This window comes from Sinorhizobium mexicanum (assembly GCF_013488225.1).
Lineage (GTDB): Bacteria > Pseudomonadota > Alphaproteobacteria > Rhizobiales > Rhizobiaceae > Sinorhizobium > Sinorhizobium mexicanum.
Window position 1 is genome coordinate 342411 of sequence record NZ_CP041239.1, and the last position, 56522, is coordinate 398932.

51 protein-coding genes and 10 pseudogenes (2 of these 61 cut by a window edge) are annotated in these 56522 nt (G+C 60.0%); 40 read left to right on the forward strand and 21 right to left on the reverse strand.

Annotated elements, in window-relative coordinates:
* From FKV68_RS21715 to FKV68_RS21730, 4 genes are all read left to right on the forward strand, one after another.
* Window positions 1–55, forward strand: the final stretch of a protein-coding gene (locus FKV68_RS21715; protein ID WP_180941691.1) for a PAS domain-containing sensor histidine kinase. The gene continues 1847 nt to the left of window position 1, outside the view; 55 of the gene's 1902 nt are visible here — the last part of the coding sequence; its start codon lies beyond the left edge, outside the window; the stop codon is at window positions 53–55.
* Window positions 56–218: 163 nt separating this feature from the next.
* Window positions 219–851: a response regulator transcription factor gene (locus FKV68_RS21720; RefSeq protein ID WP_245182051.1), complete on the forward strand. Its 633-nt coding sequence runs from the start codon at window positions 219–221 to the stop codon at window positions 849–851.
* An 82-nt stretch (window positions 852–933) separates the two neighbouring features.
* Window positions 934–1326, forward strand: a complete 393-nt coding sequence (locus FKV68_RS21725) for a response regulator transcription factor (RefSeq protein ID WP_209647419.1) — start codon at window positions 934–936, stop codon at window positions 1324–1326.
* A gap of 821 nt (window positions 1327–2147) precedes the next feature.
* On the forward strand, window positions 2148–3479 hold the full coding sequence (locus tag FKV68_RS21730; RefSeq protein ID WP_245182050.1) for an MFS transporter: 1332 nt from the start codon (window positions 2148–2150) through the stop codon (window positions 3477–3479).
* 1032 nt (window positions 3480–4511) lie between these two features.
* On the opposite strand, the pseudogene mctP reads toward FKV68_RS21730, so the two are convergent.
* The 4 genes and pseudogenes from mctP to FKV68_RS21745 all read right to left on the reverse strand — a co-directional run.
* Window positions 4512–5939, reverse strand: a pseudogene (gene mctP, locus FKV68_RS21735) (monocarboxylate uptake permease MctP); the annotation flags it as partial.
* Window positions 5929–6126, reverse strand: coding sequence for a DUF3311 domain-containing protein (locus tag FKV68_RS21740; protein WP_180941694.1), 198 nt, complete (start codon window positions 6124–6126; stop codon window positions 5929–5931). The pseudogene mctP and the gene FKV68_RS21740, both read right to left, overlap by 11 nt.
* 43 nt (window positions 6127–6169) lie before the next feature.
* Window positions 6170–6280: pseudogene (locus tag FKV68_RS33270) on the reverse strand (DNA starvation/stationary phase protection protein); the annotation flags it as partial.
* The gene (locus FKV68_RS21745; RefSeq protein ID WP_180941695.1) at window positions 6241–6729 is read right to left on the reverse strand and encodes a hypothetical protein; all 489 of its coding nucleotides are present in this window, start codon (window positions 6727–6729) and stop codon (window positions 6241–6243) included. The gene FKV68_RS21745 and the pseudogene FKV68_RS33270, both read right to left, overlap by 40 nt.
* A 744-nt stretch (window positions 6730–7473) precedes the next feature.
* Between FKV68_RS21745 and FKV68_RS21750 the strand changes: the two genes are divergently transcribed.
* The 17 genes and pseudogenes from FKV68_RS21750 to FKV68_RS21835 all read left to right on the forward strand — a co-directional run bounded on the left by FKV68_RS21750 (window position 7474) and on the right by FKV68_RS21835 (window position 21696).
* On the forward strand, window positions 7474–8355 hold the full coding sequence (locus tag FKV68_RS21750) for a LysR family transcriptional regulator (protein WP_180941696.1): 882 nt from the start codon (window positions 7474–7476) through the stop codon (window positions 8353–8355).
* A gap of 284 nt (window positions 8356–8639) precedes the next feature.
* The gene (locus tag FKV68_RS21755) at window positions 8640–9149 is read left to right on the forward strand and encodes an OsmC family protein (RefSeq protein ID WP_180941697.1); all 510 of its coding nucleotides are present in this window, start codon (window positions 8640–8642) and stop codon (window positions 9147–9149) included.
* Between the two features lie 205 nt (window positions 9150–9354).
* Entirely contained in the window at window positions 9355–10275 is a 921-nt protein-coding gene (locus FKV68_RS21760) for a LysR family transcriptional regulator (RefSeq protein ID WP_180941698.1), read from the forward strand.
* Between the two features lie 146 nt (window positions 10276–10421).
* A complete protein-coding gene (locus tag FKV68_RS21765; protein ID WP_180941699.1) occupies window positions 10422–11084 on the forward strand; it encodes a peroxiredoxin-like family protein in 663 nt (220 codons plus the stop codon).
* 188 nt (window positions 11085–11272) lie between these two features.
* Window positions 11273–12211, forward strand: a complete 939-nt coding sequence (locus tag FKV68_RS21770; RefSeq protein ID WP_180941645.1) for a LysR family transcriptional regulator — start codon at window positions 11273–11275, stop codon at window positions 12209–12211.
* Window positions 12212–12268: 57 nt separating this feature from the next.
* Window positions 12269–12946 (forward strand): peroxiredoxin-like family protein, encoded by a 678-nt coding sequence (locus FKV68_RS21775; protein WP_246452648.1) that lies wholly within the window; start codon window positions 12269–12271, stop codon window positions 12944–12946.
* A 15-nt stretch (window positions 12947–12961) separates the two neighbouring features.
* Entirely contained in the window at window positions 12962–14239 is a 1278-nt protein-coding gene (locus FKV68_RS21780; protein WP_180941701.1) for a thiolase family protein, read from the forward strand.
* Between the two features lie 230 nt (window positions 14240–14469).
* Window positions 14470–14928 (forward strand): RidA family protein, encoded by a 459-nt coding sequence (locus FKV68_RS21785; protein WP_180941702.1) that lies wholly within the window; start codon window positions 14470–14472, stop codon window positions 14926–14928.
* A 620-nt stretch (window positions 14929–15548) separates the two neighbouring features.
* On the forward strand, window positions 15549–16184 hold the full coding sequence (locus FKV68_RS21790; protein WP_425347654.1) for a nitroreductase family protein: 636 nt from the start codon (window positions 15549–15551) through the stop codon (window positions 16182–16184).
* A gap of 33 nt (window positions 16185–16217) precedes the next feature.
* Window positions 16218–16764, forward strand: a pseudogene (locus FKV68_RS21795) (carboxymuconolactone decarboxylase family protein).
* 151 nt (window positions 16765–16915) lie between these two features.
* Window positions 16916–17609: pseudogene (locus FKV68_RS21800) on the forward strand (glutathione S-transferase N-terminal domain-containing protein).
* Between the two features lie 347 nt (window positions 17610–17956).
* Window positions 17957–18403: a peptide-methionine (R)-S-oxide reductase MsrB gene (gene msrB / locus FKV68_RS21805; RefSeq protein WP_180941704.1), complete on the forward strand. Its 447-nt coding sequence runs from the start codon at window positions 17957–17959 to the stop codon at window positions 18401–18403.
* Between the two features lie 2 nt (window positions 18404–18405).
* Window positions 18406–18918, forward strand: a complete 513-nt coding sequence (gene msrA, locus FKV68_RS21810; RefSeq protein ID WP_180941705.1) for a peptide-methionine (S)-S-oxide reductase MsrA — start codon at window positions 18406–18408, stop codon at window positions 18916–18918.
* A 30-nt stretch (window positions 18919–18948) separates the two neighbouring features.
* The gene (locus FKV68_RS21815) at window positions 18949–19428 is read left to right on the forward strand and encodes a peroxiredoxin family protein (protein ID WP_180941706.1); all 480 of its coding nucleotides are present in this window, start codon (window positions 18949–18951) and stop codon (window positions 19426–19428) included.
* Window positions 19429–19576: 148 nt separating this feature from the next.
* The gene (gene egtB, locus FKV68_RS21820) at window positions 19577–20854 is read left to right on the forward strand and encodes an ergothioneine biosynthesis protein EgtB (protein WP_180941958.1); all 1278 of its coding nucleotides are present in this window, start codon (window positions 19577–19579) and stop codon (window positions 20852–20854) included.
* 47 nt (window positions 20855–20901) lie between these two features.
* Window positions 20902–21126: a DUF2171 domain-containing protein gene (locus FKV68_RS21825; protein ID WP_180941707.1), complete on the forward strand. Its 225-nt coding sequence runs from the start codon at window positions 20902–20904 to the stop codon at window positions 21124–21126.
* Between the two features lie 288 nt (window positions 21127–21414).
* Window positions 21415–21696 carry a DUF427 domain-containing protein gene (locus tag FKV68_RS21835; RefSeq protein WP_180941709.1) on the forward strand — a complete coding sequence of 94 codons (282 nt, stop codon included), beginning with the start codon at window positions 21415–21417 and terminating at the stop codon, window positions 21694–21696.
* 17 nt (window positions 21697–21713) lie between these two features.
* Here FKV68_RS21835 and FKV68_RS21840 read toward each other — a convergent pair whose 3' ends face one another.
* Complete coding sequence (locus FKV68_RS21840; RefSeq protein WP_180941651.1) at window positions 21714–22688, reverse strand: helix-turn-helix transcriptional regulator; 975 nt, start codon at window positions 22686–22688, stop codon at window positions 21714–21716.
* Window positions 22689–23047: 359 nt separating this feature from the next.
* Window positions 23048–24001 carry an L-histidine N(alpha)-methyltransferase gene (egtD, locus tag FKV68_RS21845; RefSeq protein WP_180941711.1) on the reverse strand — a complete coding sequence of 318 codons (954 nt, stop codon included), beginning with the start codon at window positions 23999–24001 and terminating at the stop codon, window positions 23048–23050.
* A gap of 435 nt (window positions 24002–24436) precedes the next feature.
* On the opposite strand from egtD, the gene FKV68_RS21850 reads away from it, so the two are divergent.
* Complete coding sequence (locus tag FKV68_RS21850; protein WP_180941712.1) at window positions 24437–24970, forward strand: DUF1993 family protein; 534 nt, start codon at window positions 24437–24439, stop codon at window positions 24968–24970.
* Window positions 24971–25114: 144 nt separating this feature from the next.
* Here the strand turns inward: FKV68_RS21850 and FKV68_RS21855 are convergent, their stop codons facing one another.
* From FKV68_RS21855 to FKV68_RS21870, 4 genes are all read right to left on the reverse strand, one after another.
* Entirely contained in the window at window positions 25115–25570 is a 456-nt protein-coding gene (locus tag FKV68_RS21855) for a carboxymuconolactone decarboxylase family protein (RefSeq protein WP_180941713.1), read from the reverse strand.
* A gap of 98 nt (window positions 25571–25668) precedes the next feature.
* Window positions 25669–26412 (reverse strand): SDR family oxidoreductase, encoded by a 744-nt coding sequence (locus FKV68_RS21860; protein ID WP_180941714.1) that lies wholly within the window; start codon window positions 26410–26412, stop codon window positions 25669–25671.
* Window positions 26413–26658: 246 nt separating this feature from the next.
* Window positions 26659–27078: a cupin domain-containing protein gene (locus tag FKV68_RS21865; RefSeq protein WP_209647447.1), complete on the reverse strand. Its 420-nt coding sequence runs from the start codon at window positions 27076–27078 to the stop codon at window positions 26659–26661.
* 308 nt (window positions 27079–27386) lie between these two features.
* Window positions 27387–27983 (reverse strand): cytochrome P460 family protein, encoded by a 597-nt coding sequence (locus FKV68_RS21870; protein ID WP_180941663.1) that lies wholly within the window; start codon window positions 27981–27983, stop codon window positions 27387–27389.
* Window positions 27984–28430: 447 nt separating this feature from the next.
* Between FKV68_RS21870 and FKV68_RS21875 the strand changes: the two genes are divergently transcribed.
* The 3 genes and pseudogenes from FKV68_RS21875 to FKV68_RS21885 all read left to right on the forward strand — a co-directional run bounded on the left by FKV68_RS21875 (window position 28431) and on the right by FKV68_RS21885 (window position 30279).
* Window positions 28431–28952: a YybH family protein gene (locus FKV68_RS21875; protein ID WP_180941716.1), complete on the forward strand. Its 522-nt coding sequence runs from the start codon at window positions 28431–28433 to the stop codon at window positions 28950–28952.
* Between the two features lie 3 nt (window positions 28953–28955).
* Window positions 28956–29360: pseudogene (locus tag FKV68_RS21880) on the forward strand (Tn3 family transposase); the annotation flags it as partial.
* 112 nt (window positions 29361–29472) lie between these two features.
* Window positions 29473–30279, forward strand: a complete 807-nt coding sequence (locus FKV68_RS21885; RefSeq protein ID WP_180941717.1) for a CE1 family esterase — start codon at window positions 29473–29475, stop codon at window positions 30277–30279.
* Window positions 30280–30703: 424 nt separating this feature from the next.
* Here the strand turns inward: FKV68_RS21885 and FKV68_RS21890 are convergent, their stop codons facing one another.
* From FKV68_RS21890 to FKV68_RS21910, 5 genes are all read right to left on the reverse strand, one after another.
* The gene (locus FKV68_RS21890) at window positions 30704–31960 is read right to left on the reverse strand and encodes a CaiB/BaiF CoA transferase family protein (protein ID WP_180941718.1); all 1257 of its coding nucleotides are present in this window, start codon (window positions 31958–31960) and stop codon (window positions 30704–30706) included.
* 7 nt (window positions 31961–31967) lie between these two features.
* Window positions 31968–33062, reverse strand: a complete 1095-nt coding sequence (locus tag FKV68_RS21895) for an OpgC family protein (protein ID WP_246452650.1) — start codon at window positions 33060–33062, stop codon at window positions 31968–31970.
* Window positions 33063–33096: 34 nt separating this feature from the next.
* Window positions 33097–34725 (reverse strand): thiamine pyrophosphate-binding protein, encoded by a 1629-nt coding sequence (locus FKV68_RS21900; protein ID WP_180941720.1) that lies wholly within the window; start codon window positions 34723–34725, stop codon window positions 33097–33099.
* A gap of 84 nt (window positions 34726–34809) precedes the next feature.
* Complete coding sequence (locus tag FKV68_RS21905) at window positions 34810–35292, reverse strand: hypothetical protein (RefSeq protein WP_180941721.1); 483 nt, start codon at window positions 35290–35292, stop codon at window positions 34810–34812.
* A 28-nt stretch (window positions 35293–35320) separates the two neighbouring features.
* On the reverse strand, window positions 35321–36649 hold the full coding sequence (locus tag FKV68_RS21910; protein WP_180941722.1) for a tetratricopeptide repeat protein: 1329 nt from the start codon (window positions 36647–36649) through the stop codon (window positions 35321–35323).
* Window positions 36650–36876: 227 nt separating this feature from the next.
* On the opposite strand from FKV68_RS21910, the pseudogene FKV68_RS33275 reads away from it, so the two are divergent.
* Window positions 36877–37038, forward strand: a pseudogene (locus FKV68_RS33275) (protein-methionine-sulfoxide reductase heme-binding subunit MsrQ); the annotation flags it as partial.
* 193 nt (window positions 37039–37231) lie between these two features.
* Here the strand turns inward: FKV68_RS33275 and FKV68_RS21915 are convergent.
* The gene (locus tag FKV68_RS21915; RefSeq protein WP_245181777.1) at window positions 37232–37771 is read right to left on the reverse strand and encodes a cytochrome b; all 540 of its coding nucleotides are present in this window, start codon (window positions 37769–37771) and stop codon (window positions 37232–37234) included.
* Window positions 37772–38473: 702 nt separating this feature from the next.
* Between FKV68_RS21915 and FKV68_RS21920 the strand changes: the two genes are divergently transcribed.
* The 7 genes and pseudogenes from FKV68_RS21920 to FKV68_RS21945 all read left to right on the forward strand — a co-directional run bounded on the left by FKV68_RS21920 (window position 38474) and on the right by FKV68_RS21945 (window position 43737).
* Window positions 38474–39088 (forward strand): TetR/AcrR family transcriptional regulator, encoded by a 615-nt coding sequence (locus FKV68_RS21920; protein ID WP_180941960.1) that lies wholly within the window; start codon window positions 38474–38476, stop codon window positions 39086–39088.
* 112 nt (window positions 39089–39200) lie between these two features.
* Window positions 39201–39758, forward strand: coding sequence for a sigma-70 family RNA polymerase sigma factor (locus FKV68_RS21925; RefSeq protein WP_180941723.1), 558 nt, complete (start codon window positions 39201–39203; stop codon window positions 39756–39758).
* Between the two features lie 68 nt (window positions 39759–39826).
* Window positions 39827–40186: an NrsF family protein gene (locus FKV68_RS33280; protein WP_245181776.1), complete on the forward strand. Its 360-nt coding sequence runs from the start codon at window positions 39827–39829 to the stop codon at window positions 40184–40186.
* 370 nt (window positions 40187–40556) lie between these two features.
* Window positions 40557–41192 (forward strand): NrsF family protein, encoded by a 636-nt coding sequence (locus FKV68_RS21935; RefSeq protein ID WP_180941724.1) that lies wholly within the window; start codon window positions 40557–40559, stop codon window positions 41190–41192.
* Between the two features lie 135 nt (window positions 41193–41327).
* Window positions 41328–41411: pseudogene (locus FKV68_RS33810) on the forward strand (hypothetical protein); the annotation flags it as partial.
* A gap of 1814 nt (window positions 41412–43225) precedes the next feature.
* Entirely contained in the window at window positions 43226–43384 is a 159-nt protein-coding gene (locus tag FKV68_RS21940; protein ID WP_180941725.1) for a hypothetical protein, read from the forward strand.
* A gap of 80 nt (window positions 43385–43464) precedes the next feature.
* Window positions 43465–43737 (forward strand): DUF736 family protein, encoded by a 273-nt coding sequence (locus tag FKV68_RS21945; protein WP_180941726.1) that lies wholly within the window; start codon window positions 43465–43467, stop codon window positions 43735–43737.
* Between the two features lie 336 nt (window positions 43738–44073).
* Here FKV68_RS21945 and FKV68_RS21950 read toward each other — a convergent pair.
* From FKV68_RS21950 to FKV68_RS33815, 3 genes and pseudogenes are all read right to left on the reverse strand, one after another.
* Window positions 44074–44277 (reverse strand): annotated as a pseudogene (locus FKV68_RS21950) (ISNCY family transposase); the annotation flags it as partial.
* 95 nt (window positions 44278–44372) lie between these two features.
* Window positions 44373–44942 carry an acyloxyacyl hydrolase gene (locus FKV68_RS21955; RefSeq protein WP_180941727.1) on the reverse strand — a complete coding sequence of 190 codons (570 nt, stop codon included), beginning with the start codon at window positions 44940–44942 and terminating at the stop codon, window positions 44373–44375.
* Between the two features lie 67 nt (window positions 44943–45009).
* Window positions 45010–45256 (reverse strand): annotated as a pseudogene (locus tag FKV68_RS33815) (DUF433 domain-containing protein); the annotation flags it as partial.
* Window positions 45257–45486: 230 nt separating this feature from the next.
* Between FKV68_RS33815 and FKV68_RS21965 the strand changes: the two are divergent.
* The 6 genes and pseudogenes from FKV68_RS21965 (at window position 45487) to FKV68_RS21990 (ending at window position 55244) form a co-directional block, all read left to right on the forward strand.
* Complete coding sequence (locus FKV68_RS21965) at window positions 45487–46860, forward strand: ISNCY family transposase (protein WP_180941728.1); 1374 nt, start codon at window positions 45487–45489, stop codon at window positions 46858–46860.
* 682 nt (window positions 46861–47542) lie between these two features.
* Window positions 47543–47719 carry a hypothetical protein gene (locus FKV68_RS21970; protein WP_042119556.1) on the forward strand — a complete coding sequence of 59 codons (177 nt, stop codon included), beginning with the start codon at window positions 47543–47545 and terminating at the stop codon, window positions 47717–47719.
* Between the two features lie 197 nt (window positions 47720–47916).
* Window positions 47917–48888, forward strand: a complete 972-nt coding sequence (locus FKV68_RS21975; protein ID WP_180941729.1) for a DUF3991 and toprim domain-containing protein — start codon at window positions 47917–47919, stop codon at window positions 48886–48888.
* A 125-nt stretch (window positions 48889–49013) separates the two neighbouring features.
* Window positions 49014–49619: a DUF1419 domain-containing protein gene (locus FKV68_RS21980; RefSeq protein WP_180941730.1), complete on the forward strand. Its 606-nt coding sequence runs from the start codon at window positions 49014–49016 to the stop codon at window positions 49617–49619.
* Between the two features lie 11 nt (window positions 49620–49630).
* A pseudogene (locus FKV68_RS21985) lies at window positions 49631–50031 on the forward strand (DUF3085 domain-containing protein).
* 116 nt (window positions 50032–50147) lie between these two features.
* Window positions 50148–55244: a DEAD/DEAH box helicase family protein gene (locus tag FKV68_RS21990; RefSeq protein ID WP_180941731.1), complete on the forward strand. Its 5097-nt coding sequence runs from the start codon at window positions 50148–50150 to the stop codon at window positions 55242–55244.
* 45 nt (window positions 55245–55289) lie between these two features.
* Here the strand turns inward: FKV68_RS21990 and FKV68_RS21995 are convergent, their stop codons facing one another.
* Together FKV68_RS21995 and FKV68_RS22000 are read right to left on the reverse strand one after the other, a co-directional pair.
* The gene (locus tag FKV68_RS21995) at window positions 55290–55586 is read right to left on the reverse strand and encodes a type II toxin-antitoxin system RelE/ParE family toxin (RefSeq protein ID WP_180941732.1); all 297 of its coding nucleotides are present in this window, start codon (window positions 55584–55586) and stop codon (window positions 55290–55292) included.
* Window positions 55583–55849: a type II toxin-antitoxin system ParD family antitoxin gene (locus FKV68_RS22000; protein WP_180941733.1), complete on the reverse strand. Its 267-nt coding sequence runs from the start codon at window positions 55847–55849 to the stop codon at window positions 55583–55585. The genes FKV68_RS21995 and FKV68_RS22000 overlap by 4 nt, the downstream gene beginning before the upstream one ends.
* A gap of 365 nt (window positions 55850–56214) precedes the next feature.
* Here FKV68_RS22000 and FKV68_RS22005 point away from each other — a divergent pair, with 365 nt between their 5' ends.
* A protein-coding gene (locus FKV68_RS22005) for a ParB/RepB/Spo0J family partition protein (protein ID WP_180941734.1) crosses the window boundary here: on the forward strand, window positions 56215–56522 show its 5' portion. The gene runs 1450 nt beyond the window's last position; 308 of the gene's 1758 nt are visible here — the first part of the coding sequence; its start codon is at window positions 56215–56217; its stop codon lies beyond the right edge, outside the window.

The window sequence follows — 56522 nt, forward strand, 5'->3', positions numbered from 1 at the left end:
GATAGAAAGGTCGAAACGACCCGGGACCACTCCGAAAGGGATCGCCAAACCCTGATGCTTCGCGTCAGATGCCGCTATACGCTCGTATGATAGGATAGGTCGCTGCTTTAGATTAACCTCCAAGCAGCGTTGCTGGCGAGCCAGCGGGACACGGCCCCTGGAGATGGAGTTCGAAGCTGCAATTGATGTCTCATACGACCACACCGCCGCCAAGCGGCATGCCAGAGGCCATCGTCCTCATTGTTGACGACGAGGAACAAGTTCGCTCAGCGATCGGCGGTCTGGTTCGCTCCGCTGGCTATCGATCAGTACTATATGCCAGCGCGGTCGACCTTCTGGCCAAACCGATTCCGGAAGGCGTGCGCTGTCTGGTCGCGGACATCCGGCTCCCATTGGTCAGCGGCCTGGATCTTCAGAGCGAACTCGCCAAGAGGGGCGAGCGGATACCGATCCTGTTCATCACCGGCCACGGAGACATTCCGATGTCGGTTAGAGCGATCAAAGCGGGTGCCGTCGATTTTCTGCCGAAACCATTCCGCGACCAGGACATCCTGGACGCCATCGCCAAGGCATTGGCCGAAGACATGCGGCTGAAGGAGCTGGAAGAAGAGCTCATCTCGCTGCGCAGCCGCTTCGAATCACTCACGCCGCGCGAGCGTGAAGTCCTGCAACTCGCGTCGTTGGGCCTGCTGAACAAACAGATCGCAGCCGAGCTGGGCTTGAGTGAGATCACCGTTAAGGTCCATCGCGGTAGCGCAATGCGCAAGATGAACGCGCGGACGCTCGCCCACCTCGTTCGAATGATGGAAGCCCTCGAACGCGGCGCGCTGCAAGTGCAGACACCTGTATAGATCAAGCCGTCGTCGGCCCGGTCGCCATCTCCTCTAAGGTGCTTTGGCGGAGGATTTGTCATTGCCAACCGAGAGGATTTCATTGGACGAGAATACCGTTATCGCCATCGTAGAGGATGATGAACTCGTCCGCGCCTCGCTGGCGGGTCTCCTACGGTCCTTCGGCATCAGGGCAGAGGCATTCTCGTCCGCGGGCGATCTTCTCGCTACCGATCCCGATCGCTTCGATTGCGTCGTATCGGACCTTCAGATGCCCGGTATGACGGGGCTCGACCTCAGGCGAGTTCTGAGCAACCGCGACAAAGCCGTTCCCGTGATCATCGTCACCGCGTACCCAGAGCGCGTCTCTGACGTTTCCCGGTCCGACGACGGGTTGCACTTGCTCGAAAAGCCCGTGGACAGCGGGCAGTTGATCGCTTGCATCGAAACCGTCCTTGGGCGAGGGATCGAGCACCAGACGTCCGACGGCCGATAACATCAGAAGGTGGCATCCAGCGAGGACCGCCCGGAGACGGAGATTTGAAGAGGACGTGCTGTAAACCGGTATCAAGACTGGCTCTATATTTCACGATCTGTGAAGCCACCAATGCACATGGATTCAACTGGAGCATCTGCCGCAGTGGGCGTTCAACATTTCCGGCGTCGTTCTGAATATCGCTCATCATCACCGTAGGTCCGGCGCGATCAACTTGGCGCTTTCCCGCAATTTCACGAGAGCCTTGAAGCGCATTTTGTCCTTGGCGAAGACTTGGAAGATCCAGCCGTCATCGACGGTCATCCGGATGCTGCAGGCGTCGATTTCACTTCGTTGAACGCCCCCTTGCCGATGGAAGCGGTGACACAGCCTTAAGAAGGCAGAACGCCTCGGCCGCAGACATGGGGTTCCCGGCACGCCGGCCCGGCTGGTTGCCTGGGAACTCATATCGGGGATATTTCCATGTGCTGACTTCGAACGCCTTGGCGAACGAATCCTGCTTGCTGGCCTGCGGAGCCTCTTGCAATAGAAATGAATGCAACGTCCTCGCCATCGTCGCTGACGAAAACGAAGAAGGCACCCCATTCCGCTCACAGGAGCCCTGCGACACAGGCCCGGAATTACGCTGAAGCTCAATCCTGGCAACACCTGACCACTCGGAGCAAAGAGCGTGCTATACGGAGGATATAATGGCGCAACCGTTTGTAGAGCCTTGCAGTCGTGGCGTTATCGAAGCCGAGCCATGTCCACGGGAACTCGGGCGGGATATACCGCCTCGCCGCCGCGAGATAGTGCTTGCAGCATGCGTGTTGGCGTCCTCGATGGCGTTCATCGATGGGTCCGCGCTCTCGGTGGCACTTCCGAGCTTGCGCGCCGATTTGGGTGCCGATCTCGTCTCGGTGCAGTGGGTCCTCAATGGGTATGTTCTTGCACTCGCGTCTCTTACGTTGATCGGCGGCGCGCTCGCCGACGTCTACGGAAAGGCACGCATGCTGTCGGTCGGTTGCCTGGTGTTCGGCATGGCATCGGCAGCCTGCGCGTTGGCTCCGTCAGCAGCTTGGCTAATTGCCGCCCGGGTCGTGCAGGGAACTGCCGCCGCGCTTCTTACGCCGGCGAGCCTCGCCCTTATCGGCGCAACGTACCCGCGGGACGAACGAAACCGAGCGATTGGGGTATGGGCGGCAGCGTCGGCGCTGACCACCGCCGGGGGGCCGATATTAGGCGGATGGCTGACCGAGACCTTTGGCTGGCCGGCCGTGTTCTGGATAAACCCGCCTCTGGCATTCGTCGCGGTGGGACTGTTGTTGGTCTCCGCGCCCGAGGATCGGCGCGAACCGCGTCGGTTCGATGTAATCGGCGCGATCATCCTCGCGACGGCGCTAGGTTTGGTCGCTTATGCACTTAGTCAGATCGGTCCAAGCAAGTCGCAAGGCGCCACCGGCGATCCATCTCTGTCGACCCTGCCGATCGCAGCCGTAGCCGGCCTCGGCATCGTTGGGCTCGCCCTTTATGCGCGCTGGGAGTGCAGGAGTGAACATCCGATGACCCCGCCGCGTCTCGTGAAAAACCGCGCCTTCTTTGGCCTGAATGTCGCGACTCTTCTTATCTACGCCGGGCTCTCGATCATGTTCTTCCTGCTGCCCTTTGATCTCATAGACCGTCGCGGGCTGCCCTCGACCGAGGCCGGGCTTGCGTTCCTTCCCTTCACACTCGGCGTTGGTATTCTCTCCAGGGCGTTCGGCGGCTTGGCAGACAAGATTGGCGCCCGGTCTATGCTCATGGTGGGGTCGGCAGGTGCGGCTCTGGCCTATGTCTGGATGACGCTTGGCAAGGAGGCTTCGCTGGCCATCGGTATAGTCGGTCCGATGGCGCTCGTGGGCTTGTCCTTTGCCGTGCTTGTGGCGCCGCTCACCGCCTCCGTCATGTCGAGTGTTGAGGATGCCGACGAGGGGCTCGCTTCAGGAATCAACAATGCGGCGAGCCGGATTGCGCAACTCGCAGGTGTTGCGACCGCCGCAGGCATCGCTTCGTTTGCGTCCGGCTACGAAATCGGCCTTATGGCCGCAGCGGCTGTTTCGCTTGCCGGCACCGTCGCGGTCGCCACCATGGTACCGGAGACGGCAAAGGAAGCGAGCGATCTGCAAAAGACTTAGACTGGGAGATCCAGCATAATGTGTCCTATCAAGCTAAACGCCAAAAAGGTGTTAGGCACTACCCATGCCTTTGTTATCAGCGAGACGATAGCGTTCCTGACGCAGGCGGTGTCAGTAAAGGATGGCGCGATGCACGGGCGCCGTCTGAGACCTAAACAACGCGCGACGGATGATGGGATCAACCGGCGCGGAAAAGGCGAGAAAAAGGGCAAGGTGGGTGGCAGGGCGCTTATCAGGCTAAGCATCACCCCGGTTATATGCACTTATCCTTGGTCCACTGATCGCTTGACGTCATCAACCCTAAAGGATCGGCTATGCCCGGGGGACATCTCTATGCCAATGTCCGGCAGCTGCCGATCAGCACCCTCGCCATGCGCCCCAAGACGAGCCCGAATGACGAAAACCTCCTCAGCCGCGCTGACGGGGTTTTCGCGGCTCGAACCGTGTAGATACTCGGCGTTAGGCGTGTGCGTCGTTCTTTCGATCTGAACACCCACGGTATCGTCCTTGCCGCAGGTGGCGAGGTGGTGGCCCTGAATAGGACGAGGCGAAGATCATCAGGGCGGTCACAAGGCCAACCGGGACGCCCGCGAGAACCTTCTTCAGGCGGGGGGAGGACAAAGAACGCGTCGCGGGTATGGTTCGCCGCGATCGCCACGGCCATGATGAGCGCATGTCCGATCAGGTCGATGCCGTCCGAACGGATAGACCGCCGCGTTGAAGATCACGAACAGGGCGACGGCGGACAGGTGGCGTACGAGACGCGCCCAAAGGAGACAGAAACCCATCATGAACTCGGCAACACCCTCCATCGGTATGAACACGTCAAGCGGCATGCCAAAGGTCAGGAACGGCTTTGTCCTCCGCGAGAACACGAGCATGGCGATCAGGAGCTACCCCACGAAATCAGTTCCGACGGGTCTTGAGATCGAGGGCGAGGTTGACTCCTCCGACTGCGAAAATGGCGACAAAGAAAGCCGCCACTACGGCCCGGACGAAGTCATCAAGGCGAGACCAGAGTGGTCCGTGATCTGCCACGATGATGTTCGCAAGCAGCGCTAGCAGTCCGATATAGACCGTGAGGGGTTCGCCTCCGAGGCTGATCGCCTGGAGCGGCTTCAAGCCGTTGATCCAGACTAGGTAGGTCCCACCGAAGAAGCCGACGGCCCATCCGGCCAGTAGCGCCGGCGCCCTGAACCAGTTCGTGTAGAGGCCGAACACAAGAGCCGGGAGAGTCTGCAGGATCCAGATTCCGCCGAGAAGCTGCAGGTCGAGCGCGAACCGTGTCGGAAGGAACAGGATCACGAGAAGCGCGCCGACCTTCACGGCAAGCGAGGTCACCTTGGCAACCTTCGCCTCACCAGCATCGCTGACGTCCGGTTTGATATAGGCCTTCCAAAAATTGCGCGTGAACAGGTTTGCAGCGCCAATGCTCATCACTGCGGCCGGAACGAGCGCGCCGATCGCCACGGCGGCAAAGGCAAATCCGGCAAACCAGCTCGGGAAAAGCGTCTGAAACAGCGCTGGAACGACGTCGTTCGCGCTGGAGACCTGAAGATGCGCCGCATGTCCCATATAGCCAAGAAGCGCGAGAAGGCCGAGTAACAGCGTGTAGGCCGGGAGAAAGACCGCGTTTTTTTGGATCGTGTTCGCTCCGCTGGAGGCGAAGACCCCGGTCAGCGTGTGCGGGTACATGAAGGCCGCAAGCGCTGAGCCAAGTGCCAGCGTCGCATAGGCGACGTACTGGCTGCCGTCGAGCAACACACTCCCGGAGCCCTTGGCCCGGAAGGCCTCGTCCGCGGCGGCGAAAACCGCGGCGTAGCCGCCAAGCTTGGACGGGATCAGCGCGACGGCGGCAATGACCGCGATATAGATCATGATGTCCTTGACGAAGGCAATAAGCGCCGGCGCCCTCAGGCCGGAGGAATAGGTGTAGACAGCCAGAATCAGGAATGCGACGGCAAGCGGCACTTCCCCTTTTAGGCCAAGGGCCTTGAATACCGCCGTCATGCCAACGAGTTGGAGCGCGATGTAGGGCATCGTCGCGATGACGCCGGTAATGGCGACAGCCAGCTCGAGCGCGCGCGATCCATATTGTCCGTGCACGACGTCGCCAGCTGTCACATAGCCGTGGGCTTTGGCCCGCTTCCAAAGCGGCGGCATCACCATGAAGACGAATGGATAGACGATGATGGTATAGGGCAGAGCGAAGAAGCCGTAGGCACCGACGGCGTAGACCAGCGCAGGAACGGCGATCACCGTATAGGCGGTATAGAAATCACCGCCGACAAGAAACCAAGTGACCCAGGTCCCGAAGGTTCTCCCTCCCAGGCCCCATTCATCGATATGAGCAAGCGTCTTGGGCCTGCGCCAATAGGCAGCGACGAAACCCATCACCGTCACGAGTGCGAAGAAGAAACTAAAGACGGCAAGCGCCGTGCCATTGAACTCAGTCGTCATGGCGGACGCTCCGGTAAGCAATCGAAGTGAGGAGCGCAGTCACCGGAACCCAGGCGAACTGGTACCAGTAAAAGAAGGGAAAGCCGAGCAGGACCGGGTCGTGGAAATTGTAGAAAGGCACCCAGAGGAGCCCGATAAAGGGTGTGACGAGCAGCCAGAGCGCCGCTGTTGAGAATCTTTTGTCCATTGCCGATTTCCTTGGGATCCGACTGAAAAGTTAAGTGAAGATTTCAGCAAGCGCTCTGGGTCGCCTCGAACCGGAACCATGTGCGGCGTTCCGCCTCGTCGATCCAGTTTTCGATCAGGCTGGCCGCGGCGACATCGCCACGCTCGTTGCAGACTCTGCTCCATGCCGCATTCGGTCGACGATCAGTTGCCGTCCCTCGACCTCCGTCTGGTATTCCAAGAGCCGCAGCCCAGAATTGATCTCAGCAAGAAGGTTTGAGATGTCGTGCAGAGCCGCTTTCACGGCCTCGTCTATAATGACGGTGCCTTGATCTTGCGTCAGCGGAGTAGAGCGCGACGCGCTGGTCAGCGGTAAGTCGTGGCACAGCACGCCGGCAATTTCACCATCTCTGCCGATCACAGGGATCTCGAACCTCCTAACGACCAGGGCGGCGTCGCTCTCAAGCGGTGATAGATACCGTACGGCGGCGTGAAAAATCCGACCCGGCTCCACCAATACACCCGCAGTGTTCGCAAGAACTGCAGCCGCATCCGGGAACAAGTTAAATTCGTTTATCCCACCGCCGAGAGGCGTGGCGACTTCGATTACGTCGTTGCTTTGCATATCGACCTCCTGGTTTCCCAATCTGGCATCGTGGTCCGCGGGTCACTCGCGGCACCCAAAGTTTCGGTACGAGCATGCTTTGGAGAGTGGCCTTGCAACGGCAGAGAGGGAAATCACCTCTCGCCATAGTGTCGATAGACGATCGTTATCGCCGTTCGCCGCTTGGTCGCGATGCCGTAGCGAGGAAATGCCACGAGCCGCATCGCACCTCGAAACCGACGTTCTTATTCTGCGGAGAAGTCTAAGCCGCGTTCGAACGCTGTAACGGCAATCAATGCCGTCGCGGCCTGCGTGACTGGTGTCGCGAAGGTCGGGGCCGTGAGCCCCCTTGGTTGGTGTACGGGAACGACGAAAGGCACGCAGGCACTATGGTCACTCATGATTAACATGAATAACTCAAACGCATTTTCACGATCTAGCGCCTCTTCGACGAATTGGTCATTTTTTCGCGCCAACGCACTCGAAGGTCATTCAGGAGATGATCGGCCTCTGCGGAGTTTCGCTTGAAGCAACCGTTGCCCGTTGCTTTGACACCGATCGGAGCACTCACTGGCTCAACGACGACGGTGATCGCCAAGAAAGAGACAGCGGACGCGGCCAGCTCCGCGCCCGGAACGGCGGCCATTTTTTGACTCTCGAATAATGAGAGGCAAAGTCTCGAATCTCGCGTATTATCTTTGAAGGCGAGAGGTGGCATTTTGGCTCGGGAACCCCGGACAGGAAATAGGACGAAAACAGGAAGCGATGAACGACCGACTTACAGCGTTGAAACTGTTTGTCCGCGCAGGTCGCTTGGGCAGCTTTTCGAGCGCCGGGCGTGAACTCGGTCTCTCTCAACCCTCGGCCTCACGCCTTATTGCCGCATTGGAAGCCGACGTCGGCGCGACGCTCTTCAGCCGGACAACCCGCGCGGTCGCGCTGACGGAGGCTGGAGCAACCTATCTGACGCGGGTGGAGGCGATCTTGGCGGCGCTCGACGAGGCCGATCACGAGGCCCGCGGCACTGGAGAGCTGCGAGGGGTGCTTCGCGTCGGCACCTCGTCGTGCTTCGTACTCCGGGAGATCATTCCCAGGCTGCCGAAATTCTTGTCAGCGCACCCCGCGCTTCGGGTCGAATTGCTGTCGAACGACCGGTATCAGGATCTGGTAACCGAGAGCATCGACGTCGCTTTCCGGTTCGGAAGCCTGCCTGACTCAAGCGCCATCGCAAGGAAGGTGATCGACGGTCCGCGCATTCTTGCAGCCACCCCCTTCTACCTCGAAGAGCACGGCACGCCGATGATGCCGTCGGATCTTGCGCATCACGCCGTAATCGTCGGCCCTGCCCATCGCTCACCGACGCTCTCGTTCCGAAAGGACGGGCGTGTTGCGTCCGTCCGTGTGGAAAGTCAGTTGTCAGTGACAATCAATGAAGGCGCAATCGCCGGGGCGAAGGCCGGGCTGGGTATCGCCGCCTTGAGCCTGAATAGTGTGAGGGCTGAGTTGGAAAGCGGGGCCCTCGTTCGCATTCTGTCCGACTGGGACTTCGGCTCGATGGAAGTCAATGCCGTGTTCGTGAGCGGAAAGACGATCAAGCCCGCCGCGCGCGCGTTCACGGATTTCCTCGTCGGGGAGCTTCGGCGCTGACTTCACGGAAGCATTCCTGGCGGTTATGGATATGATAGCTTTACTCGAATGGTCGCCGGTTTATTTACTAAACGCACCGGCTGGGGCAGATGCGGCGCTAAGATCTCCCAATTGCCCGGCTCTCCCGCATGCCTGGGCATGTATTTGCCTGTGGATCAAACCCCTTCGTCAATATCGCGGCCTATGGCGCTACTGGCAGGGTCGGACGCCTCGGTGATCAAGACCGAACGGTATGGCGGCTAGCGACGCCGCAAGAAGCGCTGAATACAATCGGAGGAAGCCCTATGACACCACAGGACAAGGCACCCGCGCTCCGCGAAGTTGTCGTCGCAAGCGACCCCACCAATCATGGCGCGCTGGTGGGTTATGTCGGCGCATCTCAGTTTCTGATCGGCGGCCCAGATGGCGTCGGCCGCATATCTCCCGGTCCCAATCCTTACGACCTTCTCAGCGCATCTCTCGCTGCATGCACCGCTCTGACCGTTCGTTTTCAGGCCCGGCTCCGGAATTTTCCGCTTGAGCGGGTCGAAGTGGGCGTCAGCTTCCACCACGGCGCCCAAGGTGAAAGGGATTCGTTCGAGCGCGCTCTCGTGCTGGAGGGAGGACTCGACGTGCAACAGCGCGCATTCTTGCTGGAGGCCGCAAACCTTTGCCCCGTTGGCGAAATTCTAGGCATTAGTGCGGACATTCACACACGCCCGGGCGCTACTACCTCCGGCCACAACACAAGCACTCAGGCCAGCTACGCGGATGATCTGGCTGAACTCCAGATCCCGTATATCGATCCGGATTGAGCTCTCTCGTGCAGTCGATCACAGTACTTGTGGTACCACGCCCTATCATACCCGCGGGGTCTCAGGTTCCGGCTACGCGGCTTCCATATCGCCGTCCCGAGACCGGGATGGATACGCCAACCGCCATTTCAGGGGGACCCGCGCCCTACCGTTCGCGCCGATAACAGGCTAATCATGCGATAGGCCTCTCGGAAAGTGAGAGAAGATGGATCGTTTGGAAGCTATGGGATATTTCATCGCCGCGGTCGAAGCCGGGAGCTTTTCCGCGGCTGGGCGCCAGTTGAACGTTCCTCTTCCCACGGTCAGCCGCAAGGTTGCTGATCTCGAGGCTCATCTCAATACCCAGCTCCTGATTCGCTCGACCCGAAAGCTGGCGCTGACAGAGGCGGGGGTCTCGTATCTGGCCGCGTGCAAACGCATTCTCGATCAGGTTGACGAAGCCGAATCCCAAGTTGCTGGAGAGCATAGCGTTCCGCGCGGCGGTCTTACAATCACGGCGCCGATCGTCTTCGGTCGGCTTTATGTCGTCCCGGTTGTGACCGCGTTCTTGGCCGAATTTCCGCAGATAAATGTCTATTTGACGCTGTCAGATCATACGCTTGACCTCGTTGATGAGCACGTCGATCTCGCCGTTCGGATGGGGATGTTGTCTGATAGTACGCTCGTTGCGACCAAGGTCGGCGAAATTCGCCGCGTCGTGTGCGGGAGTCCCGCCTATTTCTCGGCGCATGGAACGCCAAAGACGTTGGACGGTTTGGCCAAGCATATGTGTGTCACCTATACCGCGCTCGCCTCAGGGATGACCTGGATTTTCAACCCCCGAGACGGCAAGCCGAGCCGAGCAGTCCGTCCTCTGTGCCGATTGAAGATCAATACCGCCGAAGCAGCGATAGACGCCGCCATTGCGGGCGTCGGCGTTACAAACGTCCTCTCATATCAAATCGTCAAGCCAGTCTCCGAGGGGAAACTGTCCGTCATCCTCCAGGATTTTGAGCCCGAACCGACGCCGGTCCATATTGTTCACGCCCGGCAGGCGCTGTTGCCATTGAAAATGCGCCTTTTCGTCGATTTCGCCGTCTCACGTCTGCGCAAGTCCCTGGACGACGACCTCGCAAAGCTGAGATAAGGTCGCAGAGGTGGCACGACACGCGCGAGGGAACCCCGCTCATGTCATGCGCGAATATGTCAAATTTGCATTTCAGTACTACCGGCACACTGCCGCCGATCCGATGTCGATAGGAAACCTGCCGAATACGGTGAGGATAAACCACAATGCGACTCCAGGATGAGCTCGATGCGGCTAGGGATAAGTGTTATGAAACCACCCCTCCGCATATTAGTCGCGTCCGCCAGGAAGCCATTGACGACCTGGTCTCCTCCGGGGTCGCCGAAAGAGCTATTCACGCCGGAGATCACGCCCCTGGATTCCGGCTGCGCGATCCCGATGGCAAAGTGATTTCGTCCTACGACCTTTTAAACAGGGGCCCAGTCCTCATCGTCTTCTACAGGGGCGGATGGTGCCCCTTTTGCAACCTCGATTTGCGTGCGATCGAGACCGTTGCGCGGGAGCTCCGATCAACGGGTGCGTCTATTGTCGCGGTTTCTCAGCAGTCTGCGCACGAGAGCCGCGCCACGGAGCGAATGAAGGGCCTATCGTTCCCAAGCCTGGTCGACCATGGCGGGAAGGTCGCTGGTGCGTTCGGCCTGCGTTGGAAGCTATCGCGAGAGTTGCGAGCCGCCGAACGGGAATGCGGTCTCGACCTTGCCGCCGTGAATGGCGAGTCGAGCTGGACACTGACGATGCCAGCTCGGTACGTCATAAGTTCGGAAGGGATCGTCGAGTATGCCGATATCAGCGCCGACTACACCCGACGCGGCGACCCCACAGATCTCTTTCCCGTCCTTAGGCATCTGCGTGCACGCCCGGCGTATTGATCCTCGACGGTGGCCGGCTCCGGGTTCCAGAAAACGTGTCCGCCCGTCCAGGGATGCTGGACGCGGGTTTCATCGCGCCGGCAGCGGTGGCAACGTAGCTTTCGGAGACAGCGCCTCCGCGCTCCGCGTGATGCTGCATTGCCAGCGCACGGGCTCAGCAGTGTCGGAAATAGTTAGCGGTGAACACAATGGAGCTCCACCAGGTTCGGTACTTTCTGGCTGTCGCAAGCACGCTGAACTTCACGCGTGCTGCGGAGATGTGCAACGTCACGCAACCGGCCCTGACCAAGGGCGTGCAAAAGCTGGAGCAGGAACTCGGGGGCGAGCTCATCTACCGGGAACGCCAACTCACCCACCTCACGGACCTGGGGAAAGCGGTGCTGCCGATGCTTGAGCGCGCACTCGCCTCGACAGAGGCTGTCCGACGCCGCGCGCGTCAGTTTCAGCAAAAGGAGGTGGCTCCATTAACCATCGGTCTCGCCCCATCCATTTCCGCCTCGCTCGTTCTTGAGCCTATCGCCGAAATTCGCAAATTCGTCCCTGGCCTCCATGTCGAACTTCGGGAAGAGCCGCCAAGCCGCCTTGTTGAGCTCCTGCTGGAGGGCGAAATAAACGTCGCCCTGGTTGGGGATCTCGACGATACACCAGAACGGATCGACGATTGGGCGCTGTTCGCAGAGCGCTATGTCGCCGTTCTCGCCCCGTCGCATGAACTTGCAGACCGTCCAGTGATCGCAATGGAGGCGCTTCGTGAAGCCACCATTCTGGATCGCTCCTACTGCGACGTGGCTCCGAAATTTCACCGTCTCTTCTTTCCCGACGCGCCGCCGCATCATAACCATCGCAGTTGCCGGGACTTGCACCTGCAGCATTTGGCAGCCGCGGGGTTCGGAATAGTCCTCGCTCCCGAGCATATGCCCCGGTTACCCTCCCTAAAGGCGCTTCCGATCGAGGGGGATCCGGTCTGGCGGGAGGTCCGGCTTCTTGCCGTGCAGGGCCGCCGCTACTCACCGGCGCTCGACGCCTTCGTAAAGGTGGCGCGGCTGCACGACTGGTCTCTTCACACGGGATCGCCGCTCCAAACCAAGCACCACAGCCACCTCGAAGCGACCGGTGTGTCCGCATGACCCCCCGCATGTCGCCCAGTTCTTGAGATGCCCGGTGTGCAGATGAGCGTCGAATTGATGTCCGACCATTTAACCAGGAGCCTCAATCAGGTGCGTAACGAGCTGCTGGCCGGGCTCAGTGACGCGGACCGGGAGTCCTACCTCTTTCTCGTCGATTGGCTCCGCAGGACGGATGTCGCGTCGCACGCATTGCAGGTCGGCGACACGGCGCCGGATTTTCTTCTGCCCGATGCGCATGGACGACTCCATTCGTCCGAACACCTTCGCGGTGAAGGGCCGCTTGTGGTCAGCTTCTACCGGGGTGGATGGTGCCCATTCTGCAACGCAGAGCTTCGCGCTCTTCAGGCGCTCAAGGCCGAATTTGATAGCCTGAAGGCGAATCTTGTCGTGCTGTCTCCCGAGACCCGTGATCTGCCGAGGCAGCTGCAACGGCAGTTGAACCTCGACCTGACGATGCTCGCGGACGTCGACCATGGCGTGGCAATATCCTACGGCGTCCTGTTTCGTGTCCCTGACGAAACCAAGGCGCACTACGCGGGGCAAGGTTACGACTTCGCGCACCGTCATGGCTCGACCGAGTGGATGCTGCCAATCCCGGCGACTTTCGTGATCGATCAGGACGGCGTCGTCAGAGGCGCCTTCGTCGAGCCCGATTTTACCATCCGCCAGGAGCCATCCGACATCCTCGCCGAACTTCGCCAGCTTCCTGCCAGGAGCTGCCAGGATCGAGATTAAACGTCCCACCCTAGAATGAGAGCTGCCGTGCACCGATTTCCACACGCTGTCTTCGTCGCCGCCGGGCTCCGTACACCATTCGGGCGCGGAGGAGGTGCACTCGCCAGCTATGATGCTATCAGCCTGTCGGTTCCTATCGTACAGGCCATGGCCGATCGCGCCGAACCCGACCTGGTCATCTGGGGAAGCGTGATCCCCAACCTCGGCTGGAGCAACATCGCGCGCGAAGTCTGGCTCGACGCGAAGCTCAATCCCAACGTTCCCGCGTTTTCGGTCGTGCTTGCTTGTTCGACCAGTATGACAGCAGCGCTTACCGCAGCCGGCATGCTTGGCGGCGGAGTCGACCTCTCCGTGGTCGGAGGCGCAGAAGTGATGAGCCGTCCGCCAATTGCGCTGACATCCGAGGCATCGAAACGGTTGACCGACCTGTTCGGGCGAGATCCCGCCGCCGCTTTGGCCGCGCTGCGGGCACTCGAACCGCAAGACTATGTGCTTCCTGTCAAGGGATGGGCCAACCGCATCACAGGCCGCACGATGGGCGATCATATGGAAGAGACCGCGAGGGAATGGCACATCAGCCGCGAGGCGCAGGACGCATGGGCGCTCAAAAGCCACCAGCGTGCCGTTGCAGGCTGGAACAGTGGCTTCTTCGACGATCTGGTGATCAAGCTGCCCGAACTCGAGCGTGATGCCAATCCGCGCGACGATACGTCGGCCGAGAAGCTCGCCGCACTTAAGCCTGCGTTCGACAAGACGAGCGGACGGGGAACGCTGACGGCCGGGAATTCGTCACCAATAACCGATGGAGCCGCCGGCTGCTGGATCGCCAACGAGGCCGGTATCGCCCGACTGCCAGCGAATACGCCTTATCTGCGCTTGGTCGATTACGAGATAGCAGCGGTCGACCACCATACCGAAGGGCTGCTGATGGCTCCATCCTATGCGATTCCTCGCCTGCTCGCCCGCCACGGTCTGCGGTTTGACGACATAGACCTCTGGGAGATCCACGAAGCCTTCGCCGCCCAGGTGCTGGCGAACGTCGCTGCCATCGAGCGTGATGATTGGATCCTGTCCAAGACTGGCGTCGACGCGGATTTCGGCACCTTTACGTGGGATCGCGTCAACCCCAATGGCGGCTCGATTGCGATCGGCCACCCGTTCGGCGCCACAGGCGCGCGGGACTTGAGTCAGACGGTAAAGGAGCTCTGGTCACGACCCGTGGGATCACGCGCGATCGTCAGCGTCTGCGCCGATGGCGGCCAAGGGACCGTGGCCCTGCTTGAGCGGGTTTGACAACGCTGGATCCGCGACCGGCGACGGGTCCGTTTCCTCGGCGTCCTTCGAACGGGATGTCGAAATATTAGTGGCCGCCGCGATGCGGGCATGTCGCCGCAAAGCGAGCAACGACTGCCGTCCGATAACTGCATGAAACATGCCGTCCCGGACCTATCGGTTCCGCAGAACCCCGTGATCGCCAGATGGTTCGGATATTCGGGCCAGCCTATGCAATGGAGAGTAAGAATATGACAAACACGGCTGCAATGCATGGCAAGGAGGCCGCATATCACGGTGTGCCGGCTGAAGACGACTACGGCTACGCACAGGCGATCAAGATCGGAAACACGATCCATGTGTCCGGCCAGCTCAGCCACGACGACAAGGGGACCATGATCGCGCCCGCGGCGCTCGATGAATCCGGCAGGCCGGCGGACTTCTCGATGATGGCAGAGCAGATGCGGGTGACCTATGCCAACGCCGCAAAGATCCTGGCACAGTTCGGTGCCACCCTCGACCACGTGGTGGAAGAGACGCTCTATGTCCTCGATGTCGATGAGGCGTTTGCGGTCGCGGGCAAGGTGCGCAAAGAAGCCTACGCCAAGGCGCGGCCTCAGTGCGCCAGCAATCTGATCGGCGTATCGAGGCTGGCCTTTCCTGACCAGCTCATCGAAATCGTCTTCAAGGCAGTGCTTCCTCCAGATTAGACTGGCGGCAGCACGCTCGGGCCTATCCTGACCTATGCCTATCTGCGAGATCAACCTCGGCCAGTCCGGTCGCTCCCCGGCGCGAGACGTCTTGCCGGCGCTGGATCACCTGCGCGGCCTGTGCGCCGTTTAAACCGCGAACAACGAGCGGCCGAGGGACCGTGGCCCTACTTGAGCGGGCTTGACCGACCCCGCTCCAAGGAGCGGCGCGCGCCGCTCCTCTCGGCGTTCTTCGAACGGGACATCGATATTGTCGCCGCGTTTGATTTTTGAGCGCCGCGTCGATGGCATCGATTCAATAACCAAAGGTCATTGGCCCATCGAGTTTCGCCGCAATATTTTCGCTCGTGTCCAAAGGAATTCGAAAGATGACGACCTACCGCACACAGGCAGGGGGACGATGAAGTCAACCGTCGTGACGGACCAGGCGGCGGGAACGGCCGGCCGGCGCTGTCCAGATCGGTCGGCTGCGTCCAATCGGGCCCGCCGGGTGTAACCTGGGAAACTACCCAAGGCCCCTGGCATGAGATGTCGAGCGGGCTCCAGCCCCGCAGCATTTCCGGCAAAGAGCCCGAAAATACTTTTTACCTCAACCTATCCCTTCACGCATAGGAACCAACATGACCAACGGAGTTACCATGACGAACGCCGTCATCGAAACTATCCTGAGCCGCAGCGCCGCCAAGTACTACGACCCTACCGCCACCTTGAGCGATGACCAAATCCGCGAGCTGGTGCGTATCGGCACCAGCGCGCCCACATCCTTTCACTTGCAAAACTGGCGCTTCATCGCCGTACGCACGCCTGAAGCCAAAGCCCGGTTACTGCCGATCGCCTGGAACCAGCCAGCGATCAGCGATGCGGCCGTTACTTTCATCATCGTCGGCCAGCTGGCCGATGCCAGCACTATACCACAGCGCCTGGCGCCGGTCGTGGAAGCGGGCATCATGCCGGCGGCGATGGTGCCGGAGTGGGAAAACCCCGCACGCGGTCTGTATTTCGAGCAGCCGCAGCGCCAGCGCGACGAGGCGGTACGCTCGGCCACCTTCGGCGCGGCGGCGATGATCTATGTGGCTCGCTCATGGGGCTTGGGTTCGACGCCGATGATCGGTTTTGACGCAGAGGCCGTGCACAGCGAGTTCGGCCTGGCCGAGGACGAAGTGCCGGTCATGCTGTTGTCCATAGGGGCGGAGCGCGCCGGGAACTGGCCGCAGAAGCCGCGCCTGCCGGTGGCCGATGTGCTTGAACTCGTATAACAGTCAGTAAAACCAGCAGCTTACGGAGAATAAATGGCAAGAGCTGTAGCCTTGACGCCGGAACAGGTGCCGGCTGAATCGAAACCGACCCTCGATGCGTTCACCAGGAACATCGGGTTCACCCCAAATATGATGGCGACCTTCGCGCAGAGCCCGATCGCGTTCAACGCATGGGCCACCCTGCTCGGCTCCTTGAGCAAGGCGCTCGACGTGAAGACGCGTGACAGCATCGGCCTCGCCGTCTCTGAAGTGAATGGCTGCGACTACTGCCTGACGGTTCACAGCTTTACGGCCGAGCATATGGCCAAGCTGCCGGCCGATGAAATCATTCTCGCTCGGAAGGGCCATGCCAGCGACCCGAAGCGGGACGCCGCCGTCCAGTTCGCGCGCAAGGTCATCGAGACCCGAGGGCAGGGTCGGTGACGCCGATGTGAAAGCGGTCCGCGATGCCGGCTACACCGACGCGAACGTGATGGAAATCGTCGCGCTGGTGGCCATGTACTCCCTGACGAACTTTTTCAACAACGTGTTCGATCCCGAGAAGGACTTTCCGGCCGTGACCCCTGCCGGCTCGATCTGAACTCTATCCGCTGGCATCGATCATCTCCGAGAGTCCTAGGAGGTGTCATCTGATGCAGGCGTAACGCCAAAGCCCGGATGCACGCCCAGGAAAAGAGTCTTGGAAATGCGTCTGGGCTTTCGCATGAGCCGACAAGTCCAGGAGGACGAAAGTGACAGTCAATCCGATTTTTACCCGCTGGCCGGCGCAGTACCCCGATCGGCTGCAACTTTTTTCCGCCCCGACGCCCAACGGGGTGAAGGTCGGCATCATGCTCGAGGAAACCGGCCTCGCCTATGAGCCGCACCGGATCGACATCATGGCGAACGAAAGCCACGACCCGGCCTTTCTCGCCCTCAACCCCAACGGCAGGATTCCCGCAATCTACGACCCCGACGGGCCGAGCGGCACGCCACTCGCGCTATTCGAATCGGGCGCTATCCTCCTCTATCTCGCCGACAAGACGGGACAATTCATCTCGGCCGATCCGAACACCCCGCTACGAGACGATCCAGTGGGTGATGTGGCAGATGGGCGGAGTCGGGCCGATGTTCGGCCAGGTCGGCTTCTTCAAACAAATTCGCCGGCAAGGCCTATAAGGACAAGCGCCCGCGCGACCGCTACGCAACCGAATCAGCACGGCTGCTCGGTGTCCTCGACGAACGGCTGACAGGCCGCGATTGGGTGATGGGTGCTGACTACAGCATCGCCGATATTTCGCTGCTCGGCTGGGTGCGCAACCTGATCGGCTTTTACGAAGCCCGCGAGCTCGTCGGCTTTGACCGCTTTCTTCGCGTGCAGGCGTGGCTCGACCGTGGCCTCGCGCGTCCGGCGTGCAGCGCGGCCTGGAAGTGACGGCGGCCTAGAAGAAGCCCGGAAAGGGTAGGGAGGGGCAAGCGCCGCAAGGGCAGGGAAGACCCTAGGCCGCCCCGGAGCCGCGTAGCGGTTGGGCCTACTGACCGCAATTGTCCTGACACAAGGCGCATGGCCTCGTGTCTTCTTCATAACATGCTCATCAGCCGCGTTACAGCTTTGGCGTTGCCACCGTTTGAACAAGCACGTCGAGGACGAAATCACTCTGATCGAGGGCCGCAAAAACCAGTGCTTCCTGCCGTGCGCGCGGCGTCGACGGCATCGATTCCATAGCCACAGGTCATTGGACCATGGAATTTCGCGGTCCTATTTATGGCTTGCCTGCAAAGGAGTGCGGAAGATGAACACGTACAACAACGATCCCGAGGCAGTGTCGCTGCCGACGCCAGAACAGTACCGGGTCACCCAGCAAGACGGCACGGAGCGACCGTTTCAGAACGAATACTGGGACGACAAAGAACCGGGGCTCTATGTCGATGTGGTGTCGGGCGGGCCGCGATTCACGTCCGTCGATAAATTCGACCGCCTGGGTTGGTCGAGCTTCACAAGGCCCCTGGAACCGACGAACGTGGTCGAGAACGTCGACCGGTCCCACGGAATGACCCACACAGAGGTCCGCTCCAAGCACGGCGACAGTCATCTGGGGTATCTGTTTCCCGACCGGCCTCGGGACAAGGGAGGTCTGCGTTACTGCATGAACTCGGCGTCCCTCCGCTTCATTCATCGTGATCAGCTTGAGATCGAGGGTCATCGCGAATACCTCAAACTTTTCGCTCAGGGAGCTTAGCGATGGCTATAAAAACCGAACGCGCAATTCTTGCCGGGGGTTGCTTCTGGGGAATGCAGCAACTTATAAGGCGCCGTCCAGGCGTCATTTCGACCAGAGTCGGCTATTCCGGTGGCGACGTGCCGAATGCGACCTACCGAAGTCATGGCACCCACGCTGAGGCGATCGAGATCATCTTCTACCCGGAAGAGACAACCTATCGGGACCTGCTCGAGTTCTTCTTCCAGATCCACGATCCGACGACGCTCAACCGTCAGGGAAACGACCTTGGCACGAGCTACCGTTCCGCGATCTTTTACACGAGTGACGAGCAACGTCGCACGGCCGAAGAGACAATAGCCGACGTCAACGCGTCCGGCTTGTGGCCGGGGCGCGTCGTCACAGAAGTCGCGCCGGCCGGCGATTTCTGGGAAGCGGAGCCGGAGCATCAGGATTATCTTGAGCGCATCCCGAATGGCTACACCTGCCACTTCGCTCGACCGGACTGGAAACTGCCGCGGCGAAACGCGGCGTGATGTTTAACGCAGAGACTTGGCGGGCTCGACATGACTCATGGCATTCTGGGTAGCGTTGCACCAAAGCTCCTCGTTCCGCATTGGATCGATGAAGCCGGGCAGCCGCGATCTCCCTTAACACTCACAGAACTAGGTCCACGGCATCGCGTTTTGTTCTTTTATCAGCATTGGTGCCCTGGTTGCCATTCGCACGGATTCCCGACGCTGCTTGCGCTGATTGAGCGATCGACGCCTGATGATGTTGGATTCGCCGTCGTTCAGACGGTCTTCGAAGGGGTCGAGGTGAACACGCCTGAGCAGTTGATTCACGATCAGAAGAGATACGGTCTACGCATACCGTTCGGCCACGACACGGTCTCGCAAGACGGACTCTATCCGACAACGATGGTGAATTACCGCACAGGCGGTACCCCTTGGTTTGTCATCATCGACCCTGCTGGAACAGTAATCGAGAATGGCTTCTCGATCGACGCTAACAAACTCCCGACGGTTTTCGGAAAGCAGACGTAACTACGTCCAGCCGTACGTGTTGCCGACGGCTTTTGGACGGTTGGACACGGCTTTGGGATCTCCCTGACACGAGCTTGTATGAGCTACGTGTTCGACTTGGGCTTTCGGTCCTCGATAGCCAATGGAAAAACTCTTGCAAGGTCTTGCAATGAAACCTTCACAGCTCTTCCAAACGGCGCTCACGCCAGATGACCTCCACACCTTCTTTCACGAAGTGCGTCAGACCAGCGAAAGACTGGGTGAACCACTTTCCGATGCCGATGCGACAGTACAGTCCATGCCCGACGCGAGTCCGGCAAAATGGCATCTCGCACATACGACCTGGTTCTTCGAGGCAATGGTACTCAAGCCATATGTCCCGTCATACGAACCCTTTGATGAGGATTTCAACTTTCTCTTCAACTCCTATTACGAAACGCTCGGGGCGCGACAGCCACGGCCCCGACGCGGGATGATCACACGACCCGCGTTGAGTCAGATCCTGGATTATCGCAAGCATGTCGATGACGCGCTCGACTCGTTGTTGCGCACGGGCTCAGACCGCCGCATAGCAGAGCTGGTGGAGCTTGGCTGTCACCATGAGCAGCAACATCAGGAGCTCTTGCTCACCGATCTCTTGCATCTGTTCGCTCAGAACCCGCTTCATCCAGCTTATCGTGATCCTGGGCCCGTCGACGTGGAGACTGCTGATCTTCCCCCGCTCTCCTTCACCGAGTTCGACGGGGCGATCGTTGAGGTTGGGCATGGATCCGTTGGATTCGCGTATGATAGCGAAGGTCCGCGACATCGCGCCCTGGTCGAACCTTTCCGGCTCGCCAATCGACTTGTCACGAATGCCGAGTGGGCGGACTTCATCGATGACGGTGGCTATAAGAAATCGCTCCTATGGCTATCAGAGGGTTGGGCAAAAGTGCAGGCCGAAGGATGGTCCGAACCTCTCTATTGGGAGGAGCGCTTCGGACAAAACTGGACGACGACACTGAGAGGTTTCCAACCCCTCGATCCCGCCGCACCGGTCACTCACATAAGCTACTTTGAGGCAGACGCATTCGCGACATGGTCCGGAAAGCGCCTTCCAACAGAGATTGAGTGGGAAACCGCGGCTCAGGGGATCGCGATCCAGGGCAATTTCCTCGACACGCATCGTCTTCGTCCCAAGCCGGCATCACCCCACCTTGGCGGTCTTCAGCAGATGTTCGGGGATGTCTGGGAGTGGACCCGCAGCGCCTTCTCCCCATATCCGCGGTTTCGCGCGGTTGAGGGTGCCGTTGGCGAGTACAACGGCAAATTCATGTCAGGTCAATTCGTGCTGCGCGGGGGCTCCTGCGTCACCCCGCCAGGCCATATCCGCGCGAGCTATCGAAACTTCTTCCCCGGACATGCTCGATGGCAGTTTTCGGGCCTGAGGCTCGCTGAGGATGCGTGAAGGCCTGCGAACCAAGATACGTTGATCCCAATCTGAAGGGGACACCTATGAGAAAGCAACAGATCGTTCCCGACATGGAGGTGATCGGCGCCGACGGCGTACATGTAGGCAAGGTCGACGCCATTGTCGATAGCCGCATCATACCAACGACGCGAGTGGTGGGGGCAGTCAAGGGACACAATCACTTTATCGACCTCGGCCTGGTCGCTATCCGCCTTTCAGCGAACGCGCCCGTAGCCGTCGAGGAAGAGAAATCACGTAAGCCGGTTTGACCGCGCATTCACGGACCATCTGTCTGGGGCCGACCGAGGGGCTGGTACGATGGGTGAGTTCGATCCAGTGGCAATCGGGCCGCGCAACGCCGACAACGCCGAAAGGAAATGACTGTGACGTCAATCGAACAGGTGCGCACGACGTCGACAATCTTTGCCGACATCGGTGATCTGGCTGCAGTAGAACGACTGAAACCAGTGGACAGCACTACAAACCCGACGATCGTCCTCAAGGCCATAGAAAGCGAGACTTTCGGCTTGAACTCATAGCAAAAAAAGGAACGAGAAATGGCAGTCGCGACATGGAACGGGACAGTGATAGCGGAATCGGAGAATACCGTTGTCGTTGAAGGCAACCACTACGTCCCGCCGGAGTCCGTTGATAGGCGGTATCTTAGGCAGAGCCCGACGACCAGCCGATGTCCGTGGAAGGGCCTTGCGAATTACTGTTCGCTTGTCGTCGATGGCAAAGTGAATGAGGACGCAGCATGGTATTACGCCGAGCCCTCCGATGCGGCCGCGGCCATCAAAGGCTACATCGCATTCTGGAAAGGTGTGGATGTAAGGTAATGGACGGACTGCCGTCGTCACCCCACCTTAAGGGCCGCGGGCGGCTCATCACTCGGGGCGCCGTCCGCTTCGATGTCGCAGGCGACCAGGACGCGTTTCGCTTCCGACCGATAGTCTGAAGGGTCGGTCCCGTAATGCTTGCGGAAGGTTCGCGTGAAGCTGCTGCGGCTCTGATATCCGGCGTGAAGTGCAACTTGGTCGATGGACGCTGCATTGGCAGCCAGCAGACCTGCCGCATGCCGCATGCGAAGACGTCGCAGGACGGACATCGGAGATTCACCAAACGCGGCCGTGAACCTCGCCATGAACGCCGAGCGGCTCAACCCTACCGATCTGCATAGGGTTTGAACGCTGAACTCCGCCGCCGGACAGGATGCCATTTCGGCAAACGCGCGCGCTATCGGCGGGTCATTCAGAAGAGAAAGGTGCTCCACCCAAGTGTTTGCCGACGTCAGGCTGCGACGAAGCAGGGTCAGCAGCACGAGCTTGAATAGCGCCGACGCCATCGGTCCGCCACCGATCTCGCGCGCGGCAAGTTCAACCATCGCATAGCTCATGACCTGGTCGAGCTGATCATACGCATCAAAGGTTTCGACTACCGGCGAAGCGAGCGAAGCAAAGAGATCCAGTCCCGGACCGTAAACCGCATGGAAGCAACCGCAGACGAGCGACAATGCCGCTTCGCCTTCGCCGATCGCGCAGCGGTGCACCGAGCCAGGAGCAAAGGTGCTTTTCTTGATGCTGCCGGCGCCAGAACGGGAGCACCCGAACGATGAACCGGCCGCGACGATGTCGATCGACTTATTCGCCGGCGCCACGACGAGCATGTGCGGGACGAGCTCGATCGCTGCTTCGCCTTCGATGATGATCATGCCGGAACCAGTGAGACCATAAATTATGGTCGGCAGATCGCCTCTCTCGATGTGGAGGCAGGCCCGAGCGGCGACCAGGCACTCGGACAACCGGGCCGAGGCCACGTCCATTGTCCCCATCAGTTTGTCGAGATCAGCTCGCGATATTCGCCAAAGCGGTTCGCCTGCCACGTCCAGAAAGCCTCACGGTGCATCAGCTCACATCAGCTCGACGATCGGAGGCTTGAGACAGCACTGCCTGACGCGGGCGCGCCGCGTCGCGCGTCAGGTGAAAGGTCTTATGCGGTCCGGCCCGATTGGCTGTTGAGCATCAATATTTGCGCTCGCCCTCGAAGAAGGCTGGTGCACAGTCGCGCAGCTATGCGGCTCGGTGTAGTCTCCCCGCCCAAATATGATAATTTCAGTCAACGCATGAATGGGCAGCAAAGGGTCCTTTTTCGCCGCCCCAATTCGATGAATTACAATCCGACGATCGCCGCTCAGCAGCGAATGAGCCCGAACAGGCCGAATAACGCGTCCGCATCCTGCCAAGCCTCTGCAACCCTCCATCCGCCAGAGCGGGCAAGCCGCTCGAAGCTCTCCGGAGTATATTTTCGCGAGCTCTCAGTGTGGATGGTTTCCGACGTTCTGAAGAGGAATGTCCGCTCACAGAGAGTAACGCGCTGGTCGCATAAGCTGACCAGGTGCATCTCTACGGCTTTCTCGATCTCGTTCCAGCGCGCCACGTGCTTGAACTGCTCTAAACGGAAGTCGGCGCCCAGTTCGGTGTTGATCCGCTCAAGGAGGTTGAGGTTAAACGCGGCCGTCACACCCGCGCTGTCGTCGTAAGCGCGTAGAAGTGTATCTACATTCTTCTGTAGATCGACACCAATGATGGCGCGCCCGTCATCGCCCAAGTGACGTCCCATCTGCGTAAGCAAAGTCTGCGCCTCGATCGTGTTCAAATTCCCCATTGTCGAGCCCGGAAAAAATCCCGCCCTGCCGCCGCCGGAGCCATCAAACGGAACCTCAAACACATCCAGGAAATTGCGCTCGATGGGGCGCACCCAGAGTGATGGGAAGCGCGAAGCAATCCGCTTCGACGTTTCTGCAAGGAACGCGTCCGCAATATCGATCGGCACGTAGCCACGCGGGTCACGCAGCCCTGCCAGCACAAGCTCCGTCTTAACGCCAGCTCCTGCACCATACTCGACGAGAATCGCGTCAGACCTTACAAAATCGGCGATGTCCCTCTGCCGCTCTTGCAGGATCGACGTTTCGGCCCGAGTCAGGTAATACTCGTCAAGCTTGGTTATCTCTTCGAAAAGTGCAGATCCTCGCTCGTCGTATAACCAACGGCTCGGCAGGGTCTTCGCATCAGCCGATAATCCGCCGATCACATCTCGGGCAAATTCATTTTCGACAGGGTCGATGCTGTTGTTTACATGAAGCATAGTTTCCGCTTTCGGTGACATGTCAGATGACGGCCGCGGTAAAGTCGCAGCCGATAGAATCACCGTACATTCTTGCGTGGCACAGCGAGTCCCCAATGCGTTTCCAATCGTCCGCCCAGCCGACGCAACGCGTCGTCTGGGTTCGACCCTGATATGAGTTCGGTTGGAAAAGAGGAGCTGCTTCGTCCGAAAATTCGCCGTCGCCCCGCCGGTTCCGGGCCTCACGCCAACGATACCCAAAGCCAATCGAAATCATGGCCAAATGGAATTTCGAATTCCATCCGGGACGTTTAATACTCATTCTTTCGCGATGCGTGCAGTGGAAGACGCATAGCGAAAAATTTGGACGACTTGGCGAGAGTTCGGCTGAGGAAGGAGCTCCTTTCTGCGCCTACTAGCGCAATGCATGGCGGTATCCGGCACGCTGGAGAGTACATGTGCTTTTCGATATACGACGTCACCGTCCCAGTAATGCTGCAGGGACTAGCGGTTATGGATGACTATCTGGATCACGCTCAAAAGCTGGAGCGCTCCAATTGCCTTGATCCGGGAAGCGTACTGACTGCCAAACTTGCTCCCGGCATGCTGACGTTCGGTGAACAGTTCGCGGTCAACTGCAACAAGGTCGAGCTGCACTTGACCAAGCTTATGAATCGAGGCTGGCCGACTCCAAGAATCGTCGCGATGATCTATCCCGCCCTTCGAGGACGTCTTCTAGAGACGCGCGGCTTCCTGCAAACGATCCAGCCCGTAGAACTCATGAGTGCTCAGACCAACACCTATCAACTGACACCGTCCGTTGCACGAGGCTGGTTTGGCGGGAATGATTACATTCGACACGTCGTACTAGCGGATTTCTTTTTCCATATCGCGGTCGCGAACGCGATTCTACGGCATCTTGGAGCCGCGGTGGGAAAGAAGGACCATCTGGGACATCTCACGCCCTATGGCAGCGGCGACTACTCCTGAAGGCCGGCTCGCGTCATGCCCAAGACCTCGTGACCAGCGCACGCGCACCGTGGGAAGTTCCACCGCACCGGCGGCGCCGGCAGCAAGGATTTTCATGAGAAGAACTCCTTCAAGCTGTCAGCGCCCTGGGTCAGTGCGCTTCGGTCAGGTTTTGATCGCCGCCTGGGGCGGGTTGCGGAAGCTGATCGCCATGCGATCGTAGACATTCATCAGGCTGATGGCGATCGTTAGGTCGACGAGTTCCTTCTCGCCGAAGACCGCAAGCGCTGCCTGGTATGCTTCGTCCGGTACGCCGGTTCGGGTGATGCGTGTCACCGTCTCGGCCCAGGCCAGGGCGGCGCGCTCGGTGTCGGTAAAGAGATTGCCGCCTTCCTCCCAGGCGTGAACCAGGGCGAGCTTCTCGATCGGCACGCCCGACTTTGTGAGATCGCAAGTATGCATGTCGACCCAATACGCGCAGTTGTTGATCTGCGAGACGCGCAGATACACCAACTCCACCAGCTCGGCCGGCAGGCCGCTCTGCATGACATAGCCATAGACTCCGCCGAGGGCCCTGGCGCCATTCGGAGCGATTTGGTTATAGTCCAGTCGTTTGGTCATATCGGTCTTTCCTAGATAACCATGCAAAACCTGCTCCAGGCGAAACGTGAGCGGTCATCGCCTGGGCTTGTTGATCGCCGGCGGTCGCGACCGCATGATCAGGCTCTTTTCTGCGAGCGGCGTAACCACTCCTCGAGATTGAAGCGGCCGAGACGCGCCTCGCCCAGTGGTACGAGTGACGTTTCCTCGAGGCGCGCACCGAAATATCGGGCTTGGGGATCTTTCACGACAATGCGCCGGTCGCCGACGGCCTTCAAATAGCGAGCGACGATTTCGTTGAACGGCGCTCGTTCCGGGCCCGCGATCTCGACGATCCCGTTTCGCGGATTAGCGAAGGCCACTTCGGCGACGTCGTCGGCCGCGATAGGCTGAAGCAGGCCCGGCGCAAGCCTGACGACGCCTCCATCCGTACTCGCATCGACGATTGCGCCGAGGAATTCCAGGAACTGAGTCGAACGAATGATCGTGTAGGGGATACCGGAAGCCTCGATCAGTTTCTCTTGCGCGACTTTGGCGCGGCAATAACCCTGGTCGGGTAACCGGTCGGTTCCGACGATGGATAGGACGACATGGTGACGAACGCCCGCCGCGGCCTCTGCCGCGAGAAGGTTGCGGCCGGAGGCCTCGAAGAATTCCAACACCGCCTCGGCATCAAATGAAGGCGAATTGGAAAGGTCGATCACTGCCTGTGCGCCAGCCAAAGCTTCTTCGAGCCCTTCCCCGGTGAGGGTGTTGACGCCACGTTTGGGCGACGCCGCAACGACCTCGTGGCCGCCCTGGCGCAGAACGGCAACGGTCTTCGAGCCAATCAGGCCAGTACCGCCGATCACGACTATCTTCATGGTTTACTCTCCTTCGTCGTTCGCCGGACGACGCTGATCATCTTTGCGATGCGCCGCGCTAGGTGATGCGGGGCTCTTTGCTGGGTTGTCCGGCAGAGAGCCAGGAAAGAAAACTTCTCGGGCGGCGCGCGCCCATGGGAGGCCCTACCGACACCATTACGGCGTTGCAGGACAAGGTTCGGCGGCATGGGGATCTCCTCCGCATTGCGACCGAAAACCCTCGTTCATCTCAACGCGTCTGAAGGTTTATTTGATGGGCGTGGTCAGCGGGTTGTCATTGGTATCGAGGACGAAAACAGCGAGCAGCTTCGCCGGCTCGGTCTCGCTCGCGTTGCGGCTGATCGAATGGATCGCGCCCGGCGGCTCGGACCAACTCTCTCCTGGCCGGTAGATGCGCGTCTCCCAGTCATTCACCTTCGACTCGATCGCGCCCGAGATCACATAGGCGTAGATGAAAGCCGACTTCGCGTGGGTGTGGGACGGAGTGGCCGCGCCCGGCGCGTAATCGACTTCCACGGCAATCAGCGACTTGCCAGGGATATTGGGAATGGCCGCCTCGAAGTTCTTCGTGACGGTTTGCGGCTCGCTATCATGGGCGTAGATCGGGCCGGCCATCGAGAAGGCGGCGGCCGCGCAGGGGGCGGCGATGAGAGTTCGGATCTTCACGGGCTTTCTCCTTCTGCCTATAGGTTGGTCTTCGTTCTTCATCGTTTCGTCTCGGCCTTGCCGGCCTGCTAATTATCCTTGGTGCAATTGGCGCGAAACACGCGGCAGCGCTTTGGCTGCTGCAAGGCCCGGCGTGTCCGTTCGCGGGTCACCCCTCGCCACGTCAATTCAACCACGAGCGGACCCTCTCTGGGTCGCCGTTACCTCCTCGACTGCAACGCATAGACCACGTGCAGATCCTTTGAGCCCCCGGAGGCGCCGATCGCGGACGATCCTACCAGGGCGACGCCAAGCGTTCGTTGGCTAATTCAGTCGTCCAGCAGCGGGTAGAATTGGGTCCAGACGTCGTCCTTCTTGGCGCTCGCGATGTGGCAGAAGGCGCACTCTGATTTGGGCTGCAGCTTGGCCGTCGCTGCCTTCGGCTCGTGGTGGTTGAAGTTGTAGTAACCCCAGCCGCCGGTGTCGGCATAGCGCTTGGTGTCCTTGACCGTGACGTCGGCGCCGTTCAGCTTTCCGGGGAAGAAGCCTCGCCCGGAGGGCTCGGTGCGCGATCCATCCGGGTTCTCGGCCGGAAGCGTCAGCTGCAGTTCCTTGAAGAAGATCGTTCCTTCCGGGAACTCACCGGTCTTCTTGTAGATTTCGTATGAGCCCGGCTCGATGTAGACGTTGTGAAATTCAGGAAAATTGGCCTTGCCGCCGTTGAGCGCATTGGGAGTGAGCGGCGAGCCGACGAACACCCACTTGTTGTAATCCTTCGGCAGGATCAGATCGCCCGATTCGGTGTACTCGGGCAGATAGCGCTTCTTCGTCGTCGCGCTGCCGTCATTGGACTCGGACTGGGCGAATGCGGCCGTTACAGCAACCGCGCTGGAAACCGCTCCGGCGATCAGTAGGGCAATACGCATACCTTTTTCTCCACAAACATTGAATGTTATCCGTCCCGGGTTGCTCTCGGCGTTACTTGACGAGATCTGCAACACAGGCACTCAGTTGTCGCAGCACGGGGCGACGTTTTCCAATGGCCGGCATTTATAGGTTTCATAGCGCCGGGGAATACTGCTGCGACGGTCCTCACGTATGCTCGTCACCGGCAGGCATCGGTTTCCTTCATCGGGACAGTGAGAGGTATGGAAGACGTGCCAACATGGGGTGGATTGAAACACCAGGAACGCTGTGGATTCCGACATTCCTACCGCTTGCATAGCCGCCATAGCTGGCTGATATCGAAATGATAGTTAGAGGGAATTTCAAAATAATCGTCTTCCGAGGCAGTCTCCCGTTGGTATTGCGCCCAGCAGCTCCACGAAAAGCCGCCGCTACCATCGTATAACCATGAGAAGGGACCGACCACGATGAAGACCGGACTACTGGCAATTGCCGCGCTCGTGACTGTGGAACTGGTTTGCACTTCCTTCGCTGCCGAAGCACAGACGCACCAAGTTTTAAAGATGCAAAAGACGCTTGATAATGAAGATCCGGTGGCCGGTGCAAAACAGGCCTGCGACAATTTCGGTGCGTTGGCAGCAAAGAGTGATACGGCCCAGTTGGTCAATGGCTTTTACGCAGAAAACGCGACGTACATCGGCCCGACGCTACCTGGTGGCATCCTGATCGGTCGGGAAGCAATTCGAAAAAGCTATGCGGAAGCACCTGCGGACGTCACGTTCAAAGGCACTTGCGAGCACACCCAGAAGCTCAGCGACACAGTCGTTGCCATCAGCGGCCATTGGATCGCAACCCCAAACGACCCTAATAAGGGCGAGGCCCGCAAAGGTAGTTTCGCCCTTATCTTTGTAAAAGAGGGTGGAAAATGGCTCACGGCGGTAGACAGCTGGAACATTGAACTGCCGCCACCACTGGCCAAGGCCCAATAGCGGGAGAAGTTTGCGCAGCGCCTCAAACGGGACCAGCTTGAAGGCGTACGCTTTGTCGAAGATCGGCTGCAGATCTCGCCGGTTAAGACGGCGGTCTCCCCCGAAGCGGAAGCGCTCGCCGATCGGCTCGATGCGATGATGCCGCGCATTCACATCACCGAACTCCTGCACGAAGTCGCTCGCGAAACCGGCTTCATGGCGGCCTTCACAAACCTGCGCACCGGCGAAAGCTGCCCCAACGAGAGCGCACTTCTCGCCGCCATTCTGGCCGATGCCACCAATCTTGGTCTCTCCCGGATGGTGACCGCCAGCCAGGGCGTGACGCGCGATCAACTCATCTGGACGCAGGATGCCTATGTCCGAGACAATACCTATCGGGCAGCGCTCGCCACCATCATCAATGCTCATGCTTTTTTAATGGGAGCGGTCGCTGCACTCGCCGGATTGATGGACAGGGAGATTGCTCGCCCCGCCGCCGCGCACTACGTGCTTGCGATCAAATCGGAGAGGAACGCCGCCTATGTTTCGTCTGTTCACCATTCTTATGCTGGTCGCCATCGCTCCCTCAAATATCCGCGCGATAACGGTTTGTGGCGGTGAGACAGCGTGCACGGTCCGCCAAGGGGATTATCGCATCGAATTGCCAATGGATGGGGATCTTCGCGGTGTTTATGTCTATTTCCATGGGTTCAAGAGCTCCGCCAAGTTGCAGATGGAGCAGCGCTCGTTGGTAAACATGACGCTCGCCCACCATCTTGCGTATGTTGCGGTCGATGGGATCGGCGGAAGCTGGTCCTTTCCCAATGGCGCCCGACCTGGACGAGACGAAAAGACCTTCGTGGGCGACGTTTTTGATGATCTGAGAAATCGATATGGGTTTACACCAGATAAGACCGTGATCGGTGGCTTCTCGATCGGGGCCTCGAGGGCTTGGTACACGGCCTGCGAACAGGGCGAGAGAACGGCAGCGATGGTAACGTTCTCCGGCGTGTTCTGGAATCCGCTTCCCAAGGCCAGTGACTGCGTCACCGGCATTCCGCCGATGGTGCATTTCCATGGGACGGCAGACCGGACATTCCCACTCGCAGGGCGCGCCGTCGGAGCGGATTCTCATCAAGGCGACGCTTTCAAGAGCATGGCGATCATGCGCGAACGGGCTAAGTGCAATATTAAGGACACCAAAAAAATCACGCTGGATGGCATCCTTTGTAGCAGCGTCCCTGACTGTCTCCGCGGTGACCTCATCATGTGCATCCATAACGGCGGCCACAAGGCTCGCGCCGATTGGCTTGATGCCGGCCTGACGGCTGTCGGCTTTCCAAAATGAGGACTGTCGCTTACGGCGAATACTAGCATGTCCAGCGTAACAATGTCTTAGCGTCAAAAAATACTGCGCACCGGGATTCTGATTGGCGAAAATGCCAGGGTTCCTGCGAGCGACACGCTCGCGTTGCGTGAAGTGGACCGTTCCCGGCGCCTGGCGTCAATGGAGTGCTGTGACGCTCATGACGTCCAAGTATTTGGTTCTCAATTATTGCACTAGAATAGCCATGACCCGCATACCGAATTCCCCACCAAATCGCCCGAGCCGTCTGCGTTGTTGTCGGACGGCGTTGCTGCGGGAGCTGAATGGGTTAGTCGAGCAAGCGACTGCAGCTAGATGGGGTCGAGGTTTTTGTTGGACTGCCGACCTGTTGCAGAAGTAGTCTATGGCAGTAAGCTTTTGCGAAGCATGGTCGACTGGCACGACCTTATCCCTTCGAAGCCTGCCGTTCACTTCGACGTTCATCCATGTTTACGTCGGAGTTGCGCATCTCGATTTGCGAAAGCTCCGAAAGGATATCGTCGCGATCTTGATCGACATGCGGTGGAGGTCGGTCGAAACGCACCGGCGTTGCCGACATCTTGAGGGGATTTCCGAGAAGTCGCAGGGGGCGCCCGTCCTGCGTGTGCATCTCGACCACCATCTCGCGCGCCACGGTTTGCGGATAGGAAACGACCTGGTCGATCGTCGCCACCCGACCGGCGGGAGTTTCGGCGGCAATGAGACGCAGCTCCCAGTTTTCCGCCGTGTCCTTTTTTAACGCCTCGGTGACAAGCTGGTCCAGCGCTTCGATATTCACCACTCTGTCACGATTGCGAGCGAAGCGTTCGTCGTTGACTAGCTCCGGCGCGCCGATGGCCTCGCAGAAACGGGCAAACTGCTGATCGTTTCCGACTGCAATCGCTATTTCGCCATCAGCCGTCGTGAAAGTCTGATAGGGAGCGATGTTCGGATGCCTGTTTCCGATCCTTCCAGGCACTTTGCCGGACGTCAAATAGTTAGTTGCGGCATTGATGAGCCATGCGACCTGCGCATCGTAAAGCGCCAGATCGATATATTGGCCCTCGCCCGTGCGGTCGTGATGGCGAAGGGCGGCCAGAATGCCGACGGTCGCGTACATGCCGCACATGACATCGGCGATTCCCATGCCAACCTTGACCGGCCGTCCCCCATCCGCATCGCTCTCGCCGGTGATGCTCATGACACCGCCCATCGCCTGGATCAGGAAATCGTAGCCGGTGCGATCGGCGCAGGGGCCTGTCTGGCCGAAGCCGGAAATCGCGCACCAGACGATATCCGGCTTTATCTTCCTGATATCGTCATAGCCGAGGCCGCGGCGCGCAAGGTCTCCCCGCTTGTAGTTCTCGACGACGACGTCCGAAATGGCGGCCAATCTCTTGACTAGGGCGACACCATCGTCGCTTGCGAGATCAATCGCGATTGATCGCTTGTTGCGGTTGGCCGAGAGAAAATAGGCGCTGAGATCGCTGTCGCTTCCATCGGCATTCGGCGCGAAGGGCGGGCCCCAGCTGCGGGTATCGTCGCCGACATCGGGCCGCTCGACCTTGATGACCTGTGCGCCCAGGTCGGCGAGGAGCTGTGTCGCGGTCGGGCCCGCAAGGATGCGTGAGAGATCTAGAATACGCAGTCCTTCGAGGCTGGCGGGTTTCCGATGGTCAGTCATCAACGCCTCACGATTTCCAGGGAGAAAGTTTGAACCAACGAACCAGATAGGCGGTACCGATAAGTGTTGCGAACCCGATCAGGTTACCGACCACTTCGGCGCAGATCGTGCGGCCGGCATGATCGAGCGCGATGCCGATCGGCTGGGCGATCACCATGCCGGTTATAAAGACGGCAAGCGATTGCTGGCCGACGACGGATAAGACCCGAACGACCGGACCGCGCAGCCGCGATCCCCTTTCGCCGACCAGATGGACGGCAATGTAGCAGAGCGCCATGAAGTGAATGAAGCGCAGCAGGCCGAAATCGGTTTTGTCGGTCAGCGGAGCGATGCGCGCCGCAGCCATCTGGAAGAAGGGATGAGCTTCCTGGAAACGGACCCACGCGAAGGGCACCGTCACGATCACGAAGACGATTGCGAGCGACATCAGCCGGCGATCGTAGCCCGGCGCCGGTAGGACGCCGCGCATCAGGAAGAAACCCGTGAAGAACAGAAATTGCCAGCCGAAGGGATCGAAGAACCAGGAGCGATCCGACCACGGTTCAGCGGGCAGCCGTGTGAGGCCGAACTGTGCGGCTAACCACAGCAGGATCATCAAGACGAACGGCAGGGAGCGATCGACTTTCGAAGCAAGGATCATCAGCGGCATCAGCACCAGGATGACGATGTACATCGGAAGGATATCGAAATAGTTCGGCACGTAAGTCAGCATCAGCAGCCCGACCAGCAGATGGCCAGGATCCTTCATGAAGGGTACGAGGTTCAGGCTGTCGACATAGGTGACACCGTCATAGCGCGTTCCCGCGACTACCATGATGGCTGCCACTACGATGAAGATGACGACATGAGCCCAGAAGATCTGCCAGATGCGCTGGGCGACGCGGGCGATGAGAACGAACGCACCGCTACGGTCGAAAGTCGAACCGAAAGCAATGGCGCAAGCCATTCCCGATTGGAAGACGAACATCTCCGTGGCGTCCGAGAAACCGAAACGCGCCGGAATCCACAAAGCCCAGCCGTCGTTTGGTATGTGCGCCAGAAGAATGATGAGCATGCCGACACCGCGGAAGAAGTCCAGTCGCGGATCGCGCAGGCGTTTCACCTTCTGGGGGACCGGCTGTGAGGTCAGGCTCGGTTCAGAAGGCGCCGTCGTATGCGCGTGCGTCGAACCTGCAGGCGATAACCGTAAAGCTTGCTCGTTCGCCGGCAGCCTCAAGCTCGTCGCGGAAGGCATTTGCATTCTCCACATTTACGCCATGACCACCGAAACCCCGTGCGACGGCAGCAAAGTCAGTTTCACCGAGAGTGACGCCGGCCGGGGGTAGTCCGGCGGATGCTTGTTTGAGTGCGATCAAGGCAAGGGAGCGGTCTTGGAACACCACGATAGTGACCGGCAGCTTGAGGTCGCGGATGGTGGCGAGCTCGCCGATGCCCATCTCAAGGCCCCCGTCGCCTATGACCGCAAAAACTTTCCGGGACGGATCAGCGACTTTGGCACCAATGGCCAGCGGCAGCGCCGCGTTCATGGTGCAAAATCCTGCCGATTGCAGCAACGAGAGTGGTTTGGTCGCCACCCATTTCTGTGAGAGGAGGATGCGATGGGCACCGCTGTCGACAGTCACCAGCCCGTCGTCGCCCGCCATCTGGTTCAGCAGATCAACGATCGCGTGAGGACCCCAGGGCTGCCTGGTTGAAAAGATGCCCTGAAGATCGGATTTCGCGGCGGCGGGCTCACCGCCCGACCAGCCTTTGCGCGCAACGACAGAGCCGGCCAACGCCTGCAGCACTGTGCGGGGGGCGGCTGCAATTCTTATGCCGGCATGGTGCATGCCGTGGTCTGAAACGGCATTGGTGATATCGACCAGTTTTGATGGATCTTCCACGAAATCCAGCCAGCCGAGCCGCATTTCGATCGGATCATAGCCAATCATCAGCACGAGGTCTGATTCTCGCGCGAGATTCAGGAGGACCCGATCGGCAAGAGGGGAAAGACCGGCCGCCCCGAGCGACAACGGATGATCTTCCGGCAGAACGCCTTTTGCCTTGTATGTGGTGAGGACAGGTGCCTCGATCGTCTCGGCAAGTTGCTTGAGCGCCGGACCAGCATGTCCGCGCGCCGCTTCGAAACCGACGATGATCAGTGGCCGCTCGACCGCGGCAATCCGATCGGAGAGTCGACGAATGGCGGGATCGGTCACAGCAACCGACGGCACGAACCGCAGCGGTGGCACAACGCCACCATAGTTAGGGCTCGCAAGCGCCGCCACGGCCGGTGACAGATCGATATGGACGGGGCCGGCCGGTTCCGCGGTGGCAATCGCCAGTGCCCGGGCAACCGTCGAGGCCACACTATCCGGCTCGATCTCGAACGACGCCTTTACCAGCGGGCGCAGCAATTGCGCATGGTCGATAACCTGATGCGTATAGCGTGCACGGGTCGCTCGATCGACAACCCCCGAAATGACGACGAGCGGGATGCGTTCCTGTAGCGCGTCGGCGATGCCGTTGACAGCGTTCGCGAGGCCTGGGCCGATGGTCGTGACTAAGAGCTCGGGCGTTGCGCTGATCACGCTCGCGCCAGCGGCCATGATCGCAGCGGGCGTCTCATGGCGCGCCAGGTGAAAAGCGATCCCTGCAGCCTGCAGCGCATCGATCAGAGTGACGACTTCACCGCCGGGCACGCCAAACCCGTGGCGAACGCCATGGGCGTGAAGTGTTCTGGCGAGGACATCGGCGACACGATTGAAGCTTGTGGTTTGGGACATTGAGATCACGCTGCTAACGAGTTTTCATTTGGGACAGCCTGCCCGGCGGATATTGAACCGGGCAAGCCGCCTCCATGGCACTTTCTAGCGTTCCATCAGGCGCACAACGAACGCGATGACGGTACCGAACAGGATATGGCCGATCAGCGATGCCCAGGTCAGCGTGATGAAACCAAGAAACGGGGGCAGACCGGCAAAGAGGTGCGCCATCACGTAGAGGGCGAAGATCCAGAGACCGGTTCCGAACCCGATACCGGTGAGCAATAAAGGCAGCGTCGGGAAGATCAGGCGTTGGAGCGGGCGGGCGATAAAGAGATAGCCGATCGGATAAAAGATAATGCCGACGACGGCATGGATGGATTCTGCGAGCAGCAGGTTGTTGAACCCAAATACCGACTGAACGAGGGCCGCTGGCTCAAGCGGGCCACCAACCAACAGGGGCGTGAACAGGCGTGCCCAGATTTCCCAGGTGACGTCGGCTGCAAGGCCGGCAAGCACGATTATGCGGCCGAGGCTCGGCTGAATTTCTGGAAAGATATTTGTCTTGTTCATTTCCACCAGCGACATGGCATCGCTCCTTCATTGATGGGGAAGTTCAGGCAGACAATCTCATGCCGACCGAGCGCTCGATGGACTTGAAAAGCCGGTCGTCGGCCTTGAGCTTTTGACGGATATGACCGATGCGGGAGACGGCCGCGTTATCGCCTCCGGCGCCAACTGCCTTGGCAAGAGCTAGGACGAAGAAATCGCGCTGGGCGTTGCTCCCGCCAATTTTGGGAAGATTGGCGACCATGCGGTCGATCATCTGGCGATCAGCGGGCGCGCCGATCCCGGCGAGGACGCGGGCCATCGGGGCGCCGATTTCTGCCGCCACGCGCGCCTGGTCGCCCGTGCCGAGCGCCTTTGCGTCGATCTCGGCCACCAACGCGGCGGTGCCCTCACGTTCGCCGACAGCAACCATAGCCGCAAGATTATGAAGTGCCGCAAAAATCAAAGTCGTATCGGAACGTCGGCGATAAGCGATTTCCGCAACGTCCATCCACCTCTCGCCGACGTGGACCCTCGATTGCTCCAGGCGCCACAGCAGCGACACGGCGTTTGCCATGTCGCGGAAATCGTCAGTCCGTTGCGGTCGAATCTCGTCGTCGTAGATCTCCAAAACGCGATCATGATCGCCCCGCTCCAGGTGCAGCAGAGCGAGATGCCAAGCCATGTGGAAGGAGAAATTGTTGCAGCGCGACCATGCTTTGCGGCTCCCTTCCAGCCAGTCGATCCCTTCAGAAGTATCACCGCGCATTTCGAAGACATGCGAGACGGCATGCAGACCCCAGGAATCATCCGGCTGGAGCGCTACGGCACGCTGGCCAGCGTCAAGTGCCTCGGCATAGCGCCCGTGCTCCTCAAGGGCGAACGCGTGGCAGCCAAGAAGGAAACCCGCGGCCCGTCCGCCGGCATCCAGATTCTGGACAGCTCTCGTGCTAGCCTTCAGCATTCCCGCAGCGTCGCCAAGCATGAAGCGCAGGGCCTGCGAAATCTTGAAAGGCAGGAACGTGGCCGGCCGATCCTCATAGCCGCAATCAAGAATATCCGCGGCTCGAGAAAAGGAACCGTCGACCGCAACCTCCAGTGCTTTTACGAGAATACGCTCGTCGTCGGTACCGCCGGCGTTCGCTGCAAGAGCCGCGCGTGCACCCTCCAATGCTGAGGCGGCGATAATGCTCATTTCCGAACGTGCAAGGATAAGATTGGCGAACCCTTTCAGAGCATGGCCCGCGATGTGCTGGGGATCGGCGGCAAGCGTTGCCTTTAGCGCCAAGCCGGTGTTGGGACGGTGCGTCGCCAGTTCGAAGACAGCGGTTTCGAAGGCCCGCAGTGCCATTGGGTTATCGCTGCTGGTTGCCAGATCGTATGCATCGAATTTCATCTTCTGCTCCTTGATGAGGGACGCCATCCGGTTCCCTTGGGTCTGCTTTCAGGCGTCCGACAGAGGTTTTTACGGTTGCATCGGCATGTTCGTTACAGAACGCCGCGTTTTTTTTCGCACCCGCAGCAAGTTTGAAACTCGAGCTAAAGAGATCTTGAAAATTTTAAAACATCTGTAACAAAACTGCCGAAGGGAACTTGTTTGCTCACATGATCCTCGATTAGGTGCTGGACGCGCAGGCAGTCGTCGACGACGTGTTGAAGCGGCCGTTTATCATGTTCGGCATGGCGGGACTGCTGGCGCTTACCGTGACCTCCAACAGTTTCTCGGTCCGGCGACTTGGCAAGAAATGGATATGGCTGCATCGCTTGGTTTATATCATCGCCGCCTTGCGTCCTGCCGACGCCGGTCGCGCCGGCGTCATACTGCCGGGTGTCCGGCGTTTGAGGCTCGGGTCACCGATCCCGTTTCACCATGGCCCAGATCGCCGCCGTCGCTCCCCCCCGTCGCCTGCCGGCGTATTGCTAACGCAACCCGAAATCATAGGGAAAACGTCTCACCGCAGTAGCTCGGACCAGTCATTCATCCGCCCGGAGCCATCGACTGAAAGACTTCGTCGCGTAGATAGAAGTGGTGGAAGAGAGCCGCGGCTGCATGCACGCCGGCAACCCATAGGATGACGTTGCCGAGGGTGGCGTGTATTTCCATGATCGACTGCCCCAGTCCATGCGCCTCCGCGATCTGGGGGGCGATGTCGAAGCCGAGAAGGGTGACGGGAAGCCCCTCGAGCCAGGTACCGAGCACCGCAGTTGCCGGAATCGCGACGAGGAGCGCATAAAGCGCGATTTTGACGAGCTTCGCGGCCGCAGCCATCCATCGCGCCATCGGCTGCTTCGCGGGCGCACCGTCGATCAGCCGCCATAGCAGCTGCAGCACGACGACAATGAAGACGAGCACCCCGAGCGTCTCGTGAATCCTGCGGAGCCCATCCGCGGCGGCGGAATAGAGCGAATAGCGATCGCCCTTGCTCAGCATATAGGTGGCGAGAACCAGCATGACAGTCAGCCAATGGAAGGCCTGGGCGCCGGCGCCGTAGCGAGAGGAAGTGCTGCGCAAACCCATTATCTAACTCCGATCTTAGCCCGTCGCAGCGGTTGATGAACAGTGGCGGCGCGTCGCCAGAGATTTGAGCGCTTGGTAAGCTTGCCGGTTCCCCCCGGCGTCCAACTTCACCTTATGACGAACCCATTGCCCAGGGGTCCTCAATCGGTGTCCGAGCGTCCGGCACTCTTCAACCCGGACTGTAAGAGGGAATGGTCATCGTAGCGGTCGCGGAGATTGGGGGCGTTCGACAAAAAGCAACTGCCGGTTAGCTTCGTTCCGTCGTGCTCACAACCGACGAAGGGGCGGAAGTCCGCGCCGGCAATCGCCGTGCGGCAGCACGGTAACCTGAAGGATCGTGATGTCAGGGGACCTGTCGGAAGGCTCCGGCTTGCGTAGCCGGTGTAGTACTCGCGGTCAAATTAGATAAATTCAGGGGCGACATTAATCGAGCAGGAGAGTGCTCTCGCAGGAAGGGGAACTAATAAATCGAAGTATCATCAATTCAGAAGTTCTACGACGTCGGCGGGCGCGCTCGCCTCGGATTTATTGGTTCGCTCGGAAAGCTCCTGTTCGAGATTCATTTGGATTTAATCGCTTCTGTTCGGCCGCATCAAAGGACCTAGACGCCGATTGTTGTTTTAAATCGCACGTTATAAAATGGAGGGCGCAAAGTCAGCGGGCATAAATTGGCTGCCGGTCAATTTATGCGAGGTGAGGCGAATGGCGAGACCAAGGGAATTCGATGAAAAAGAGGTGCTTGTTCTCGCTGTTGAGCATTTCTGGGAGCACGGTTACGAGGCCACATCGATCCGCGACCTGGCGCAAGCGATGGGATTGACGACGGCGAGTATCTACAACGCTTTCGGTGACAAACGAGCCGTTTATCGCAAGGCACTCGATTTTTATGTCGAGCAAAGTTTTGTCGACAGAGTGGGGCGTTTCGAGACAAAGCCGCCACGCGAGGCCATCGAAGCGTTCTTCGGAGAGATCATCCAGCGATCGCTGGGGGATACCAGACGGAAGGGCTGCATGCTGGTCAACTCGGCCCTTGAGGTGGCACCACATGACCCGGAGTTTCAGCGCGTGATTTCGGAAGTCCTTATTCAGGTGGAAGCGTTCTTCGCGCGCTGTGTTCTTGCAGGTCAAAGGGATGGAACGATCGGTAGCCGCCAAAGCGCTCCGGACATGGGACGCGCACTTTTGGGCATGCTGCTCGGCATCCGGGTCCTTGCGCGAACGCGACCCGAGAGAGACCTCCTGGAGGGACTCGTGAGGCCGGTGTTTGCGTTACTCGAACCTGATGCCAAAAAGCAGTTGGACCCTCCTGTTTCATGACCGAAGATTCTGATCCGCAAACTTTGTCCCATCCCACCCTGATGCCAGCGAAGAAAAATCAGCCTGTCATTTGTAACATTTCGTCCCTGCTCTTCGAAGAGGGACATGTCGGATGAAGAATCTGGCGCGCGAAGAGAAATGGGCATCCTGGATGCGTTCAGCGATAGCGGGTGATAAACATGCCTATCATAACTTGCTGACGGCCATGACGCCCCGGCTGAGGGTGATGGCCCGTAAACGATGTGAACTCTTTGGCGCGCCGGCGAGCGAGGCTGAAGACGTCGTGCAAGAAGTGCTTTTGGCAATCCATCTCAAGCGAGGAACCTGGGATCCGAAGCGCCCATTGGGGCCGTGGCTGTCGGCCATTGTTCGCAATAAGCTCGTGGACAGCCTGCGCCGTCGCGGGCGGCAGATAAGCGTCCCGTTGGAGGACGTCATCGCTACACTCGAGAGTGACGATCGCGTCGACCCGTCCGACAGGATGGACATTGAGACAATTCTCGGCGGTCTCAGAGATCCGCAGCGGACGATCCTCCAGTCGATCTCGATTGAAGGCTCGAGCGTGCGGGAAACCGCCGAACGCCTCAAAATGACGGAGGTCGCGGTTCGTGTCTCCTTGCACCGGGCGTTGAAGGCGTTGGCCGCCCTTTATTCGGAGCGCACAACATGAAGACCGGTGACCTTGATCACGCTTATCGCACGTGACATGCCGGTTCGGCTCGACCTGAACTATGCTTTTTGCCACGCCGCTATCATCGCGGGATCATCTTCTTTTCGGTGATCGGCTTTCGTCCGGAAATCGACACCGCCGTTCAAACGGGGCGGTTCTTGTTCAAGTTCGTGATCACCATTGCATCGGCCGTGAGCGGCGCCAAGGTCTTGTTTCAAATTGGTAGACCTAGCGTGCCTCTACGGCTCTCGGCCTTAAGTTTGCTGTTGCCCGTTGGATTGGCGATCGGAGCTACGATTTTTGAGTTGATTGTGATGCCACCCGAAACTTGGTCTCCGTCACTGTCCCTCGGGCCGCTCGCGTGCTTTATCTATGCAATGCGCAACGGCGCACCCGAGCGGCCGGGTCTTGCCGGCGCAATTGCATGACTTGCGGCGGCATCGCGGCGACGTGCTACGCGGCAAGCTTTGGTATCCGACGGCTATCGGTTTGGTTTGGTCACGACCCTCGGATGGCTGCTTGGGCGTAGGGTCCTGCGTTGGTTGGTTTCGCTTGGCGCGAGGACGCGGGTCCAAGCAATTCGTTCCGGCAGAGTTTCGAACGCGATTCGAAGGCGGTCGGAATCTGGGCTCGGGTGCCGCAGTCCAAATTTTCGTAAATTCACGGCCGGTGCTAATCTCCCATCGGCCGGACGCCGGACCGATTGTTGATCGGGGTTCTGCAAGCCGATATTGAGGAAGTCTCGTGCCTTCGCAGTGAAGGACGCGGGCATGGATTGGAGACTGGGGAACCTGACGGTTGAAGACAAAAGACTTGATCAAGCTGATAGCGGAAGACACCCGGCGGCCCGTCAATCTGCGGCTTACTTTGCTTGCCGCTATTACGGGCGGCGCGTCGATTGCAGCCGCGGCTTTCTTTTCCGCAATCGGCTTCCGCCATGACATCGGACAGGCCATCGAAACGGTACGCTTTGTCTTCAAGTTCTTCGTTACACTTTCACTGCTCGCCACAGCGGCAGCGTTGCTTGCGCCAGTGATCCGGCCGGGCCAGGATCCGGTTTATCGGCGCTGGTTTCTGTTGACTCCGGCCGCCCTGTTGCTGGGTGCTGTTGTTCTCGAACTGGTCGTGACACCGTCCAACCTATGGGCCACCAAATTGGTTGGGCAGAACGCGCTGCATTGCCTCACCATCATCCCCATTCTATCTCTTTTCACGGCGGTTCCTTTGTTTCTCGCCATGCGCCAGGGTGCGCCCGAAAATCCGGGCTTTGCCGGCATTGTCGCGGCTTTGGCATCGGTCGGTGTCGCGTCAACTCTATATGCATCGAATTGCTTCGATGACAGCCCACTGTTTGTAGCGACTTGGTATCCAATGGCCACGGTGATCGTCGCCACGGTCGGATATTTTGCAGGAAAGCATTTCTTGCGCTGGTAGACATGCGTTCTCCGGCGGCTGCTCGCGATTCGCGCCTCACGGGTGACAACTCTTCTGGCCGCGCAAGTGCGTTGGCGAGAAGACATTTTTGTTAATCGTGCTTCCAACCGCGCGTGTGATGGCCGCGAGTGACACCTGGTGGTCATCCCCTTCATCCTCGCCTACACCGCTTGGTCCTACTACGTCTTCCGCGGCAAGGTGAGGGCCTGCGAGGGATAGTACCGATGCGTTTCGCCGCGTGCCGCAAGAACTGGCTGCGCCGACTCGGCTGGGAGGTTCTGATCCTGACTGACAGTTTAGGCAAGCCCTCCGTTGCGGAGGGGAGGGCGGCTGGCCATCCTCCATGCTTTGGGGTGTCGCGTCGCCTCAAAGGGGTAGGGGAAGCCGATCATTGCACCTCGGAGCGTTTCCGGCACTCTCGGCTTTGGTCCCGGCGTTTCGGGCTGACAGGTCGTCCTCATCGACTGTCCTCTTCTCCCGAAAGAGCCTCGCACCGCGCTCCAGCATCGCTCTTCGCTCCGGAGGAAGCCCACGGTCCGGTCGAACGTGTCGTCGACCAGCCGCCGTATTTCCCCGACCACTGTCGTGGCCGTCTCGTCAGAGTATTCGTGCCCCGGTAGCCCGTAGCAGGGCTGGTCGGGGGCAAGGAGGGAGCGTCGTTATCGACGACGGCACGACCCCTCGGGCGTCGTGATCGTACGCATGAGAGGGCGCCCGGGAGCGAGTCCTCCAAGCCTACACCCAAATCGCCAGCACTGTGGGTTTGATGACCAACACCCGGGACGCCGGCGGATCCAGAACCGAGGTCGTATCGCACCTGTCGAAAGCCCGTGGCGCACAGTCTTCGTCCGATATTTTTCCGACACCGAAGTCATCCAACCCAACGAATAGCCCACTGCCTCCCAGGTACCGGTCCCATGGGTCTCGGCTTGATCTGCTTAACGGTACCCGCATGGCCGCCTCCAGCGCATTCCATAAGTGGACGTGGTCCCCAGCGTTAGGGGCCGGCATAAAGCGGGCTTTGGAGAGCCGGCTCCCGGCGATGGAGCCCATGGTCCGCCTCCCACACCCGCGCGGCCGAGGCGCGCTTATGCGAACCGGACGGGCTCGACCTACGTCGAGGGCATAGCCCAACGAGTCAAGTGCGAACTCGTCGGTCGGAGTGACGAAATCACGCACTTTCCACACCGGCACTCTAGGCTCATGAGCGACGCGAATAACTTAAATTCGATTCGAGCGGGTACAAACTGATCGGAATATCTCACATTGTCACTCTGCACAGCGCGGCTTCCCGATCGAGTTCGGAAAGTTCCATAATTTATGCGATCTGTTATAACGTAACAGAGTTGGCTAATGAAGACATCGATGTTTTCGCCACTTGAGAAGGCCCGCCTTCGGGGTATCCGAAGGTAACACTCGCCGCGATCGCGTCGCACAAAGTGTCGCCGATATCGAGCTTTGCTTTGGGGGGCGCTCTTTTCGCATGGAGTAAGCTCGATGAAAGAGGCGCTTGAGAAGGCCGCAGTCAAGACTTCTAGGATGTCCAATGGCTAGAAGTCCGAGAGTTCATGAGTGTCGAAGCGAACGGAAGACCGGTTCCGAGAAGTCGGGCTTGCGTCGCCGCGATCGACCCCCTCTCCCAAGGCCTCTGGCCTAACTCTGCCGGGTGGAAACACCCGGCATTTTTCTTTTATCACAACAAAACCTCACCTACGGTGGAGGATCGGATGAGTTTTACACTGTAGAGAGACACCTCCGTGCTTGAACCATTGGCGTGGTCAAGATCGATCAAACACGGAGGTTTTGTGGATGAACAGTCGCTATCACACGCGACGTGGGACTGCAGATATCATGTGGTCTCGGGTGCAAGTACCGGACGAAGCGCCTCTACGGGGACGCACGGCGTGAGTTGCGTGAGCCGCCAATGCGGGACCGCGGCGGCCCGGAGGTGTCATGAAGGACTGAAGAGGATGGCGAGAGGTCGTGAGGTCGCGCTCGCCTTCGGTCGGACGCAAACACCGAAGGAGCCGCAGATGCCCACTTCCAATCCAATCCGCGAAGTTTTTTCTAAGCGCCGCAAGCCGCCAGCAGATGTTCCGCATGTCGGCGAGGCTGCCAACGACAATGCGCCATTCCTCGCGAAACAACAAAGTTCTTCCTGCCCGCGCCTCCACAATCTTCCGACCTTGTGAGGTGCGGTCCGTCGTCCCCGATCTTTGCGACAGCCATCGGGGCCGCGGAGGGCGACCCGAAACAACGAAGGAACATGACAATGGCTACCAGCGTCACCTTCACCGGAAACCCTCAACGTGAAGGCTCGCATCGCCCGCATCGAAAATCCCTCGGACAAGGGCCCGCACTTCCGCATTTACGCAGGCGTCGTCGAACAGGGCCCGCCTTGCAGAAGCGCTCCGAGCAGGACCGTGACTACCTCTCGGTCAAGCTCGACGACCCTAGCTTTCCGGCTCCGATCTACGCGACGCTGACGGAAGTCGAGGGCGAAGATGGCTTCCAGCTCATCTGCTCGCGACCGAACCGGGACTGAGGACGATCCGCCCTGATCGCCAAGCGGGGCGACCCTCCTCGCAGAAGTCGGAAGCAGGAAACAGGCTCAGCGAGCGCCACGTACATTGCCGACCCAAGCCTTCGTTCGACATTTTGGCGGCGTAAACGCGTGCAACCGATATGGACCGTAGCCTAGTCCAATCCATATACACGCATATTCTATAGCGTTTGCAAGCACTTATCTCACGTCGGCGTCGTCTTGAGGGATGGACGGGATCAGGGCCGCTGGTTTTCGCGGAACAGTGGTGCTGTGGTAACCAAGCGCACGACCTGCGTCGGCGGGAGGCCAGCTGAGCTGGTATGCGGGTCGGCACCAGGGTTTGAGGCGCGTGAGGAGGACGAGGTTGTAGGCCACGACAGGGGACCAGATATAACTCTTGAAGTGATCAAGGCCGCGCCAGGTGCAGCCCGCCAAGCCGTAGGTGCGTTTTAGGCAGGAGATGCCGGCCTCGATGCCAGCGCGGAAGTTGCGCAGCTTGCTGCGACAGACCCAGTTGCTTTTGACCATGTCCACGATCCGATGAACTCACCGGGGACATTCAAAATCGCGCTGAACGCGTAGGAAACTTCTACCTGATCGTCACCTTTACTCTCGTCATGAAATTGGACGCCATACTAGAACCTGTAGCCGAGCGTTAGCCCCCCACGGGTCAGGCCATCGTTGGGGCCGTCGCAAAGGTTGGCGTTGGAGGAGTGCTCGATCGTCGCCGAAAGATTCCAGTGATCGTCGAAACGATAACCGGCCGCCGCATATTCGCGGAACAGCAACCGGCAACCGAGCTTCGGTCCATCCGAGTCGTCCCCGTCACTAAGGTTGCCGTCGTGTACGGTGCCACCAATGCCTAGTTCTACGAACAAACGTTGTGTGAGGTCGACGCTCCAGCTGAACCCGCCATACACTTGGTCCACTCCGCTGGATGTCGTCGCGATCGACGCGCCGGCGTGGATTCGCGGCCGGAGAACCTTCTCTACCAAGCTAGTGGCGCTTTCTGCGCCGAATGGATCGAAGAAGACGGTCGCGGATGGAAACCCGCCACTTTCCCGATTTTCACCATCGCCGATCGAGGTGGTGGCTCCGAATCGCATTTCATCGAAAACGGTTTCTCCCGACACTGCGGGCGCTGCGCTAGCGACCAGCCAGGTCAATGTAACCAGGGCGGCTACGGGCGAGCGACGATGGATCATTCCGGAATCCTTTGATGCGAATCAGTCATTCAAGAGAGTGAACACGCTATCCAGCCTCGCGCCACTGTCACTTCTCAAACGTCCAAAAAACGTGTCCGCGCGACCGCTTTTGGGTCCGAGGTGGAGGTCCGTAAGCGAGTAAACCGATCTCGGCCGGTTGGCAGCTCCCGAAATCGAGGCTCAGTCCAAGCTCGACCATGTGTGCCGTGAGCGAAGGATAATCCCTCGACCTCCTCGGTCGTGGCCCCTTGCGCGTTCATGACGGCGACCATCCGCACGGGAACACGTGTGCCTTTGAACACCGGTTCACCGCCATCGAAACTCTCTCGGATCGAAGCTGAACCGGAAGGCTAGAACGGTCTGAGGTCGAGAACGACTTCAACAAACTTCTGAGATAGAAACAGAAAAAGCGCGAAATCAATGACCTAAGTTCCATAATACATATTATCTGAGCGGCTGAATGTAGCCGCAAAGTTAAAGTGTCCTGATCCTGCAAAGTAAGAATGTCACTCTCCCCGCGTTTTGATGACGTGGGAGATTGCGGATGGGACTGATTGCGATGAGCGAGCGCGATCTGCAGCGGATTGAGGTTTTGTCGAAGGTCGTCGACGGTCGGACGACGATCGTTTCGGCGGCCCGCATCCTGGCGCTGAGCACGCGTCAGATGCGCCGGCTGCTGGATGTGTTCGAGCAGCATGGCGCCGCGGCGATCCGGCACAAGGCACGCGGTCGGCCATCGAACAATCGGATCTGCAACGGCGTGCGCGATTACGCCGTGGCGATCGTGCGCGAGCGCTATGTGGATTTCGGACCAACCCTGGCGGCCGAGAAGCTGGCCGAAGAGCATGGGCTGACGGTGTCACGCGAGACGTTGCGCAAATGGATGGCTGAGGCCGGCCTCTGGCTGTCGCGCAAGCAGCGCCGCACGTTTCATCAGCCACGATTACGGCGCGAGGCCTATGGCGAGTTGGTGCAGATCGACGGGTCCGAGCATCGCTGGTTCGAAGATCGTGGGCCGCCCTGTTCGCTGCTGGTGTTCATCGACGATGCGACCGGCAAGCTGATGCAGTTGCGCTTCGTACGCTCGGAAAGTGCGTTTAGCTATTTTGAGGCGCTGGCGCTTTATCTGAAGGCGCATGGCGCTCCGGTCGCCTTTTATTCCGACAAGCATTCGGTGTTCCGGGTGGCGCAGAAGGATGCCAAGGGCGGCCAGGGAATGACGCAGTTCGGGCGCGCACTCTCAGAGCTAAACATCGAGATTCTTTGCGCAAATTCGAGTCAGGCGAAGGGCCGGGTCGAGCGGATGAACCGGACGCTGCAGGACCGCCTGGTGAAGGAACTGCGGCTCGCCGGGATCTCCGACATGGAGGCGGGCAACGCCTTCCTGCTCGGCTTCATCGAGCGCCACAATGCTAGGTTTGTCCGCACCCCTGCCCGACCGGAAAATCTGCATCGGTCGCTGAACCTCGTGCCAGACCGGCTCAAGGATATTCTCTGCAAGCGTGAGCAGCGCTATGTCGGCGCGCAACTGACATTTTCCTTTGAGCGCAAGCGCATCATGCTCGAGGAGAACGAGGTGACGCGCGGACTGGTCGGGCGCTATGTCGAGACCTATGCCTTTGCGGACGGCCGGCTCGACATTCGCTGGAAGGGGCATTCCCTGTCCTACCGGGTGTTCGACAAGGACCAGCGTGTGACCCATGCGGCGATCACCGAGAACAAGCGGCTTTCCGATGTGCTGGCTTATATCAAGGAGCGGCAGGAACAGTTGCCGAAGCCGGAAGTGAAGACCAACAGCGAAAAGATGGGCTACCAGCCGCGGGGGCGAAAGCCGGGAAAGCGGACGGATTTCATGAACGATCCCGCTGTCATCGCCCGGCGGCAGCAGGCGCTTTCCCGCCTTGATGCGGCGGAATAATCGGCTGCATTCATCGTCTCAAAGCTAAAGCCGATAGGTGTCCTTCACCCGCCCCGATCTGCCCTTGCAACCCCGACCGGCCGGTCAGATCGGGGCTGGTCGTTGTGCCGTGTAGAAGCGCAAAGTGACATTCTTACTTTGCGCCACGGCGGACATTTCAACCTAGCCGCCACAGCTGAAGCAGCGTGCCTTCGGTGGGTGTCTCCGGGCAAAACTCATGCCGAAATCGCCCTGCTGGAGGGAAATCCGTCACCGAGATCGAAGTTTGCCTGGAACGTGCACTTGCATTACTCGATGCAAAGTCGGTCGAGGAGGCTCTTGTGAGGGCCAATGGGTCTCATTCCTGTCGAGGTTGAGCAGTCAGTCAACGTGATGAGCGGGCAGCGAGCAACGCGCCCATTGATTCGAAGGCTCCGGCGATCGGCCGCTGAACGAAGGCGAGGAGTTGCCACTGTGCACGAAAATCGTGCGGAAAATCTGAGCCCCAAACGCAAGCAAGCCAATCCCGCTCTCTTTTGATGGCGTCCTGGCCCGGATCCGGATCTTCCACGATCAACCCGCAAGGGGTCTGCTAGCTGTGCTGCGGCCGCTTCCGCTTCGCGTCGCGGTGATCGCGCCCGGACCCCGTGCCTTTTGAGGAGCCATCGAGCGGGAATGGCCCGCTCCGGAAGGAGCCTCTCAAATGTCGCACGATCTTTCTCTCGCCCAGTCCCACGCCTTCCAGCTCTCCCGCGACCTGATGGTCCCGGTCACCCTTTTCGAGGTCGACGGCGAATACGGCGTTCTCCCTTCCGACGAGATCGACGCCGATGACGATCTGGCGATCGTGCATGAGTACATGCCTTGGCCGGCTCATTGAGCCGGCCCCCTTCTGGTGCCCCTTGCGAGCGACAGGCCGCAAGGGATGCTTCGCCGCGGGCAATTCCAGCTTGCATGATCCGACAATTGCGCGCTCGCGCCCTTGCGGTCTTTGCTCTTCGGGCCTGCCGAAGGATGTCCGTGAATGGACGGGTAGGCAAGGATCATGAGGCCGATCGCCGGGCGATCGGAAGCAAAATGAAGAGAAGAGAGATAGAAGCGCTGCGCGAGCAGGTCAGCTGTGCCGCAGTGCTTGAGCATGCCGGGTTTGCGATAGACGCGAAGGAGAGCACGCGGCGGGCGGTCAAGTTCCGCCGCGGTAGCGAGATCATCATCGTCACGCATGAGGGGCGTGGATGGTTCGATCCTCTATCCGAAGCGAAAGGCGATGTGTTTCGGCTCGTCGAACATCTCGATCATGTCGGCTTTGTCGAAGGCGCCGAGCGGGTTGCGGATCTCGTCGGGTTTCAGATCACGGAGCAGGAGTGGCAGCCGGCAAAGGATGGCGAGAGATGCGACCTCTCGCTTCCCGATCGTTGGCAGGCTCGCCGCCGTCCCTGGCCCGGTTCGGCGACATGGCGCTACCTCAATGCTGAGCGTTGCCTGCCTGCCTTTTTGCTCAAAACGGCGATCAAAGCGGACCTTCTGCGGGAAGGTCCGCAAGGAAGCATGTGGGCGGCGCATAGAGACCATGCCGGGGTATTGACCGGTTGGGAGGCGCGCGGTCCGCAATACCGGGGCTTTGCCTCCGGAGGAATGAAGGTTCTTTTCCGGTTCGGCTCGGATCGCGCATCACGCCTGGCTGTCACGGAAGCTGCGATCGACGCCATGAGTCTTGCGGCGATCGAGGGATTGCGCGACGGCACGGTCTATCTCAGCACCGGGGGCGGATGGTCGCCGACCACGGAGGCAGCGTTGCGGGAGTTGGCCGCGGAGCCTGGTGTCCAGATGGTTGCGGCGACGGACGCCAATCCGCAGGGCGATATGTTTGCCGACCGGTTGCGGGCGCTTGCTGACGATGTGGGCTGCGACTGGACCCGGCTTAGCCCGCCCGCGGACGATTGGAACGAGGTCCTGACGATCAGGGAAAAGGAAAAGAGGGAGAGGAAAGAAGGAGGAGGCATGCCGCATGCGCGCCGCCCGCGTCAAGGGAGGCTTCGCCCGGCTTAAGCCGGCCCTTGACCCAGACGGCCGCGATGCCGGTGGCAGCCAGGGGGTCATGAAGGACTGAAGAGGAAGGCAAGGTCGAGAGGACAGTGCCGCGCTTCGGTCCGAAACCTCCAAAGGAGCCGCAGATGAACCCCTCTCCCACAATCCGAAAAGTCTTCCAGGGCGTCGCAAGCCGAGCGCAGATGTTCCGCATGTTCGACCGTCATCATCAACGGCCCAACCGCTGGGACGGCGATGCCACGCCGCTCTACGCCGGCGAGTGGTTCGAGATCGGCGAGGCCGAGCACGACTATATGTTCGAAATCCTGCCGCCGCTCTGGATCCGCGGCTCGATGTTCGCGATGCGCGAGTTCCTCACCGGCTCGGTCACCAGTGTCTTCTTCACGCTCCGGGTCGACGAGGCGATCCGCTTTTTCCACGGCTATTGCGACCTTTCCGATCCTGCGTCCGTCGAGACGATGCGTGTTGCGATCATCGAACGTGAGAACCGCCCGATTCGCGCCATGACGCGCGAGGAACGCCTCGAGCATATCTGGAGCAGCACTGCGGACGACTATCGCGGCTATGCCGGCGAGCGCTGGCCCGAGGCCTCGCGCGGCAAGAGGACGGTAATGCTGTACGGCGGAAAAGGCGGCACGTTTCTGAAGCTGCTGGAAGACCTCAGCCACGACGAGATCGCCGCCAAGCTGCCGGTACAACTGCGTCACCTCCCCTCCCCGATCGCGGCTTGAGAGGTGCAGCCGTGCTCACCTTTCCGCTTGCATCCGTGCGCGAGGTGATCGCGCACGGCCGGGCCGATGCACAAGCCAATGGCGGCTTTTGCAACCCCTATTATGGATTGAGGCCTGGCAAGGACGAACAGCCGGGTCTTTGGCTGGTTGGAGATCATGGGTCTATCTTCTGTCGAACGGCAAGCTTGCCGGCGGCGAGAAACCGTTCGTCGTCTATGCCGAGGAATGCAATCCAACCACCAACGACGACTGGTTCGAGGTCAAGCGCCGGACTTTCGGTGGCGACGACGGCGTCGATTTCCTCGATGCCCGGCAACTGGAGGCGATGATGGCGGCAAGCCCAAACGCCACGCATCTCCGCATCGTTTTCGAGGCCGACAGCATGCAGCTGTTCTTGATCGGGCGCGACTAGCGCTCGGCCGACTGTAGCCACGCCGCCGACGCAGACGGCGGCCCCTTCCACCCCTTCGCGTTCCCTCGACTGCCCCTTGCGGCGGATCGATGACGCGCGCTCACAAGGAGCTTTCGATGAGCAACGATCCCTTCACCCTCGATATGTTCGGCAGCAGCGCATTGTCGTCGGGACTTGGTCTTGGCGTTACCGCCTTCGGCGGCTTTGCCGCCAATGACGACGAGCCCGACCCCACCCCTGCCCCTACGCCTGCGCGGGCTCTACCGGTGACCAGGCGCTCGGACCCGCGAATGCAGGGTCAGCGTGCCAATTTCTACCTCGACGACGGGGATCGCGAGCTCGCCGCGACCTGGAAAGAACGGGCGCGGATCAATGTCGCGGCGATCCTCACGGCCAATGAACTGGAGAAGCTGGACTTGCCGGCGACGCCGGCCGCGCAGGCGAGGCTGATCCGGTTTACCGGCTTCGGCGCCGGCGAGCTGGCAAATGGCATGTTCCGGCGCCCGGGCGAAGCCGACTTTCGTACAGGTTGGGACGACCTTGGCAACTCGCTGGAATCGGCCGTCAGCGATGGCGATTACGCATCGCTCGCCCGTTGCACGCAATATGCCCACTTCACCCCCGAATTTGTCATCCGGGCAATCTGGAAGGGCCTGCAATGCCTCGGCTGGCGCGGCGGCCGCGTGCTCGAGCCGGGGATCGGAACAGGGTTGTTTCCGGCGCTGATGCCGAAGCAATATCGCGACGTAAGCTACGTCACCGGCATCGAGCTCGATCCCGTCACGGCCCGCATCGCACGATTGCTGCAGCCGAAGGCAAGGATCATCAACGGCGATTTCGCGCGCTCGGACCTCACTGCGATTTATGATCTCGCAATCGGCAACCCGCCTTTCTCCGATCGGACGGTTCGCTCCGACCGGCACTATCGTTCGCTCGGCCTTCGGCTGCACGATTACTTCATCGCCCGGTCGATCGATCTCCTGAAGCCGGGCGCCCTGGCCGCCTTCGTCACCAGCGCCGGCACGATGGACAAGGCGGATGGCACCGCACGCGAGCACGTTTCCAAGTCCGCCGACCTGATCGCGGCAATCCGCCTCCCCGAAGGCAGTTTTCGGCGTGACGCCGGCACGGACGTCGTGGTCGACATCCTCTTCTTCCGCAAGCGAAAGACAGGCGAACCGGAAGGCGACCTTTCGTGGCTCGACCTGGAAGAGGTTCGGCCGGCTGTCGAGGACGAGGGTGCGATCCGCGTGAACCGATGGTTCGCTGAGCATCCGGAGTTCGTGCTCGGCGATCATGCCCTCACTTCAGGTCCCTTCGGCGAGACCTACACATGCCGGCCTCGCACCGGCGCGGAGCTCGAGGCGGCGCTGACGGCAGCGATCGCTCTTCTCCCGGGAGACCTCTATGACGGCGAGCCGACCGCAATCGACATCGACCTGGAGGACGAGCTCGGCGAGATCGTCGATCTTCGTCCCGACAATGCGAAGGTGCGCGAGGGCAGCTACTTCGTCGATGTCAGGCATGGTCTCATGCAGGTCATCGACGGCGAGCCGGTCGCGGTGCAGGTGCGCAAGGCCCGCAGCGGCGAGGGAATTTCGGAAAAGCACGTCCGCATCATTCGCAAATTGATCCCGATCCGTGATGCCGTGCGCGACGTCCTGAAAGCTCAGGAACTGGACCGGCCGTGGCGCGAGCTGCAGGTGCGGCTACGCATCGCTTGGTCGAGCTTCGTTCGCGATTTTGGCCCGATCAACCACACCACGGTTTCGATCATCGAGGATGAGACTACGGGCGAGGTTCGTGAAACCCATCGCCAGCCGAACCTGCAGCCTTTCCGCGACGATCCCGATTGCTGGCTGGTTGCCTCGATCGAGGACTATGTCCTCGAAACGGACACCGCCAGGCCCGGACCGATCTTTTCCGAACGGGTCATCGCGCCCCCTTCCCCGCCGATCATCACCTCCGCCGCCGATGCCTTGGCCATTGTGTTGAACGAGCGCGGACGCGTCGACCTCGATCATGTCGCCGAGCTTCTGCATTGCGACACGGACGCGGTTCTCGATGCGCTCGGGGACACGATCTTTCGCGATCCCGCCGACGGCTCCTGGCAGACTTCGGACGCCTATCTCTCCGGGACTGTGCGCACGAAGCTCGGTGTCGCGGAACCGGCCGCCGCGCTCGATGCCGCCTACGAGCGCAATGTCCGTGCGCTTCAGGCGGTGCAGCCGGCCGACCTCAGCCCGTCCGATATCACCGCTCGGCTGGGCGCGCCGTGGATCCCGGTAGCCGATATCGTCGACTTCGTGCACGAGACGATGGGTGCTGAGATCAGAATCCACCATATGCCGGAACTCGGCTCCTGGACGGTGGAGGCCCGGCAGCTCGGTTGGACGGCCGCCGGCACATCGGAATGGGGAACCGACCGCCGGCACGCCGGCGAGTTGCTCGCTGATGCGCTGAACAGCCGGGTGCCGCAGATCTTCGACGCCTTCAAGGATATCGACGGCGAGCGTCGGGTGCTGAACGTCGTCGACACGGAAGCCGCCCGCGACAAGCTCCAGAAAATCAAGACGGCCTTCCAGAACTGGGTCTGGACGGATCCCGATCGGACCGACCGGCTGGCGCGGGTCTACAACGACCGCTTCAACGATATCGCGCCCCGAACATTCGACGGCTCCCATCTCAAGCTTCCCGGCGCCTCTGGCGCCTTTGTTCTTTATGGGCACCAGAAACGCGGCATCTGGCGCATCATTTCGTCCGGTTCGACTTACCTTGCGCATGCCGTCGGCGCCGGCAAGACGATGACAATGGCTGCCGCCATCATGGAGCAACGCCGGCTCGGACTGATTGCCAAGGCGATGCTGGTGGTGCCCGGGCATTGCCTGGCGCAGGCTGCGCGCGAGTTTCTGGCGCTCTACCCGAATGCCCGCATTCTCGTCGCCGACGAGACGAATTTCACGAAGGACAAGCGCGCCCGTTTCCTCTCCCGCGCCGCCACGGCGACCTGGGATGCGATCATCATCACCCATTCAGCGTTCCGGTTCATCGCGGTCCCGTCGACGTTCGAACAGCAGATGATCCAGGATGAGATCGAACTCTACGAGGACTTGCTCACCAAGGTCGACAGCGAGGATCGAGTCTCAAGGAAAAGGCTGGAGCGGCTCAAGGAAGGCCTCAAGGAACGGCTCGAGGCGCTGTCGACCCGCAAGGACGATCTGCTGACCATTTCCGAAATCGGCGTCGACCAGATCGTCGTCGACGAGGCGCAGGAATTCCGCAAGCTCTCCTTCGCGACAAACATGTCGACGTTGAAGGGCATCGATCCGAACGGGTCGCAGCGTGCCTGGGATCTCTACGTCAAGTCGAGGTACATCGAAACCAGGAATCCGGGGCGCGCGCTTGTGCTGGCCTCCGGCACGCCGATCACCAACACGCTCGGCGAGATGTTCTCGATCCAACGCCTGCTCGGGGCCGACGCGCTGCGCGAGCGCGGGCTGCACGAGTTCGACGCCTGGGCGTCGACCTTCGGCGACACCACGACGGAACTGGAGATCCAGCCGTCAGGCAAATACAAGCCGGTCAGCCGTTTCGCGAGTTTCGTCAACGTGCCGGAACTGATTGCGATGTTCCGGTCCGTCGCCGACGTGGTGATGCCGGACGATCTCCGCGAATACATCAAGGTGCCCAATATCTCGACAGGCCGGCGGCAGATCCTGACGGCCAAGCCGACCCAGGCCTTCAGGAACTACCAGACCGTCCTCGACGCCCGCATCAAGGCGATCGAGATGCGCGAGGGACCGGCAAAGCCCGGTGACGACATCCTGCTTTCCGTCATCACCGACGGGCGCCATGCGGCAATCGATCTCCGCCTGGTCGATGCGGACAATGACAACGAACCGGACAACAAGCTCAACCTGCTCGTCCAGAATGCCTACCGCATCTGGCAGGAGACCTCACAGAGCATCTATCTCCGCCCGGACGGCAAACCATTCGATCTGCCCGGCGCGGCGCAGATGATCTTTTCCGATCTCGGCACCATCAATGTCGAGAAGAGCCGAGGTTTTTCGGCCTACCGCTGGATCAGGGACGAGCTGGTCCGCCTGGGCGTTCCCGCTTCGGAAATCGCCTTCATGCAAGACCATAAGAAGACCGAGGCCAAGCAGCGGCTGTTCGGCGATGTGCGCTCCGGCAAGGTCCGCTTCCTGATCGGCTCTTCCGAGACGATGGGAACGGGCGTGAACGCCCAGCTTCGCCTCAAGGCGCTGCATCATCTCGATGTCCCATGGCTGCCCTCACAGATCGAACAGCGCGAGGGCCGGATCGTGCGCCAGGGCAATCAGCATGATGAAGTCGATATATTCGCCTATGCCACGCAAGGTTCGCTCGATGCCAGCATGTGGCAGAACAACGAACGCAAGGCCCGCTTCATTGCAGCGGCGCTTTCCGGCGACACCTCGATCCGCCGGCTCGAAGATCTCGGCGAAGGGGCCGCCAACCAGTTTGCAATGGCCAAAGCGATCGCCTCCGGCGACGAGCGGCTGATGCGGAAGGCGGGTCTCGAGGCGGACATTGCACGTCTAGAACGACTGCGCGCCGCCCATGACGACGATCAATATGCGGTGCGCCGACAGATCCGTGACGCCGAACGCGATATCGAGATCTCGGAGCGGCGGATCGCGGAAATCGGCAGGGATATCGAGCGCCTCATTCCGACCGCGGCTGACGCCTTTGCCATGACTGTCGTCGGTGAGCCTTTCGACGAGCGGAAAGCCGCCGGTCGCGCCTTGATGAAGGAAATCCTTACCCTTGTTCAGCTCCAGCAGGAGGGCGAGATCGTCATCGCCTCGATCGGGAGCTTCGATCTCGTTTATTCCGGCGAGCGGTTCGGCAAGGGCGACGGTTATCGCTACACGACCCTCCTCCAGCGGACCGGCGCCGACTACGAAATCGATCTGGCCGTGACGGTGGCGCCGCTTGGCGCCGTGTCCCGCCTCGAACATGCGCTTGATGGTTTTGACGGCGAGCAGGATCGCTATCGGCAACGGCTACAGGACGCGCATAAGCGCCTTGCCTCCTATCACTCGCGCGAGGGTGCTGCGTTCGCCTTTGCGGAGGAACTGGCTGACAAACGCCGGCAACTGCGGGAGGTCGATGAGGCGCTGGCGCAATCCGCCCGCGATGATGATGAGACGCAGAGTGAAGCCGCCTAGCTCTGTTCCTAGAGCGGCCGATCGCCTTAGATCGACCGGCCTAAACTAATCACCGAACAGAATGGCGCCAAAGTCGGTGGCGCCATGCAGGACATGGACGATGACCACTTTCGTGCTCTCGACGCGGTAAAAGATCAGGTAATTGCCGTGAACGCGCCGACGGATACCATGGTGCTCGTAGCGGGGGACGAGGGCAAAGCCGTTCGGACTATCGATGAGATCCTCACACTTGCTCCGCAGCTCCCGGACGAATGACAGGGCGCGTCGGGGATTGTCCTGAGCGATGTAATCGGCGATCTGCTCGAGATCGTTTTCCGCCTCGTAGGAAAACTCGAGGATCATGCCGATTTTTCGGCTTTGTCAGCCATCGCACTGTATTTGGCCTCGAGTCGATCGAAGACATCGCTCGCCGGCTTCGTTCGGCCAACATCGGCATCGGCAATGCCGCGCGTGATGGAAGCATCCAGTGCGGCAAGCCGGGTCTCCCGGTCCTGGACCAGTCGCACACCTTCTCGCAGGACTTCGCTTTTCGAACCGTAGCGTCCTGTGTCGACGAGTTGCTGAATGTAGCTTTCGAGCTGCTTTCCCAGATCGGCACTGATCATGCGGTCCTCCATCTGATGTGATGGAGATAAGATAGGCTCTTTATCAACTATTATCAATCCTCGTCGCAATCACCCGCATCCCAAATGTGTGCGGAGAAACAGGAAAGAGGAATGGAAGATGAAAAGGGAGGAACCCGGTCGCAGATCGGCCCACCGGTCGCCGCTTCCGCTCAACCGCCGTCTCCGCATCCCGGCCACTCGTCCTTCGCAGGGCTATCAGCCCCGCTCGTCCTTCGCGGCAGCGATGCTCGACCGCAGTTGCCCCCGGCCGCCCGCTCCGCGGTCCGGAAGGTGTCTTCAGGAAAGAATGAAGACAGGAAGGACCGGCAGAAGCCGCGTCCCAGATCCCGGAAAAGGAGCATCCCATGTATCTCATGAAGGTCGATCCGCGTGCGCTGAAGGACAATCCCGACAACACCCGCCAGTCGAAATCGACGCCGCAGGCAGACGCCCTGCTGCTGGCGACGATCAAGGCCGTCGGTGTCATCCAGCCGCCCGTTGTCTTCCCCGAGCGCGACGGCGGTAATGGCTTCATCATCGAGGCCGGTCACCGCCGTCGACGCCAGGCTGTCGCCGCTGGCCTCGAGGAGATCGATGTGCTCGTCGTCGAGGCCGCCAACGACAACGGCGCCATGCGGTCGATGGTCGAGAACATTGCCCGCGAGCCGCTAAA

What these genes read in the sequence shown, in the direction of transcription:
- FKV68_RS21720 (WP_245182051.1), top strand. Translation starts at nt 219, where the DNA reads ATGCCAGAGGCCATCGTCCTCATTGTTGACGACGAGGAACAAGTTCGC.
- FKV68_RS21730 (WP_245182050.1), top strand. Translation starts at nt 2,148, where the DNA reads ATGGCGTTCATCGATGGGTCCGCGCTCTCGGTGGCACTTCCGAGCTTG.
- FKV68_RS21740 (WP_180941694.1), bottom strand. Translation starts at nt 6,126, where the DNA reads ATGGACAAAAGATTCTCAACAGCGGCGCTCTGGCTGCTCGTCACACCC.
- FKV68_RS21745 (WP_180941695.1), bottom strand. Translation starts at nt 6,729, where the DNA reads ATGCAAAGCAACGACGTAATCGAAGTCGCCACGCCTCTCGGCGGTGGG.
- FKV68_RS21750 (WP_180941696.1), top strand. Translation starts at nt 7,474, where the DNA reads ATGAACGACCGACTTACAGCGTTGAAACTGTTTGTCCGCGCAGGTCGC.
- FKV68_RS21755 (WP_180941697.1), top strand. Translation starts at nt 8,640, where the DNA reads ATGACACCACAGGACAAGGCACCCGCGCTCCGCGAAGTTGTCGTCGCA.
- FKV68_RS21760 (WP_180941698.1), top strand. Translation starts at nt 9,355, where the DNA reads ATGGATCGTTTGGAAGCTATGGGATATTTCATCGCCGCGGTCGAAGCC.
- FKV68_RS21765 (WP_180941699.1), top strand. Translation starts at nt 10,422, where the DNA reads ATGCGACTCCAGGATGAGCTCGATGCGGCTAGGGATAAGTGTTATGAA.
- FKV68_RS21770 (WP_180941645.1), top strand. Translation starts at nt 11,273, where the DNA reads ATGGAGCTCCACCAGGTTCGGTACTTTCTGGCTGTCGCAAGCACGCTG.
- FKV68_RS21775 (WP_246452648.1), top strand. Translation starts at nt 12,269, where the DNA reads ATGTCCGACCATTTAACCAGGAGCCTCAATCAGGTGCGTAACGAGCTG.
- FKV68_RS21780 (WP_180941701.1), top strand. Translation starts at nt 12,962, where the DNA reads ATGAGAGCTGCCGTGCACCGATTTCCACACGCTGTCTTCGTCGCCGCC.
- FKV68_RS21785 (WP_180941702.1), top strand. Translation starts at nt 14,470, where the DNA reads ATGACAAACACGGCTGCAATGCATGGCAAGGAGGCCGCATATCACGGT.
- FKV68_RS21790 (WP_425347654.1), top strand. Translation starts at nt 15,549, where the DNA reads ATGACCAACGGAGTTACCATGACGAACGCCGTCATCGAAACTATCCTG.
- msrB (WP_180941704.1), top strand. Translation starts at nt 17,957, where the DNA reads ATGAACACGTACAACAACGATCCCGAGGCAGTGTCGCTGCCGACGCCA.
- msrA (WP_180941705.1), top strand. Translation starts at nt 18,406, where the DNA reads ATGGCTATAAAAACCGAACGCGCAATTCTTGCCGGGGGTTGCTTCTGG.
- FKV68_RS21815 (WP_180941706.1), top strand. Translation starts at nt 18,949, where the DNA reads ATGACTCATGGCATTCTGGGTAGCGTTGCACCAAAGCTCCTCGTTCCG.
- egtB (WP_180941958.1), top strand. Translation starts at nt 19,577, where the DNA reads ATGAAACCTTCACAGCTCTTCCAAACGGCGCTCACGCCAGATGACCTC.
- FKV68_RS21825 (WP_180941707.1), top strand. Translation starts at nt 20,902, where the DNA reads ATGAGAAAGCAACAGATCGTTCCCGACATGGAGGTGATCGGCGCCGAC.
- FKV68_RS21835 (WP_180941709.1), top strand. Translation starts at nt 21,415, where the DNA reads ATGGCAGTCGCGACATGGAACGGGACAGTGATAGCGGAATCGGAGAAT.
- FKV68_RS21840 (WP_180941651.1), bottom strand. Translation starts at nt 22,688, where the DNA reads ATGGGGACAATGGACGTGGCCTCGGCCCGGTTGTCCGAGTGCCTGGTC.
- egtD (WP_180941711.1), bottom strand. Translation starts at nt 24,001, where the DNA reads ATGCTTCATGTAAACAACAGCATCGACCCTGTCGAAAATGAATTTGCC.
- FKV68_RS21850 (WP_180941712.1), top strand. Translation starts at nt 24,437, where the DNA reads ATGTGCTTTTCGATATACGACGTCACCGTCCCAGTAATGCTGCAGGGA.
- FKV68_RS21855 (WP_180941713.1), bottom strand. Translation starts at nt 25,570, where the DNA reads ATGACCAAACGACTGGACTATAACCAAATCGCTCCGAATGGCGCCAGG.
- FKV68_RS21860 (WP_180941714.1), bottom strand. Translation starts at nt 26,412, where the DNA reads ATGAAGATAGTCGTGATCGGCGGTACTGGCCTGATTGGCTCGAAGACC.
- FKV68_RS21870 (WP_180941663.1), bottom strand. Translation starts at nt 27,983, where the DNA reads ATGCGTATTGCCCTACTGATCGCCGGAGCGGTTTCCAGCGCGGTTGCT.
- FKV68_RS21875 (WP_180941716.1), top strand. Translation starts at nt 28,431, where the DNA reads ATGAAGACCGGACTACTGGCAATTGCCGCGCTCGTGACTGTGGAACTG.
- FKV68_RS21885 (WP_180941717.1), top strand. Translation starts at nt 29,473, where the DNA reads ATGTTTCGTCTGTTCACCATTCTTATGCTGGTCGCCATCGCTCCCTCA.
- FKV68_RS21890 (WP_180941718.1), bottom strand. Translation starts at nt 31,960, where the DNA reads ATGACTGACCATCGGAAACCCGCCAGCCTCGAAGGACTGCGTATTCTA.
- FKV68_RS21900 (WP_180941720.1), bottom strand. Translation starts at nt 34,725, where the DNA reads ATGTCCCAAACCACAAGCTTCAATCGTGTCGCCGATGTCCTCGCCAGA.
- FKV68_RS21905 (WP_180941721.1), bottom strand. Translation starts at nt 35,292, where the DNA reads ATGTCGCTGGTGGAAATGAACAAGACAAATATCTTTCCAGAAATTCAG.
- FKV68_RS21910 (WP_180941722.1), bottom strand. Translation starts at nt 36,649, where the DNA reads ATGAAATTCGATGCATACGATCTGGCAACCAGCAGCGATAACCCAATG.
- FKV68_RS21915 (WP_245181777.1), bottom strand. Translation starts at nt 37,771, where the DNA reads ATGGGTTTGCGCAGCACTTCCTCTCGCTACGGCGCCGGCGCCCAGGCC.
- FKV68_RS21920 (WP_180941960.1), top strand. Translation starts at nt 38,474, where the DNA reads ATGGCGAGACCAAGGGAATTCGATGAAAAAGAGGTGCTTGTTCTCGCT.
- FKV68_RS21925 (WP_180941723.1), top strand. Translation starts at nt 39,201, where the DNA reads ATGAAGAATCTGGCGCGCGAAGAGAAATGGGCATCCTGGATGCGTTCA.
- FKV68_RS21940 (WP_180941725.1), top strand. Translation starts at nt 43,226, where the DNA reads ATGCCCACTTCCAATCCAATCCGCGAAGTTTTTTCTAAGCGCCGCAAG.
- FKV68_RS21945 (WP_180941726.1), top strand. Translation starts at nt 43,465, where the DNA reads ATGGCTACCAGCGTCACCTTCACCGGAAACCCTCAACGTGAAGGCTCG.
- FKV68_RS21955 (WP_180941727.1), bottom strand. Translation starts at nt 44,942, where the DNA reads ATGATCCATCGTCGCTCGCCCGTAGCCGCCCTGGTTACATTGACCTGG.
- FKV68_RS21965 (WP_180941728.1), top strand. Translation starts at nt 45,487, where the DNA reads ATGGGACTGATTGCGATGAGCGAGCGCGATCTGCAGCGGATTGAGGTT.
- FKV68_RS21970 (WP_042119556.1), top strand. Translation starts at nt 47,543, where the DNA reads ATGTCGCACGATCTTTCTCTCGCCCAGTCCCACGCCTTCCAGCTCTCC.
- FKV68_RS21975 (WP_180941729.1), top strand. Translation starts at nt 47,917, where the DNA reads ATGAAGAGAAGAGAGATAGAAGCGCTGCGCGAGCAGGTCAGCTGTGCC.
- FKV68_RS21980 (WP_180941730.1), top strand. Translation starts at nt 49,014, where the DNA reads ATGAACCCCTCTCCCACAATCCGAAAAGTCTTCCAGGGCGTCGCAAGC.
- FKV68_RS21990 (WP_180941731.1), top strand. Translation starts at nt 50,148, where the DNA reads ATGAGCAACGATCCCTTCACCCTCGATATGTTCGGCAGCAGCGCATTG.
- FKV68_RS21995 (WP_180941732.1), bottom strand. Translation starts at nt 55,586, where the DNA reads ATGATCCTCGAGTTTTCCTACGAGGCGGAAAACGATCTCGAGCAGATC.
- FKV68_RS22000 (WP_180941733.1), bottom strand. Translation starts at nt 55,849, where the DNA reads ATGATCAGTGCCGATCTGGGAAAGCAGCTCGAAAGCTACATTCAGCAA.